The following is a 57,671-nucleotide window of genomic DNA, read 5'->3' as shown; positions in this document are numbered from 1 at the left end:
CAAAGAAGCCCGCTAGAATGCCATAATTGGAAGTGGTACGGGCCACCTCAACGGGAATTTCAACTTCTGTCATTTCGCCATTTACGGTGAAATGAACATTGAAGATCCAAGCCCCAGATTTATCGAGGGATATTTCGCCTGTATATTCACCCGATTCATGTGCAGGATCCAAACTGACCAGGATCGGCTCTTCGCTATGCTCATCAACCGCGGGCTGATCCATACCAGGCATACTGCTCATACCATCTACGGTTGGAGCTTCGGTTGGCATGTCCATTCCGCTCATGCTGTCTGAGGTATGCGACTCAGCACTGACACCTTCTTCATGGTCAGACATCTCTTCAACAGGCAGGCAGGATATTTCCACTTCCGCGTTTGGAACGGGCACGTCCATTGAATCGGTGATTTGAACGTGGAATTCGTTATCGCCAGTTTTAGCTGGCGCTCCGAAGACCAATTCAACCTGATAACCGTTTGCCGTTGCAATATACCCATCATCCCCGCCATCAGCTAATGCAATATTGGTCGTTAGCAACAAAATGGCGGTGACCAATAACACCGCCGTACTTCTGAGCATCGTTCTGTTCATGAAAGACTTGCCTCCTGTTAATCAAAGTTGGCAAATCTTATCGTATCAGGCCCAAACCTTAGAGCGTGATATGGCGTGACTTCTCATAGGCTAAATGACTGATGCCAAACATCATAGGGCGTTTGTTACAAATAACGCAAGTTGCTACCTTCACTTTTTGATCTGCTTTTAATCGAGATTCTTAACGCAAAGTCGCCAAGGCGCAAAGATTCTATTGTTTTTTCCCTTGCGACTCTGCGTCTTTGCGTTAAAACTTACAAAAATTCAGCAAGGTAGCAACTTGGATTACAAATAATAAAAAAAGACCGTAGCGCAAGATGACATCTTGCGCTACGTCAGTTATTGTGCCTGTTTGAATGCTTGAGCATATTCCATGTTCCAATGATAAGCACGGATACTGCCACACCGCTTAGCCCAGCCAGGAAAACAAGTATTGATGTGAGGTCAAGCCAGTATTTTCCAAAAGACCAGAACAATATGACCCCGATGATGAAGGCAGAGAGATAAGCAAGTATGGAGAAATTCGTTCTGCCGTTTTTCATTTTTGCATCCTTTCTTTACTCCACGATCAACTTGCCACGCAGCATTCCCATCTGGCATTGAAAGCCGTACTCACCTTCTTTATCGGGCGTGAACTCAATCGTGGTTGGCTCGCCTTCAGGTAAAGGTGAACTCTTATTGAAATCTGGGAATAACACCTGTTCCGAACAGGCGGCGCTTTCCTGGCGCGTGAATGTCAATCGCACAGGTCGTCCTTTTTGCACCACGATCACATCGGGTGTGTATCCGCCTTTCACGGTGATCGCCACTTCCTGCGCGCCAGATTCTGAAACGGCAGCACGTGTCTGTGCCTTGGGCGCGAACCAGAAATACCATGCAATGAGAATTGATAGAACGAGCCCTGAAAAAATCACAAAGATTTGGATGGATGACATATCATGCTCCTTTGACAGCCTGCCATAAAGATAGCGGACCGAATATGGTGACGAAATGCTGCGCTTCTTTGACTCCGCTGAAACCTGCCTCTGTTACGAAGAGCGGAATCTGCCCGTCGAAATTGTCAGCGGCTTCTTCGAGGCGGCGCATGTAGCTCGTCATGAAGCGTGTGAGGGATGAATGTGGCGCGCCGAAGTCGAGAATGTGCAATTCGCCGTTCGGTTTTAGCACGCGGTAAATCTCTTTGAACGCGCGGCGCTTATCGTCGGTGGCGAGGTGGTGAATGACAAGGCTGGTGACCACTCTATCGAAAACAGAATCAGGATACGGGAGGGAAGAAGCGAGTCCCTCATCCCATTGAATACTTGTGCCGTGAGATTTATCGCGCGCGATGTCCAGCACTTGTGAGTCGCCATCCAGCCCTGTGACTTCGGTTTCGGGATATGCGCGCTTGAGCATAAGGGTCAACGTGCCTGTGCCACAACCGAGATCGAGGACTTTCATCTTTGGCTGGATGTTTGCCTGCTGAACTAATTTGCGTTTGAAAGTTTCCTCACGCATGACCCATTTGAGAAGTGGATCGTAAAGCGGTGTGAGCCATTTGAAGCTAAGAGCGGGAATATAGCGAGTCATATTACACCTGCTTTAACTGCTTGAGTTGTTCTCTCAACATGGCAACAGTTGGAAAACCTTTGACGCCTTCAGGCGTGGCATAGACACGGCAACTCAATGAATAATTTTCACGTTCCTCATGCCAAAGATCATGACCGTTCACGACGAAGGATGGAGAACCGAGAAATTTCAAGCGTGCCGCGTCTGTATCATCCTCCACCTTCACCATTTTCACAGAGGCGGTTAGACCTTCCTCCTGCAAGGCGGCTTCAAGATTTTTCAAGCCATCTCCCCAGGAGGGGCAACCGTCGAAGTAGAGTATTTCAATCTTCATCACAACCTCATTTCGTTCTACGGAGTCCAACGTCTCCTGACGTTGGAAATTGTTTCTTGCGCACATGTCCAAAGGCTGAAGACTTTGGACTCCGTGAATTACCTGGCGCTGAATTTGGGCTTGAATCCGCGCAGGCGATTGGCATTGCCAACAACTGTCACAGACGAGAACGCCATGGCTGCGCCTGCAATCAATGGACTGAGCAACAAGCCAAAGAATGGGTAGAGCAATCCCATGGCGATAGGAATTCCAAGCGTGTTATAGATGAACGCTCCAAACAAATTTTGATAGATGTTTGTCATCGTGGCGCGGCTGACTTCGATGGCCGTCACCACTCCCTTGAGGCTGCCCTTGATGAGCGTAATATCTGAGGCTTCGATGGCAACGTCTGTGCCTGTGCCGATGGCGAGGCCGACATCCGCCTGGGCGAGTGCGGGAGCGTCATTGATGCCGTCGCCGACCATCGCCACCACAGTTTCACGTTGGAACGTTTGCAGGTTTGAACGTTCAAACTTTCCAACCTGCAAACGTTTCACTTCACCCGCTTTATCTTCAGGTAAAACCTCCGCCAGTACGCGTGACACACCGACTTTTCGTGCAATCGCTTCGGCGGTGCGGCGGTTATCGCCTGTGATCATCACAACTTCGATGCCCAAACTTTGCAGGGCTTTGATTGCTTCAGCGGAATCTTCTTTCACCGTGTCTGCCACCGCGATGATGCCTGCGGCTTTGTTATCAATTGCGATATACATCGGAGTCTTGCCATCATCAGCAAGTGCCTTCGATTTTTCTTCGAGCGAACCAAGTGCAATATTCTCGCGGTTCATCAATTTGAGATTGCCAATCAATATACTTTTACCTTCAACTTTTGCCGATACACCATGACCAGGAATGGCCTCAAAATCTTTTACATCTGCGAATTCCAATTTACGCGCCTGCGCACCTTCCACAATTGCCTGCGCCAAAGGATGCTCGCTCACTTTTTCCACCGAAGCCGCCAACCTCAATAACTGATCACTGTCTACTGACGACTGCTCACTCATAACTGTATCCGTCAACTCAGGCTTCCCCTTCGTAATCGTGCCTGTCTTATCCAGCACCACGATTTGAATCGAGCGCGCGGTTTGCAAGGCTTCGCCAGAGCGGATCAGAATCCCATGTTCAGCACCCTTGCCGATGCCGACCATCAGGCTCATCGGTGTGGCAAGCCCCAGCGCACATGGACAGGCGATGATGAGCACAGTCACGCTTGTGACCAGGGCATAAACGAGTTGTGGCTGCGGCCCAACCACGAACCAGATGACGAAGGTCCACACGGCCAGGATCATCACGATGGGAACAAAATAACCAGAGATGATGTCGGCCAGTCTAGCAATCGGCGCTTTGGAATTTTGTGCATCCTGCACCATTTTCACGATCTGTGCCAGTGCAGTATCCTTACCAACTTTCGTAGCGCGGAATTTGAACGCGCCAGTTTTATTTATGGTCGCGCCGATAACTTCATCACCCATCTTCTTGGAAGCGGGCAGCGACTCACCCGTCAGCATGGACTCATCCACAGCGGAACTGCCTTCAACAATGACTCCATCCACGGGAACTTTTTCGCCAGGGCGAACCTGGATCACATCACCAACCAAAACTTCTTCAACAGGTAAATCCATTTCTTTTCCATCGCGGATGACGCGCGCGGTCTTGGCTTGTAAGCCCAGCAATTTTTTGATTGCCGCACTGGATTGTCCCTTGGCGCGAAGCTCAAGCGCCTGCCCCAACACAACCAACGCAATTACCACCGCAACCACATCATAGAATGGTTCGGATGTGCCTTCTGGAAAAAACGATGGAAACAGAATCGCAAAGGTCGAATACAACCACGCCGCGCCCGTACCTAATGCAATCAGTGTATTCATATTCGCCGAACGATGTTTGAATGCCGCCCACCCACCCGTGAAGAAGTCACTGCCAGACCAGAACATGACAGGCAAGGTTAACAATGCAGTAATGCCCCATAACAATCGCAACGAGTCCATGCTCAGGTCGCGCAGGAATGGTACAACCTGATAATATGCCGTTGCCATCACAGGCAAAGCCACCGCAGCCGCAAACCAAAATTTATTCATCAACTTGCGATATTCGCGTGCGTGGGCTTCTGCCTGCTTGTCCACAGGCTCGTTACTGGATGCAGCTCGCGGCTTATAGCCCCAGGCTTCAATCGCAGCATTCAATTGCGAGAGTGTTGTATTCTGCGGAAGATAATCCACCGTTGCTTCCTGCGTGGCGATGTTGACGTTTGCCTTCAATACGCCCTGTGTGGCTTTCAATTCGTCTTCGATAAAGTTGACACATGATGCGCAACGTAAGTTCTCGATGCCGATCTTGACTCTTGTCCCGCCGACTTGAAAGCCAATGGATTTGACTGCATTCATGAGTTGTGACACATCGACTTTTTTTGCATCATACTGGACCTCAAGCCTGCCCGTCTTCAAATTGACATTTACCCCGCTTACGCCTTCGAGCGCGAGCAGAGTCGACTCAAGGTGAGTCGAATGCTCCGTCAATGGCAAACCGCTGACGGGAAGTTCGATCCGAGTCAATATCCGCTCAGGGTTGAAGCCTGTCGTTGCTGAAGTCATCATGTAACGCTGTGGATTCTTGTCGAATTGATCCACACAAGATTGAGAGCAAAAATAAAACGCCTGCCCCATGTGCTCGCGTTTTGCGAAAGCGCTTTGGGGTTCGATTTCCATTCCACAAACTGGGTCACGTACAGTCATGAGACACCTACCTTGTAAGAGATAACAATAGTGTATGCCCATTAGACGAGGTGTGCGAGCGAATTTCTGCCTGATTCGATATAAGCAAAATGGCTTATGTGACATAACCCATGGCGTGAGACAAAATGTCCCAGCCATATGAGGACGCTGGCCTCATGACATTGGGACACTTTACAGCATATATTAGCAATATCAGTACGACTGGGAGAAGCCCGAATGATCTCGGGGATCCCTTCAACTTTCGTGAAGTACCAAACATCCAATCATGGATAGGAGGCAGAATGTTACGCAAAATTTTCAAATGGATCGGCATCGTTCTGGGCAGCCTGATCGGGCTGATCGCCGTGCTCGTCACCGCCCTCTATTTCATGGGGAATGCGCGGGCGGCCAGGATATACAGCGTCCAGCCTGAAGCCATCACCATTCCCACCGACGCGGCAGCCATCGAGGCGGGCCAGCGCTGGGCTTCATCCCTGGGTTGCACGAGTTGCCATGGCGATGACTTATCCGGTGAAGTCCTCGTAGATGATTCAACGCTGGGATATATCCCAACTCCCAACCTGACGCCAGGCGAGGGCGGCGCGGGCAGTGAATTCACCGACGGCGATTGGGTGCTTGCGATCCGTCACGGGATTGATCCACACGAAGGCAGGGCGCTTTTAGGAATGCCATCAGGCAACTATTACTACTTGAACGATGAGGATCTCGGGGAGTTGATCGCTTATCTGAAAAGCCTTCCGCCCGTGGACAACGAATTGGGAGAGATCCGCCTCACATTCATGACCAAGGTTCTGGTCGCGGGCGGGGCATTTGGCGAGGCGGCTCTGCCCGCTGAATTCATTGACCACACTGGCTCACGTCCGTCCGTAGTAGAACCGGGCGCCACAGTGGAATATGGCGATTATTTGGTACAAGTTGCAGGTTGCCGCGACTGTCACGGTGCAGAACTGGCAGGCGGAAAGAACCCGGAACCTGGCGCACCTCCCGGACCGAATATCACCCCTGGCGGCGGGTTCGGGAGCTGGTCGCAGGAGACTTTTGTCGCCGCGGCGCGGACAAACACGGGCAACGGTATGCCCTGGGATGACCTTTCCCAATTATCTGATCATGAACTCGAAGCGATCTACTTGTATCTGCAATCCCTGCCTGAGTTGGAAGACGCGCTCAAGTGATTCCGTAAAGCAGACGGGTCTCCGCGAACTCCTCAAGGAAGTGGGCCCTGTCTGCGTTGAATCAAACAGAAAGGACAACCAAAATGGCTACGTTTCAAACCTCCATTGTGATCAATCGCCCCATTGACGATGTCTTTGCCTATGTCACGGATCTCCAGAACAACGTCAAATGGATGACCGGTGTGATCGCTGCCGGGATGACCTCCGCCGGGCCAGTGAAGGTTGGCTCCACCTACAAGTTCGACATCAAAGCCCTGGGCATGACATTGGAGACGAAGGGCGAGGTCACTGCTTACGAACCACCGAAAAAATACGCTTGGAAATCAATCTCAGGCCCGTTCCCGATGTCGGGCAGCACCACTCTCGAGTCGGTGGAGGGAGGCACGCACGTCACCGACGTGGTCGAGGCCGAGCCGGGCGGATTCTTCAAACTGGCCGAGCCAATGCTAATGAAGCAACAGCAAAGCCAGATGGAAGCCGACATGAAAAAGTTGAAGGAAATTCTGGAGGCATGATATGACAACACAGATTGCTTTCGAGTTCAAATGGCTCAGTCCGCTCGGGATTTCGGTTGTATTGTTCCTCTTGAGCAGCGCCATCAATATCCTCACCCCCATTGCTGGTTTGTTCTTGCTCCATCGCTACGGCACGCGCGGACGACAGTCCTCTCCGACGCGATCTCTGCCTGGTCTTCTTCCTGGGATACGTCGCGGCTGTAGCCGTCTACGTTCTGCCTCTCTTGACGGGAGGCCCACACTCGGATCGGCATGGATATTTAGCCTAATTCTGGCATTAGCGTTTGGCTACTTTCGATTCATTAAGCCAAATGCATAGAGTAGCACTGTCGTACGTATGAGACTGGCCTGCATCGTTTTGCTGCCAGCGGGATTGCGTTATGGCAAGAAAACGAGTGCCAGATAACGGCGCGACACGATGGGACCCAACCGTGTTGGGCGGCGTCCCGCAGACAAAAGGAGTACAGTAAATGTCAACCACTAATCTCATTCGCTGGAGTGGGTCGGTTGCAATGTTGGGCGGCCTGCTGATCATTATAGGATTTGTTCTGGTGATGGCCGCCTCGGCGGTATTAGCCTCCTACTTCGGGGCTGGGGACGAACAGATGGTGCAGGAACTTGATTTCGACCGGGCGGTGGAGGCGATTTCCGCCGACCCGGGCGCATGGCGCGCAGCCAACTGGTTGTTCGTCGTGGCCGGTGTCCTGACCGCGGCCGGTCTGGCGCTCCTCGCGCTGACCAGCCGCCAAACCCTGCCGGTGGCCGGGGCAACGTTGTTTGCCATCGGGAGTGCATTCTGGGTGATCTACTGCTATCTCCGCATCCCTGATAGCAACCTGTCGCGCACCCTGCTGTGGATGGAAGCCGTGTTTGCCTGGCTGTCCGCGGGCGGGCTGCTACTGCTGGGCGCGGCGTTTTTGCGGGGAGAATTTCCGCGCTGGGTCGGCTATCTCCACGTGGGTTACGGCGCCCTGTTCATGTTGGCGTTCATCTTCTTTGGCGCGCAGCTCTACGACTTCTACCCGCCGCAGCTACCTTATCTCATCGCGCTGTTCGCGGGCATCGCCGCAATTCGCGGCGCGCGGCGAGCGGATGCACAAGCACTAAACGCCCCTTAGCGCGGCGCGGGATCACAGGCTGCACGCGCAAGGCGGAACACGCCCGAACGCGCGACTACCCGGCTCGTCATGATTAACGAAAGCCGCCTCCTCGAAAAGTTGTGACGCGTCGTTGAAAGAGATTCTGCCGCACAGGATCAATTTGCCAGCAAAATGGAAGGTTTGGAGGAGTGCAACCCAACTTATAATCAGGCTGATGAGATCCATTTCCAGCCGCTCGCTCATCGCCTTGTGGATTGCGTTCTTCCTGCTCTTGCTCGCGGTAGCGTTCATGTGGCTTCATCTTGTCACCCCGTCAGACGGTGCGCGCTTGCAACCGGGCGAGCACGTATGGCAGGCAGAGGGTGTGGTCGTCATGCCTCTCGTGGAGCAACCGGGGGGTTTGCAGCAAGGCGATGTGGTGTTGGTATTTGATGGACAAAGTTTGGAAACATGGGCGCAGGCGTTGTTTCAACCCGGTGTCCAGCGTCCGCAATGGCAATATGGAGAAACAATAACTTACACCGTGCTTCGCGCCGGGCGACAAATAGAAGTTCCGGTCACTCTTGGCCGCTACCCTCTTGAAATTATCCTGTCGCGTGAATGGAGCACGATCCTCTTTGCCTTGATCGCCCAATTGATCGGCACTTACGTTTTCCTGCGGCGCACCAACGATCCGGCCGCGCGTGCCCTGTTCCTCTGGGCCTCGGGCATTCTCAGCGCCACAACATGGTCGTTTGGATTGCAAGTGAGCGACATAGTGAGTGGCCTCGGGTTCTGGCTTTTCAAAGCCACGACGTTCGGCGCGTACATGTTGTTCTGGGTGGCAGGTCTGCATTTCGCCCTCGTCTTCCCACAGCCCCTGCCCCTCGTATCGAAATACCCAAAAATGATTCCTCTCTTGTACGCCTCGCCTTACGCATTCTATCTGTTCTATCTCCTGGCAGTTCTGCCCGGCTCCGCCGGCGCGCTCGACTGGATCAGACGCTGGGTTCCCGGCGAAAGTTTTCTCGCCCTGGTATATCTCGCGCTAATGGTGTGGGTAATGGTTGTCTCCTATCGAAAGAATCGTGACCCCGACTCGCGGCGCAAGTTACGCTGGGTGACATTTGCCGCGCTAGTATCGGGCGGCGGCGGCATATTTCTGTATCTATTGCCCGGACTGCTCCTGGGTCACCCGCTCATCAGCACGAATGCGCTCGGTTTGCTGGTATTGCCCTTCCCGATTGCAATTGGAATTGCCATCGTGCGACATCACCTCTTCGATATTGACGTCATCATCAACCGCACGCTGGTCTATGGCACGCTAACCGTTAGCACGATGGCGCTTTACATCTTCACAGTCGCTTATCTTGGAAGTCTCGTCCAGGTGCGCGACCGTACGATCATCGCCTTCCTGACCACTGGCCTAGTCGCGGTGATCTTTCAACCTATGCGCGAGCGCTTGCAAACATTCGTCAATCGCATGATGTACGGCGAACGCGACGATCCTTATGCCGTGTTGACGCGGCTGGGACAAAAACTCGAAGCCGCGGGTTCGGTGGAGACCACGCTCCCAACCATCGTGGAGACCATCGCGCAGACGCTCAAACTTCCCTACGTCGCGATTGAATTCAAAGATGGGGATGGAACGCGCCTCGCTGCGGCGCACGGGACTCCCCAGCCGGGTGAGGCTACGAGATTTCCCCTCATCTACCAGAACGAATCTTTCGGGGACCTGGTGCTGGCTCAGCGTTCTGAGGGCGAATCCTTCACCCCAAACGAAGGACGCCTGCTGGCCGACCTGGCGCGTGAAGTTGAAGTCGCCGCGCACAACGTCCGCCTGACCGCCGATCTGCAGCGCTCGCGGCAGGAACTGGTCACCTCACGGGAAGAGGAACGCCGCCGCATTCGCCGCGACTTGCACGATGAAATCGGTCCGTTGCTGGCAAGCCAGTCCCTCACGCTGGATGCCATCGAAAAACTGATCACGCAGGATCCCGCTGCGGCCGCCTCACTTGTGCGCGACCTGAAAGGACAAACGCAAGGCGCAGTGCAGGAAATTCGCCGCATCATCTACGATCTGCGCCCGCCTGCCCTGGACGATCTGGGATTGGTGGAAGCGTTGCGGGAAAGATTCACTCAATTGGGGCAGAGCAGGCTGAGGGTCGTGCTGGACGCGCAGGAAGATATCCCCTCGTTGAGCGCGGCGGTTGAGACGGCAGTCTATCGCATCGCGGTCGAAGCCGTCACTAATGTCATCCGCCATGCTGAAGCAAATGAATGTCACGTCAACTTGCGTGTGGATGGCGATCTGCGTTTGGAAATCCGCGACGACGGCGCAGGGTTGCCCCAAAAATATCGCGCCGGAGTAGGTTTGCGCGCCATGCGAGAGCGCGCCGAAGAGTTGGGCGGCACATTTCGCATTGTGCGCACTTCGGGCAAAGGAACACGTCTGATTATTGTTTTACCCTTGGAGAGAACATGACCATACGCGTATTGATCGCCGATGACCATCCTGTTTTTCGATTTGGGATGAAAGCGCTACTTTCAACAGAGGCCGATATGAAAATCGTCGGCGAAGCATCGGATGGACGTGAGACGATGAAACTCGCTCATGAATTAAATCCCGACGTGATTCTAATGGACATCAACATGCCCGAAGTGAACGGGATCGAAGCCACGCGGCAGATCGTACGCGCCCATCCCGAAATTGCCGTGCTGATCGTCACCATGCTCGACGACGATTCGTTGTTTGCCGCTATGCGCGCCGGCGCGCGCGGTTATCTACTCAAAGGAGCAGAGGGCGATGAGACTCTGCGCGCCATCCACGCCGCCGCAGCTGGTGAGGCCATCTTCAGCCCACGCGTTGCAGAACGGTTGATCCATTATTTTGATAATCCATCCATTCAATCGAAAGAGCCTTTTCCCGATTTGACGCCGCGCGAACGCGAGATTCTCGACCTCATCGCACAAGGGTTGACCAACCAGGCAATTGCGGAAAGGTTGGTATTGAGCCCTAAAACTGTGAGAAATCAGGTGTCAACGATATTCAGCAAACTACAAGTTGCCAGCCGAGGCGAGGCTATTGTGAAGGTGCGAAAAACATCCCAAATCCGTGATGGGGATCTGAGAAAATAAGCTCCCGACCTTATCTTCACCATAGCTACAGTATGGTGGGAATTCCCGCTATACTGTAGTTTGTTATTGGAGAGTGACTATTTTGTGGGCACTATTGAGCGGAGGCGTAAACTTGCTGCCCTAGCTTTACCGGGCCGATCAAAGTTTCCCTGGTGAAGGTCTTCCCCAGGATTGTCAGCCGCGACAGTATTGTTATACCTAGGTTTACTCGCCTCGTTAAAAACGATTGTCTTTCCATCTACGACATGTGTCGCGCTTGGCAAAAGCGCCTTGGGGTTCGATTTCCATTCCACAAACTGGGTCACGGACAGTCATGAGATACCTACCTTGTAAGAGATAACAATAGTGTATGCCCATTAGACGAGGTGTGCGAGCGAATTTCTGCCTGATTCGATATAAGCAAAATGGCCTATTGAACAATAGGCCATTTTCATTGATAGAGATGTTTTTAGAAAACGAGAACCTGGTCAGCTTCCACCGTCCATTGTCCCGCCAAATCTATACCCCCATCCACAATGTCGTCAATCTTGAGTTCAGGCTCGAGCCCGCGAGCCTCGCTGCAAGACCCTCAGGTTGCAACCTTGCCGCGCTGGGCAAGCGACTTGATCATGCGTTCGATGTTGTAATAACCATTGGGCGTGTTCTGTCCCTTACGGGCGCACATAACGCCATCACCCATCAGGAAGACTCGTACCTGTGCCTCTGGTTTCTTGACGAGATTGAGCGCCAGGCGCAAGGCATTATAAGGACGCTCATTGCCATAAGGGGCATCGTTGATAATGAAGAGATATGTCTTTATATTGTCAGTCATGAGATTTATTCTTCCGTTGAATATTATGCGCGATTGCCTTCAACCAATACCGCGCCGTTTTCCAGGTTTTCCAGCAGGACTTGACGCATCAAGTCACAGGCTTTGATGATCTTTGGGTTGCTCAGGCGGTAATGGATATTGAGCCCATCCCGCCGCGCAAGAACGATCCCCTTTTGGCGCATGGTTCCCAAATGCTGAGATAAGTTGGATTGACTCACCTGCATGACTTCCATCAATTCGGTAACAGTTTTTTCATCGTCTCGCAAATGATTAATGATCTCCAGCCGCTTGGGGTTGGCAAGTGTCTGGCAGATACTTGCGTGTAATTCATATAATTGTTGGTCTGTCATGCCTGCCTCATATATTAGATTTACTGAATATTCTAATATTAGAATTTGATGCGGTCAAGCCTGTATGCCTGACTGCTTATACGTTCCCCCTTTTTTTAAATCATTCAGCCAACAGAAGTCTGTTGGCTGAAAATACTCTCGAAATTCTATTGCTTTGAAAGGTTATTTCATCACTTCAATGCCGTGCCACAGTGAGGACAATTCTGCCAGTCGGCCTGAGTGCCCTTCCCACAATTGGGGCATGAAGTCTGCGTAGATGGTGTTGTGTTGTTTCCAACATTCCGAACGAGCCAGACAACGCCGAACACTGCCAGCACAATGATGCCCACAGGAATCATCCACATGAAGAGCATACCAATCCAACCGAACGGAGAGTAACCCCAACCCATCATGCCTGGTCCCATCATGCCCCAGCCACCGCGGTAGCCCCACCCACCAAACATTCCCGCACCAAACAGGAGGAAGAGGGCAATCAGCCCAACAACTATAACAACCAACCAGTTAATCTTTTTCATTTTAATAATCCTTTTTATTCAACAGTATAGTATTGCTTATTGATGTGTCGCGTGCATCTGCCTCTCGCCGAGGGGTGATCCACAATAGGCACAAGTTTTCCACGAAGAATCAATCTTTTGACCGCAGGCTGAACATTCTGTTTCCCGCAAATTCATGCCACAATTGGGGCAGAACGCATATCCCTGTTGTAACTGAAAACCGCAATGAACGCACTGTCGGTCAGAAGTGGAATGGACAGCAGCAAGGGGTGCGGTTCCAGTTTGTGAAGCGGTCTGATGCTCATCATGATTCATCGCCGCGTGCATCAACATACATCCACACATAGCAACCTCCTCAAAATGCCTGTCCGCAATACGGACAGTTCTTCCAGTCACTTTGCACAGCATGATTGCAATGCGGGCAAGCGCGGCTGGAGACAGGTTTCAGAACACTCACAAGTTTATCGCCAGAAACAGCGTAGGCCACCAATCCGATCAGCAGTAAGGGGGCGATCCACATCAGAAACATGGTTTACTCCTTTTTGATGATCCAAGAATATCAACTGATTATAAAGATTTCGTAAAGATAAAACAAAGAGCAAATAAAGATTCATAGCGTGATCTTGCCTGGTGCATTCGAGCTGGCGCAGAGTCGACTCAAGGTGAGTCGAATGCTCTTTTAGTGGTAAGCCGCTTACGGGTAGTTGGATGCGAGTCAATATCCGCTCAAGGTTAAAGCCTATAACAATGGTGTATGCCCATTAGACGAGGCGCGCGAGCGAATTTCTGCCCGATTCGATTAAGCAAAATGGCCTATGAAACATAGGCCATTTTTTATCCCTATGAATAGAGACAGCTTACTTCGTCGGCAGTGTTTGGAGGTAAGCAATCACATCGGCAATATCCTGCATAGTCCAACCCATATTGGAACCCGCAGGCATCTGTTCACCTGGCTGCCCAAAACTACCCTTGTGGATGGCTTCCCATGGGTTATCGGATCCAACAGTGCCAAGATATTCAGGTTCAGCATCGTTACCAAAATTGATTGTCTTTCCATCTGCTCCATGACAGCGGGCACATGTGGAATTGAAGAAGGTTTCACCATGTGCAGCATCGCCATTCACGGTCTTATCAGCGTTGATGTAAGGCGATCTATCCGCTACACCCTCCTGGATGAAGGCTACCAACATGTTGATCTGAGCCTCTTCCATATAAGCTGAGAAATCGTGATCAGAATTCTTCGAGCCGTTAAGCCATGCCGTCAATTCCTCAGCAGACATTTCGCTGGCATCCATTACGCCAGGAAAACCGGTTAAGTGCGAACCAGAACCATAAACTCCATCCTTGCCTTTGTAATCCCAGCCGTGACATTCCTTGCAACGCCAAGTGTCACCCCCGGAACGAGTATTGGTAGTCTGGGTGGCCCACAACGGATGGTCTCCAGCGGGGGCTTCCTCCATTCCCAACGCGACCCACCATTTATCATAGAGGCGGCCACCCTCAGTTACAGGAGATGTGGTTGGCAGGCTCTGAACATAGGATAGTAGGTCAATATACTCCTGAGTTTCCCTGTTCATAGTTACACCGGCTGGCATAATTCCGATCCCGGGCTGACCAAAGCGGGCCTTGTGCACGAATTCCCACGGATTATCTGTTGCAATTGTGCCAAGGTATTCCGGTTCGCTTTCATTACCAAAGTTGATGGCTGTCCCTCGGATACCATGGCATGTTGCACAAAGTGCAAAGATTGTTTTTCCCGTTTCCGCACTACCGCTAGCCTGTGGACTCTTATCGTCATTGACAATGGTGGCATCATCAATCAAGCCCTGGCTAAGGAATAATGAGAGGTCGATCAATGACTGTTCATCCATCACCGATGAAAAATCGTGATCGGGGTTGGTGGAGCCCTTCAGAATGTCGAGAACTTCATCTGGCTTCTTTCCATCCATCCCCATTACGCCAACGAAGCCTGTGAAGTGTGAGCCAGAGCCATAAGCACCATCTTTGCCTTTGTAATCCCAGCCGTGGCATTCTTTGCAGCGCCAAGTGTCACCGCCGGAACGGGTGTTGGTAGTCTGGGTGGCCCATAAGGGCTGATTCTCAGTAGGGGCATCTGTCTCAAGGATGACCCACCACTCATCGTATAACTGTCCGCCCCGGGCAGGATTCCCAGTTAGCTGTGTCTGGCTCCCACAGGCAGCCAGGATCAACATTACAACGCCAATGATCGTGAAAAGCAGAGGGGTGACCTTTTTATTTTCCATTTTCATTCTCCTATTAAACAAAAGGGACTGGGACAAAAAACAGAATTATCCTAAAAGCCATGATCTTACATTTACGCCCTGGCTGGGCAAGCAGGGGCAATAAAATCGACGGTATTTCGAAGTTTGTATTGATTCTCCTCCCCGGAAGTGAGTTGCGGAATGGGCAAAGGTTGGGAAATTTCAGGGACAATTGTCAAGCAAAAATTCAGACCTTAGTCCATCGTCATCTCAGACGATAGGCGATACAATGAAATCATTAAGAGGTGTTTATGTTCGCTTTCACTCGCTTAAGTCTTGCCCGTCAATTCCTGCTGATCAGCTTTTTCATTCTGTTCAGCGGAATGTTGATCATCGGTACATGGGTGGGCAAGCAAATCGAAATCGGCGTCATACATCGCACCGCCGCGGTAACAGCATTGTATGTGGATAGTTTGATCTCCCATCATTTGCAATATCTAGTGGATACAGATCCCTCAAATGACTCGCATAACACTGAGGTTGATCTCTTGCTGACAACAACGCCGCTCGGTCAGCGCATTGTGGCTTTCAGAGTGTGGGGCCCCGATGGCCGCATCCTCTACAGCACCAATCCGGCTCTCGTTGGGCGTCAATTTCCAATAGATGGTGGATTGAAAAAAGCCTTTGATGGCGATGTATATACGGAAATCAGCGACCTGAGCAGAGACGAAAATTTCTACGAACAACAAAGGTGGTCGCGATTAATTGAGACTTACACACCAGTGATGATCGAGGGTGATAACAAAGTAATTGCAGTGATCGAGTTCTATCAAACGATGGATGAGTTGAAGGGTGAAATCCAGACCGCGCAACTGAGAAGCTGGGTGGTAGTGGCAGTATCCACCATTGTTATTTATCTCTTGCAAGCCGGGCTGGTCAACAAAGCCAGCAACACCATCCTTACGCAACAGAAAGACCTCCAGGAAAAAGTAGCTCAACTTACGAACCTGCTGACTCAGAATGAACAGTTGCATGCGCGGGTGAGTCGCGCCGCCGCCCGCACCACAGCACTTAACGAACGCTTCCTGCGCCGAATCGCGGCAGATCTGCATGATGGCCCCGGACAGGACCTTGCCTTGGCCCTTCTGCGAATCGATGAGCTCGCTGATGCATGTACAGCCTGTATAGCATCTCTGGTTAAAAGAAAAGCGGCCAATGATGACTTTGGCACGATCCAGTCCGCCCTTCGATCCGCATTGACCGATATGCGTGCCATCCTGGCTGGTTTACGCCTGCCGGAGATCGGGCAATTATCGATCACAGAAACTGTCGAGCGGGCTGTCCGCGATTATGAACGCAAAACCAATACGATGGTGGCGCTGACGGTAAAGGATGTTCCCGTTGATGCACCACTTTCGGTCAAGATCACCCTTTATCGCATCTTGCAGGAATCCCTTGCAAACGGATTTCAACATGCCGATGGAGCAAAGCAACAGGTAACCATTAGAGGCACAGAGGATCAATTGATCGCTGAAATCTCTGATAATGGGCCGGGGTTCAATAAACAGGATGTTCTTGCGGAGGAACATTTGGGCTTGATCGGAATGCGCGAACGCGTAGAGATACTTGCCGGAACCTTTGAAGTGAAGAGTGCACAACATAATGGAACTCTGATCCGTGCACGTTTGCCATTGACTTTATTGGAGGTAGAAAATGAGTGACCCTATCCGTGTTTTGATCGCTGATGATCACCCGCTTTTTCGCGAGGGTATCATACACTCCTTCATGGGAAAAACGGATATCACAGTCATCGGACAGGCTGACACAAGCGAGGAGGCTCTGGAGCTTGCTCGTGAATTGCTGCCAGATGTAATTCTGCTGGATATTGCCATGCCAGAACGGGGAGGCCTGGCAATTGCAAGCGAGATCGCAGTAGCCTGTCCCGCCGCAAAAATTGTCATGCTCACTGTCTCAGAGCACGAGGATGATCTCCTTTCGGCGTTCAAAGCAGGAGCAAGAGGCTATGTGTTAAAAGGAGTTTCAGCGCGTGAGCTGGTGGATATCATCCGCACCGTGGCAGATGGTGAGGTGTACGTTACCCCCGCCCTGGCTGCTGGAATGCTGGTGGAAATGACGCGTGGCCGCCCCTATGACCCGTTAACTGAACTTACCGAACGTGAGCGCGAGATCCTACAACTTGTTGCCAAAGGGTTGACCAATCGTCAAGTTGGCGAACGCCTGCATCTGGCTGAGAAGACGATCAAACATTATATGACAAACATACTAGGCAAACTGCACGTCCGCAGCAGACTGGATGCCGCCGTACTTATGGCCCGGCGCCATGAAGTTGAATAAATCATCTAATGAGGCACACGGGAATCAACCAGACACTTCACCGCCCGCCCAGCGTGGGTGAACCACCTAGTGGTGCGGGTTGCTGTATTCCAAGCTTTCCTGGTGAACCGCTGTCTTGTCTGCACATCATCCGGGAATGGCAATTCCTTTTTAGTCATGTTACTTCTCCTCCAGCTCATCCAATTTAGCCTTCATCTGATCAATTTGCTCCTGCTGGCTCGAGAGAATCACCTGGCACAATTCTTTTATCTCCCGGTCCTCGAGCTTGGCTTTTTCGCACATTAGAATGGCTGATGCATGATGAGTGATCATGGACCTTAGGAATTGCTTATCTGAAATAGCGCTCTGCTGCCTGATGAATACAAAGAACCCAATCAGCACCAGAGCGCTTACCGCGACAATAATGGAGTTAAGTTTTTTGTTCATATACATGGATCCCATTAACATTATTTCAATGATCACCATGGGGGCGGCCATGAGCCCCGCCATATAGAATTGATTGATGCTATTAAAAACGTTTGCAAATGTATCGACCATCGCATACATGAGTACATACATGGATAGAAAAGACAGTGCAGCCATGATATATAGCTTGTTGTAGTGGCCGCCGTTCATGACCATTTTGTGCTCGTCTTTCATGGGCTTTTTCATTCTTTCTCCTTTTTAGATAAAACTTCCTGTGCTTATTTTATAGCAAACAATTTTTTACTATATCCATCGAATGGGCAGTTTTTGTTTCCGTCACTTGGGGGAGGCTTCAATAAGCAATTCTGCCTATTGAAATAAACAAACCTCTTTCATAAGTATTTGTAGGGCGAGTTTGTAACTCGCCAAAACTCATATTTCAAAGAAGCGTCAGGCTGCAAGCCTGACCTACTTACGACTTTGACAAGAGGCCTCATAAACAAAATGGCCTGTCGTTTCGACAGGCCATTCGTATTCACTTCCCAATCCGCTTGGAGAGGGGTTAGTGAGGGTGTGCAACTTTCTCGGTTTTGCCTGCATACTTCTCAGGTTGGGAGAGAAGGACGCTCCTGGCGGGTTTATTGTGTAGTGAGAAAAGTGTACAAGAAAAAATGACAGGTGTACAAGTTAAGTTGTGAGTTTTTTCACAATTATTACTTACATCCTCCCTATCCAGTGACAGCGCACACTGCTAGCCAACTCAACGCATCGTTATTATTGTTCATGACAATAAATGTACATCCACATATAAGTCTGAAAGTGTAGCTCCATGAACAAAACCCTAGAAGCCGAAGTCACCCAACTCCATGCCGAAATTTGCGCTGGTCTTGCCGACCCGAACCGCATCATGATTTTATACACGCTTTCGCAAAGCGCGCGCAACGTGACCGAATTATGCAATGAGTTGGATATGCCCCAGCCCTTTGTCTCCCGTCATCTAAAAGTTTTGCGCGAGCGCGGCATGGTGACGACCGAACGACGGGGTACGGTGATCGTTTACAGCCTCGGCGATAAACGCTTGGTACAGGCACTTGATCTTTTACGCGCCGCCATGCGTGATATGCTGGCGAAACGCGCTGAGTTAGTTGAAGCATTAACATAACGCGCCCACGCGCGATCATTTTTATGGAGACCTAAAATGTCAGAAAGAAATAACAAACTCACATTGGTTGTTCTCAGCGGGGATTTGGATAAGGTGATGGCTTCGTACATTATCGCTACAGGTGCGGCCGCGGCGGGCATGGAAGTCGTCATGTTCTTCACGTTCTGGGGATTGAAAGCCATTCAAAGAGATGGTGTGTTCACGGGCAAAGGCCCGTTTGGGCGAATGCTCGGTGTAATGAATCGCGGCGGTTTGAATGCCATTGGCCCATCTCGACTCAATATGGGCGGCATGGGACGCTGGATGTTCAAACTGATGATGAAGCAAAAAGGTGTTACACAATTGCCGGAGTTGCGCCAGGCCGCAATTGACCTCGGTGTTCAACTCCTGCCCTGCCAAATGAGCATGGATGTGATGGAAATTACGTGCGACCATTTTATTCCTGAAGTTGCTGAACCTGTCGGTGTCGCCACCATGCTTGAGCACGCGTCCGAATCAAGTATTCAATTTTTTATCTAACCCAAAGGAGATTCAAATGTCCGAAAATATTGCACTCGCTCTGGACTTCAAAGGTTTACTTTGCCCGATGCCTGTCGTAAAACTCGCCCAGGCCATCAAAAAGGTGCAGGTCGGCGAAGTTCTAGAAGCTGTTGCCACTGATCCAGGTGTGATGGCCGACATCCCCGCATGGACGCGTTCTACGGGTCACGAACTTGTCACACTCGAAAAGCGGGAGAAGGACTTTCGCTTTGTAGTCAAGAGATTGAAATAAAACAACGGGCTCATCCGCTTGATATGGATGAGCCTATCTCATTTGACCAAATATATAAGTGTGTAAACATGAACATCCTCATACTTTCCCAACTGTTCGCTCTTGCGGGACTTTTGGCCGGCCTCTACGGAATCTACATTCGCTACATTGAGACAAAGCGCCGCACCCTGCCCGCTGACAAATCGCCCCTCAAAGGCAATCCGCAACACGGCATAACGTATGCGTTCACAATCGGTATGATGCCCTGGGCAAAAGAATCGACCCGCATTCACATGGTCGCATACTTGCGAGGCATCGGTTTCCATGTGGGAATCTTCACTGCGATTGGCGCGTTGCTCATCAGCCCATTCTGGGGATCCCTGCCCACGATGCTCAGCACGCTGTTGGTAATCGTTCTCGCCGTTGGGTCGTTGCTCGGTGGGGCAGGTGGTGTGATGCGAATCGCCGAACATAACCTGCGTGGGCTGTCCATTCCCGACGATCATTTTGCCGTCTGGTTGATGACTGTTTGGATGGCAGTATCAGCCCTCTCGGTCGCAAATGAGGAGTTCCTCGTCGCTTTTTATATTTTGTCCGCGTTCACGCTGGCGTATGTCCCGCTTGGGAAAATTCGCCACTGCTTGTATTTCTTCTTCTCGCGCACATTCTTTGGAAAATTTTTCGGACGACGCGCCGTATTTCCCCATCCCGAAGTTGCGAAATAGAGGTGTGCCATGACTGAGACCATTCAAATCGCTCTGAAGACTCTGGAAGCGCAACTTAACCAGCCGCTGGAGGCCGCGCTTGAAGCCTGCGCCCGCTGCGGACTTTGCGCCGAGGCCTGTCACTACTATCGTGCCGAGCCGAAAGTGGAACATATCCCCGCCTATCGCGCGGAGCAACTGCGAAGTGTTTATCGTTATGAACACGATATGTTGAGCCGCTTGTTCCCCGCGTGGACGGGCGCGAAAAAACTCGATGAACCGATGCTCGCCAACTTAACTGAAATCGCCTTCAGCCAGTGCACGCTTTGCCGTCGCTGCACGGTGAACTGTCCGCTTGGGGTGGATACACCCTTGATGATGCGCGCCATCCGCGCCATGGCGACTGCTTCGGGAACCGCGCCAGAAATTCTGGTGATGCTCGCGGACGCCGCGATTGAAAAAGGCAAAGACCCGTCGTTCTATAAAGAGATGTTCCTCGAGCAGATCAAGGAAATGGAAGAACAACTTCGCGATATCACAGGCGACCCGACCGCAACTATTCCCGTTGAAAAGCAAGGCGCAAAAATTTTATACGTGCCTCTCGCGGGCGCACACACAATCCTGCCGCCTGCGGTTGTCTTCAATGCCGCCAAGGAGGATTGGACGCTCTCGATTTTTGAAGCCGCGAATTATGGAGTATTTTTGGCGGACGTGGGCCGCGCAAAAGCTGTCGCGAAAAGAATCGTGGACGAGGCTAATCGTTTGGGCGTGAAGGAAATCGTCATCGCCGAGTGCGGGCATGCGTATGCGTCCTATCGCTGGGATGTTCCCAATTGGTTCGCGGGCGAATTCGATTTCAAAGTCCGTTCGCTGATTGAGGTGCTGGCTGAGTATATTCAGGATGGAAAAATCAAAGTTGGTCCGACTGCCATCCCTGAAGCCATCACGTATCACGATTCGTGCAACCTTGCTCGCAACGGCGGGCTGATTGAAGAGCCGCGTTACGTCTTGAACAAGATCACAACCGATTTTCGCGAGATGACCCCCAACAGAGCCGAAGCCATTTGTTGTGGCGGCGGAGGCGGGTTGGTTGCACTTGCTGAATATGCCGAGCGCCGCATTGCGGCGGGCAAGCCAAAAGCCGATCAGATCAAGAAAACGGGAGCGCGTGTGGTTGTCGCGGCATGCGAGAATTGCCGCCTGCAACTTGGAGATTTGAACGAGCATTACGATCTAAATGTCCGAATCACCGCGTTGACAGATCTTGTGGTGCGTGCCATGCGTTTGCCTAAACCGTTGCCTGGAACAGAAGCCGAACATCTGTTTGAAGGTGAAGAGGTTTCTGTCGGAAAAAATCAATAGAGATCAACCAGGGCTACTAATTAGCGCAATTGCCACCCTGGCTCGGTGTCTCTTTTAATAGTCCTCTGGATTGATTGAAATAAAATGGCCTGTCTTTTAGACAGGCCATTCGTATTCACTTCCCAATCCGCTGGGAGAGGAGTTAGTGAGGGTGTGCGACTTTCTCGGTTTTGCCTGCATACTTCTCAGGTTCTTTATCGAAGGCTTTCTTGCAGCCCATCGAACAGAAGTAGTAGGTTGTGCCTTTATACTCGGAAGTACCAGCAGCAGTTGAAGGTTCAATATTCATGCCGCAAACGGGGTCTTGTACGGTTGTTACCATGGTTATCTCCTTTTGTTTGACATGACACAATTGTCACATAAATAGACTTCTCTTCTTAGCGCCATATTACCTGAAATCCTATAGGCAGTTTAGCTTATTATCAGGTTTAAAAATGTTGTTTATAGTGACGACAAATTCTCAGCGATGTTCTGCCGTGCCCTGAGGATCAATTAGCGCAACTGCCACCTTGGCTTGGAGTCTGTTTTAGTAAGCCGCTGGCTTGAAGGGATTGATGCACTATGTTGGCGCCATAGGCCGAAGAATAATCCTGACTCACAACCAGGCGCGCGTCGGCGTCGACGAAATCAATATCCTGGTTTGCTTTGAGATAGACCGCGGTTTCCATCGTCTGTTGTGGGAACCAATATGCATTCACATATTTTGCAGCTTTGAACATCTCGTCTACACTGGCATTCTGCGAAGCCATCAACTCCAGCAAACCGAGCATGGCCATGCCATGATTACAGTCAGGGAAAAGCGTGTGGTTGTTGCAGCATGGACGATACACTGCTGAAGCCACTTCTTCCACTCGTGCTTGTTGTTCAGGAGTGAGCGGGACCAAGTCCATGCTTGCATAAAGTTCGGTGATCGGTTTCGCGGCGAGAGTCCATCCGCCAGTGGATGCGAAACGCTCGATCTGGCCGCCGCTGTTTTGAACCATAGGGCCTTCGGTGAGGATTGAATTTCTATTGGCCAGCCCAACTGCCCAGAAAAAGTTAAGCAGGAAGTGAGCGTTCTCTGCCGTGATGACAACTTGCTCATTGCTACCCTTGTTTAGGATTTCAATCTGATCCTTGCTGAAGGTATCGCCGCTGGCACTCATTACATTCGCGAAGGCATCATAGTCAATAACACCCGCTTCGATCAATTGCGGACCCAGCTTCCCATAAGAAACAGATAGAGCGTAGCCTTCTTTAGGATTTACCTGCTCATAAAGCTCAGCTAGTTCTTTCTGCTGTTTCGATTCGGCGGTTTCATCCTGACCCCACTTTAGATATCCGCTCCCGATGCCCAATAGATACGTAATAACAACGGCGATCACGATCCACGCAATTTGTATGATGCGTTTGTTGGCCGAACTGATTTCATCAACAGGTTTTGAAGTTGTTTCTTCTCTTGGTTCTGTCATGGCTTCTCCTCTGGCTCACAGGATTTCTGGAATGGCTTATTCAGAGATTGTTTCTTCATCCTTCAGATACTTCTCAGGATCGCGCTCGAACATTGTTTTGCATAACTGCGAACAGAAATAATATGTCTGCCCTTTGTATTGAACGCTGGCCGCAGCGTGTTGCGGATTAACCGTCATGCCGCATATGGGATCTTTGATCATCTTTAATGCTCCTTATTCTTGTTGTAATTCGTATCCAGCCTGCTCCCATTCCGCCATGCCGCCTTTGAGATTCCAAATATTTGTGTATCCGAGTGAAATAAGTTTCTCTGCGGCGATGGCGCTCATACGCCCACTGCGGCAATAAAGCACGATCATCGCATCTTTATCGGGAGGCAACTGAGAAAGATTCTGCTCGATCTGGTCATAGGGAATGGATAAGTCTGTATCTGCAATGTTCCCTGCAAAAGGGATATGTACATTGATGAACACGAAGTCCTTGTTTTTCAGCATCGCATTCAATTCGTTGGGAGAAACGTCTTTATATGAGCCGCCAGCCACCGTGATCGTTTCACCCGTCACAGGCTTGGGCTGACAACTCGCAAGAATTACAGCAGTTAGTAATATGAAAATCACTCTTTTCATTATTTATGTCCTTTGCAGAGTGTGTCCGCTTAAATAACCGAGATAGGCAGGCACAAGTGGAAGCACACAGGGTGAAAGGAAGGAGAGCAAGCCTGCAAGCATGGCAGTTAGATAAGTGGGTGCGGCAGCGTAGGTGGCAAAAGACTCAATGAAGTAACCATTCTTGAAAGCCCAGATTGCGATCAAACTCATGGTGTTCGTCAACAGCAAAATCCCTATCGCAATGATGAACAGGCCGCTGGCAATCTTGAAATATTTTTGATATGGTCTCATGCGCTTGAGCCAGCCCGATGCACGTTCCAAGCCCAGCGCCAGCCCAAGAAATGGAATTCCCAAACCGAGTGAGTAACCCGAAGATAGCCACATTGCCTGTCCAACAGTTTGCTGACTCAACCCCATGGTTAATATCGCGCCGAGGGTCGCGCCAATACACGGACTCCAGCCCGCAGCAAAGAAAATGCCCATAAGGGCCGACCCGCCATACGTCCCGCGTTGACCCGCGTATTGGGCGCGTGTATCCGCATAGAACCAGGGAATTCGAATCACTTCAAGAGTCGCTAATCCAAACAGGATGACGATCACGCCGCCGATTTGCGCGATGACCGTTTTATACGCTCCGAACAACTGCCCAATGACCGTCACTGAGCCACCCCAGCCGACGATAAATATCAATGAGAAACCCGCCACAAACAGAAGGGCGTGCAAAAATATTTTCAATCTTTCAGTTTGAGATGAGACGAGCGAACCTGCGGTTTCAGATGCCATAAACCTGCCTGCCAAAAATGGGATGCTTCCATCATAAGCAAAACCCCGCCCCTGATTGAGCGCAGGATGGCGGGATTTTGTATAAGCAGAATGGCTTATGACTTTTATCGCTTTAGAGACTCACTTCTCCCCTTCAATTACCATGATGAATTTCGACCAATTTGGAGAAAAATCTTTGACCTCGATTTTTTGAAAACCCACATCAGCAAAAAACTTTTGGATTTCACCCTGCTCATATAGGTTTGTTCTCCACCACATTCCAGCCAGCCATTGCGTAATCATATTGCGCCTGGTCATAATGACGAGAAGCCTGCCCCCATTTTTAAGTAGTGTTTTCAGGTTCAGTAAAGCGGCTTGAATTTTAGCCTTCGGCAAATATTCAAGCATGGTCGAGGTAATGATCAAATCGTACTCTTTCCAGTTTGAAGGAAGAGCATCGATCTCCAAAACATCAGCCTGTTGTATTTCAACGTTATTCGCTCCCTGCTCCACAACCCATTGCTGAAATATCTCCAACATATTCTGTGTGAGATCAAAGGCATGAAATTTTATTCCTTCGTAACTCGCCTCATTCGCAATTCGATACAGCACCCTGGTGATGATGCCCGTGCCACAGCCTGCATCCAGGATCTTGAAGTTGTCGCATATGGTTTTTGTCCCTCGAAAAAAGGATTCGAGTTCCCTGCCCCATCCCAGAAAACCCACAAAGAGTCGTTCGTAAAGCGGTGCTCTTTCCGTATAAAGTTTTTGTGTTTTGTTGTTGGGCTTCATACTTGATCAGGCGACAATGGCAAATGGATGGATAACCGTGTCCCCTTTCCCGCCTTACTATGGACCTCGAGCCTGGCTCCGATTAAATCGGCTCTTTCGCGCATCCCAAGCAGGCCGAAGTGCCCGTTCGGCGCAAAGTCGGTGGGACTCTTTGGCATGTCGAAGCCAATGCCGTTATCGCTGACTTCCAGTTTAATTTCTTCATTCGCAAAACTGATGTTCAAATCTGCGTGCGTGGCTTGTGAGTGACGCACAACATTATTGAACGCCTCTTGCGAAATGCGATACAACGCCAGTTCGACTTCTCGTGAGAGACGCTGCTCTTCACCAGATTTATGAAAATCAATAGCGAGTGCATTATTCTGGCTTGTCTCACGAGCCAGCATTTCCAGCGCGGTGACGAGGCCAAGGTCTTCGAGATAAATCGGGCGCAGGGCGCGAGTCATACGGCGCAGGTTTTCGATGGTTTGTTCGGCCAGCGTTTCAAGCTCGCCCAAAGTACGCCGCGAAGGTTGGTCTTTTATGGTTTTATGTGCCAGTTGTACGCGCTGCTTCAAAGCAATCACAGATTGAATTGTGTCATCGTGCAGCTCACGCGCCAGACGCAATCGTTCTTCTTCCTGGGCAGAGGTAATCGCGCCGATGTAATCATGCAACCCCTCCTGCGCAGATTGAACTTTACGCGCCATCACGGTCAATTCCATTTGCAGATGCCGTACTTCAGAAATTCCGCCAACAGATTCCTTGATGGCCTCAAAGTCACCCCAGGCCAATGCAGCGGCTTTGGATTCGAGTTGCTGCAAAGGTTGGACGATCTGTTTTGCGCCGAACCAGAGCGCGATCAATGCCAGGATGAAGGCGGGGACAATCACCAGTGGAGCCATCTGAGTCAATCGCAAGGATGGGCTGACCACCATTTCCCATTCTTCTTCCGTGATCAATGCCCAACCCGTTGGTTCGATTGGGCTATATGCAACCACGTGTTCGGTATTGTCTTTCTCTATATAATGAACGCCACTTTTCCCTTGCAGTGCTTCTGCCACACCGGGGTGGTCAGCTTCCAAACTTTCCTGTGCGAATGTGCCGCTCACGAAAAGCAATTGGCGCGATTGATCCAACAGGTAAATGGTCACATGGCTGCCTGTTGGGTATGTTGTGGAGAGGGTTTCAGCGGCGAATGTTTCGGGTGAAAAGGCGCCCGCTACGATCACATTGCGGGAGGTGGAATAGACCGAAATGATGACGAAGAAACGCTTCGAGTTAGGGTCAAGGACTTGGGCGGAGAAAACAGGTTCACGGTCAGATGGAGAAGCGAGGGAAAGAATTTGCGCGTTTTGGGACAACCATTTCCAAAAACTTTCATCGTCGGTATTGGCGAGCAGTCCTCCATCAGAATCAAGAAAGGCCACCCCACCATTGAAGTCATTGGCAAGATCATTTGTGGTGGCGAAGATTTCGTCAAAACTCAGGTCTTCAGAAGATAAGACAGCCATGCTGGAAATGGTTGCCATGCGATGATGCAGTTCGGATTGGAGTGCAGCTGCGGAGGATTGAACTGCGCGCTCATCACGCTCGCCGACGAGGGCACGCATATCCTGTTGGTGGAGGCTCACGCTGCCGAATGCGATCAACAGCAGTAAAAGCGTAAGCGGCAATACAGTGATCGCGAAAAGTTGTGTGAGGCCGCGCCAGCCAGGCAGGAGACGCCAGACTTCGGAAGTCTTTTTAGAGTCGGTTAGGTCAGAGAGTCTTTGAGCAGACTTCCGAGATCTTTTCATTCAGAAATCTGCCCGGCAGTTTGCGAGATCAGCCCTAGTGACACGGCACGCATAACGGCTTCAGTGCGGCTGTTGGCTTGCAGCTTCGCAAAGACGTGGGCGAGATGCCCCTGCACGGTGCGGTCACTAATAGCAAGCTGGACGCCGATGGCTTTATTTGTATATCCCTTGGCGGCAAGGCGCAGCACATCCAGTTCACGATCTGTCAGCGGCTCGACGATTTTCTTTTCAGGGTCTTTGAATATATTGGACATCAATTTACGCGTGATGACCGGGTCAAGCGCGGATTTGCCTTCATGCACATCGCGGACAGCCTGGATCAATTCGTCAGCCTGGCCCGTTTTGAGCACATATCCATTTGCACCGGCCTGCAAGACCGCCATCACGTAGGGGTCATCGTCGTAGGCAGTCAGGATCAACACGCCCACTTCAGGCAAATGCGCGCGTACCCAGCGAGTCACTTCAATGCCGCTGGCTTTAGGCATTTGGATGTCGAGCACAGCTACATCGGGTTTGTGTTTCTGGATGAGGGACTGGGCTTCTTCGCCATCCCCCGCTTCCGCAATGACCTGTAAATCTTTTGCGCTTTCAAGCAGTTGCCTCACCCCCGCGCGGACGATGTGATGATCGTCAGCCAGAAGAATGCGGATCTTTGTTTTTGATTTGCTCGATGATTTTGGCATAGCTTAATTTATCCAATTCCTGGTTGAGGGCTTGTGCCTGAAAAATATTCGGGAGGGCCAGCCATACGATGCCGAGACCAGCGAACAGTCCAGTAATGAAGCGCATGATGGAGTTGAACGAACCGAGCGCATCACCTGCGTAGAATGTCGCGGGAAATGAGTCATTCGTCAAAATGGCAAGCCATTGATTCGTATCTCGAAATCCCAACCCAATACCTACAAGATCACTAATAGCATGGGTAGTTCCGTCAATTATAAGGGGAAGCAGGAGCAAAGCGAAGCCCCACCACGATAGTGCTTTGACCCTGCGCCGCAACGGCCACCACAAGACCGCGAAGAGCCAAACGCTTGTGTAAAAAGAGATCATGCGATCTGACCAGGCGATCTTCCAACCCATGCTTTCGTTGCCAATAAATTGACGAAGAATCATAGGGTTAGCAGTGTTCTGCCATGTGTTTTGAATTTCAATCAGTGAATACATGGCCTTATCGCCAAACAGAAAAAATGAACGTTCTGGAAGCTGGTGGCAGAAGAATGAATAAATAAAGTAGATCGATTTTCCCAAACCCGTCCAGCCGAGATACATGAATATTGGCGCAAGAAAGGGCGTGAATACCCACACGCCGTATGCCACAAGAAATACTTCAAACCAGTAGCGTCCAAGCCAGGCACCGAAGGATAGTATCTTATTACTCGATTGGGTTTTCGCAATACTTGCAGTCATTCATGACTCACTTTCGTAAATGAGATGGGCACAAAGGAAATCTTTGTGCCCACAAGGTACTCTTTGTTTATTAGACTAAATCAATTCTCAAATTATTACCATCGAAAGCTTCCATACAAGCTTTCCATCTATTTGACGATAATTGGCAATTTCATGCCCGCTTCGTAGTGACCTGGTGTATGGCAGGCAAACTCAAGAGTGCCGTCAGGTGCAGCTTCAGTAAAAGTATAGTCAAAGGAGGCAGTAGCGCCAGCGGGCAAGTCAGCTGCTTCGATCATAGCCAGTGCCATCTCGTCTAACGTTCCCATATCCATGGCCATACCCATTTCGTCTTCTGTCAGTGGCGGCATGATCATGATCTCATGCTCAACTGTACCTGCGTTAGTCACGACGAAATGATAGGGAACACCTGTTTCGAACTCGGTCAACGATGGTTCGATCCCAAATTCTGTCAGAGTGATGGTCACTTCTACTGGGGCACTGGCCGCTTGTCCAGCGCAGGCCGTTAGCAACAATCCAGCGACACTTAAAACAACAAACAATTTTCTAAACATAAACATCTTCTCTCCTTATAGGGTTAAATTTATATTGTTCCAAGTGTAGGCAATTTATCTCGGATATTCCAGAGCCATATGCCGCATGGGAATATAGGCAATTTGGCTTATGACTGATTTGAAAATTGTGGATGCAGTTTTACATCCAGGGCGTTCTTAATGGCAGAGGTCGTCTTTGCAGATGTTTTATGGCTGGAATTTTCTGCAATTGAGAACCACGTCTGCCCATCATTACCGTGCAGGATCAGCGTAGCTGGCTCGGCTGATTCGCCATAAATAAGCAGAACCAGCATTTGACAATCACATTCGCTGGTTCCGTGGTTCGGGCAGGGACAGTCACGCAGCGCCAGCCGCGCTGTATGCAAATCAAAAGTTTGTATGGGTCGCAGGCCCGCCTGTAACAACTGTTTCTTTGTCCATTGTAATGCTTCGTCACAGGGATGGTTGACCGATAAGAAGGGAGAAATATTCATAAACGCCTCGTTTGGTAACGTTATTTTAGGGATTCCTTCAATAAATGGTCAGGGCTACTTCACTTATTTATATATAAGCAAAATTGCCTATTGCAGGAGGCGAGGCCAAAGGGTCTCCCTCATCCCCAGCCCTTCCCCCGAAAGGGGAAGGGAGTCCCTCAGCAACCTCCCCTATTTACAGGGTAGGGATTCCCCCCATTTGCAATACTTTGAAGAGAAACGAAAATATTTCATCAGGGGCATTGTGCCTGCCATGGAATGTCCGCAAAATGTGGAGCCTGTTATGAACACTCGTCTGTTATCAACTGCACCTGTAAACCAAAATTGGGGGGCGCTCAAGATTGCAGGGATTTATTTATTTGTCGGGAGTATGTGGATCTTGTTCTCAGACAAACTCGCGGCAGAGATAGCACAAGATCAAGACACGTTAAGCAGGCTCAGTACATATAAAGGCTGGGGATTTGTGTTGGTTACAGCGCTGTTGTTGTATTGGCTGATCCAGCGTTATACGGCTGAACTGCAAAACAGTGAACAGAAGTTTTCCATCTTATTTGAAAAGGCCACTTTTTCCTCCGCCCTTTCGAAACTGCCTAATGGTACTTTTATAGACGTCAACCAGGAATTCGAGAGATCATTTGGATACACAAAGCAGGAAGTGATCGGTAAGACCTCCCTCGACCTGGGGATAAACCCTGATCCTGATAGTCGGGCACGGATCGTCTCGGCTCTTCAATCAGAGGGATCGGTGCGCGATATTGTATTGACCCTGCAAACGAAGTCGGGTGCGGCCCGCGACTTTCTGGTCAACATAGATATGGTGGATATTGGAGGGTCTAAATATATTCTCCAGACCGCGCGGGATATTACCGAACGCAGGCAGGCTGAAGAGGAATTGAAAAAGGTACACGATGAATTAGAGCTAAAGGTTCAAGAACGAACCTCCGCTCTCTCGCAAGCCAATTCCCTGCTGCAGGGGTTGATGGATCATATGCCCGACCATATCTACTTTAAAGATACCCAGAGCCGCTTTATCAGAAATAGCAGGTCTCAGGCTCTTATGCTGGGGCTAAGCGACCCGGCCGAGGTGATCGGCAAAACCGATTTTGATTTTTTCCCGCACGCGGCACAGGCTTATGCCGAGGAACAGGAAATTATGAGATCAGGTCAGCCCATGGAGGATTTTGAAGAGCGGGTCGTTTGGCCGAGCGGACAGGAAACCTGGGTGTCGACCACAAAAGTTCCCATGCGTGATTCAGAGGGACAAACCATCGGCATCTTTGGCATCTCCCGCAATATCACCGAACGTAAGAGAACGGAAGGAGCCATTCAACAACTCAACGCCGACCTGGAGAAACAAACATCACAACTGGCAGCTGCGAATAAGGAACTCGAAGCCTTTTCCTACTCTGTGTCACATGACTTGCGTGCGCCGCTGCGTGCGATCAATGGATTCACACAAATTCTCATTGAAGATTATGAAGCCAACCTCGATGATGAAGGGAAACGTGTGTGCGCTGTCATTACCAACGAAGCGCAACGAATGGGACAGTTGATCGATGACCTGCTGGCTTTTTCACGCTTGAGCCGCAAGGAAATTCATTTATCCAATGTGGATATGAGGGCGCTCGCAGATTCGGTATTGAACGATTTAGCCGACGAAGACATTCGAGCGCGCATTGATTTCCAAATTGGGGAACTTACACCAGCCGTCGGGGACCCTGCGATGTTCCGTCAGGTGTGGGTAAACCTGCTTGCTAATGCAATCAAATTCACGTCCAAAAAGAAGCGGGCCTTTATCGAAGTCGGCAGTACGCTCCAAGATGATGAAATCGTCTACCATGTACAGGACAACGGCGCGGGCTTCAACATGGATTATGCAAACAAGTTGTTCGGCGTCTTCCAACGCCTGCACAGTGAAGCGGATTTCGATGGGACCGGAGTGGGGCTTGCAATCGTACAAAGAGTGATCCACCGTCATGGCGGGCGCGTTTGGGCGAAAGGCGAAGTAGATAAGGGTGCTGTATTTTATTTTGCGCTGCCGCAGAAAAGAGAATGCTCATGAACGATTTTAAAATGAATGCCGTGGATGTGTTGTTGGTGGAGGACAACCCCAGAGATGCTGAGTTGACGGTACGGGCATTGAAAAAACGTCATCTTGCCAACCAGCTTTATCACGTGGAGGATGGAGCGGAGGCATTGGATTTCCTTTTAGCGCGCGGGAAATATGAAGGCCTGGAGACGAAGCATCTGCCCAAAGTGGTGCTGCTGGATCTAAAACTCCCAAAGGTAGACGGCCTGGAAGTTTTGCGCATCATCAAAGCGGACGAACGGACGCGTGCCGTGCCGGTAGTGGTTGTGACATCCTCGGCCGAGGACCCCGACATCAAGACCGCTTACGATCTTGGAGCGAATAGTTACATCATCAAGCCTGTCGATTTCGATACATTCCTGATCGCGATGAGCACACTTGGGTATTATTGGTTGATGGTAAATCATACGGCGAAATAGTATGAAGGATAAGCATTACGCAACGTCCAGAAAGAATCCGCTAATCTCCGCGAATTTGCGCTAATCTTTTTTGAAGTCGCGAGTGCGTAGGTCAGGCTTGCAGCCTGACACTCCTTTGAGATGTGAGCTTTGGCAGGTTGCAAACCTGCCCTACAGAGTGCTAATCTTTTAAATTGGTGAAAATTAGCGAGGACATTGTGCCCGTAGGGTATTAGCGAACGCACATGGGCTTGATGGATCGAGAGGAAGTAAATTATGAACGAACCTATCCGTATTCTGGTTCTGGAAGACCTGCATACAGATTTCGAGATTGCACAACGCGAAATCCGTAAGGCAGTAAAGGGGTGCGAATTTCAACGGGTGGAAACGCGCAAGGATTTTCTAAAGGCTTTGGAAGTATTCCAACCCGACCTGATCCTCTCGGACTATAGCCTGCCGCGCTTTGATGGTATGAAGGCCCTGAAGTTAACGCTGGAGCACGCCCCTTTGACGCCGCTCATCATCTGGACCGGCTCCATGACCGAGGATATCGCAGCGGAATGTATCAAAGCAGGTGCAAACAATTATGTTCTGAAGGAAAACAAAAAGCGGCTGGGAATTGCGGTAACACATGCCCTGGACGAACGGCGTTTGAAGTTGAAGCACAAACAAGCGGAGGAAAAATATCGTGCCATCTTTGAAAGTTCGGTGGAAGGCATTTTTCAATCCACACCACAGGGACGTTTTATCAGTGTCAACCCGGCTATGGCGCGTATCTATGGCTATGCTTCACCTGAGGAGATGATCGAATCGGTTCGGAATATCGCAGACCAAATCTATGCTGAGCCCGATGATCGCAACGAGTTTATTGAGTTATTACAAGCCAAAGGCGTTGTTGAAAACTTTGAAATGAAGAACCTTCGCAAAGATGGCAGCATTTTCTGGAGCTCCACATCTGCCAGGGTTGTGCGTGATGCCGAGCAAAACGTTCTTTACTACGAAGGCTTTCTACAGGATATTACCCAGCGCAAGCAGGCCGAGAAAAAACAGCGCGAGAACAAAGCGCGTTACCGCGCCCTCTTTGAACAATCTCATGATGCCATTTTTATCCTTGACTTTCAAGGCCGCCATTTGGATGTAAATCAGCGCGCGGCGGACATGCTTGGATACACAACCGCGGAAATGATGGGGCTGTCGATCAGGGAGCTTTCTGCCGATCCGCAACAAAGCGAAGATGTGCTGCAGAGGTTGATAAACGGAGAAAATCTACCGGTCTACGAGCGCCGCCTGCGTAAAAAGGATGGGGGCATCATTACGGTGGAACTCAACGTGGAGCTGGTGCGAGACGTTGATGGAAATCCCGTGCACATTCAAAGCCTCGTGCGCGACATCAGCGAGCGCAAAAAGGCGGAGGAAGCGCTGACAACCAGTGAAAGGCGTTTTCGCGCGATGATCGAGAATGGACTGGACGATATTTCGCTTCTTGGAGTTGACGGTACGCTGTTGTGGGAAAGCCCTGCCGTCCATCGCAACCTAGGTTATGCGCCGAGTACCTATAGTGGACGCAGCCTTTTCGAATTAATGCACCCGGATGACCTGGAATGGACAAACAGTCTGTTCTCCAAACTTACCCAGGAGCCGGGTAGCCACCAGATGGGCGTCTTCCGCCTGCGCCATGCCGATGGAACCTGGCGCTGGATCGAGGCCATTGTCACCAATATGCTCAATGAGCCGAGTGTAAATGCCATCGTCGTGAACTATCGTGACGTCACCGAGCGCAAACAGGCGGAAGAAGCCTTACAAAGTTCAGAGGCCAAATTCCGTTCGCTGGTCGAGAATTCTCTGCAGGGCATCTCAATCTACCAGAGCGGCAAAATGGTGTACGCAAACCCTGCATTATGCAAAATGAATGGATACACGGCAGAGGAGCTTCGCGGCATGTCGGCGGATGAGCTTATTGCCCTCACCCATCCAGATGATCGAGACATTGCGCGGGAACGGGCAGAGAAACGACAGAATGGTGAAGAACTATCTTCAAATTTCGAGTTTCGAATCATAAGAAAAGACGGTTCAATTGCCTGGTGGCAGGCTTTCAATACAGCGATTAATTTCGATGGAAAGCCGGCAGTTTTATCGACGGTACTTGATATCACCGAGCGCAAACAAGCAGAAGAAAAATTACGTGAGAGCGAGAAACGGTTGATCCAGGCACTGACTGCGGCGCAGATGAGCGTTTGGGAATGGGATCTGGATACCAACAACATACTTTGGTCGCCGGAGTTTTTCGAAATTACGGGAATGAAAAAAGATGATTTGGATAGAACCTTCGAATCATTTACAAACCTGATCCACCCTGAGGATGCGGAGCGCGTGCGGGCCTCCGCGCAAAAAGCGCTGGCAGATGAAACACTGTTTGCGGAGGAGTTTCGCATCACCCGCTCAGACGGTGAAGTGCGCTGGCTCTCGAACCTGGGGCGGGCTGAGCATGACCCCTCCAGCAAATATCTGCGCTTGATCGGAACGGTGCAGGATATCACCCAACGCAAACAAGCCGAGCTGGAGCGCCAGGCGCTTTTAGAGATCGTGCAGGGGCTTGGCAATACCAAGGATTTGCAGGAATTCCTGAACCTGATCCATCGTTCGATTGCCAACGTGATTTACGCGGAAAATTTCTTCGTCGCTTTTTATCACAAGAACACCGGTCAGTTCGAAGAGATCTATTCGGTGGATGAATACGATCCGCCGCTTCCGCCCTCCAAAATGGAAAAAAGCATTACTGCTTATGTGTACCGTACCGGCGAACCTCTTTTGCTGAACAAAGAAAGGTTCCACGAATTAGAGGCACAAGGCCTGGTGGAAATGCTAGGCACAGACTCAGCCTCGTGGCTGGGAGTGCCGCTCAAAACACAGCATGGCATCATTGGCGTGATCGTAGTGCAGGATTACGAACGCCCCAACCGCTATACCGAGCATGATAAAGAATTCCTGGCATCCATTGCTTCGCAAGTGGCCTTAGCCATTGAGCGCAAACTGGCAGAGGATGAACTTCGCAAGGGCGCAGACATCCTCTCACAGGCGGGGCAGATCGCGCACTTGGGCGCATGGGAAATCGAAATCAGCAATCCCGATGATCTGAATTCCAACCCTCTCCACTGGTCGGATGAAACCTACCGCATCTTTGGCTACGAGCCGGGCGAAGTGCCATCCAGCAATGAGCTTTTCTTCGGGCATGTGCATCCCGAAGACCAGCCCAAGATTGTGGAGGCTGTCAGCCAGGCCATCGCGGAAAAAAAGAATTACCAGACCGAACACCGCATCCTCCGCACGGACGGCAGCCAGCGCATCGTCTTTGAACATGCCCAGATCACTTACAACATCGATGGAAAACCCGTCCATATGCTTGGGGCTGTACAGGACATTACAGAGCGCAAACAGGCAGAGCAGATCGAACGCGAACAACGTGTCCTGGCTGAAGCCCTGCTGGATACAGCCGCAACACTCAACAGCACCCTCGATTATGGCGAGGTATTGGATCATATCCTCAACGCGGTTGAGCGCGTGGTGCCGCACGAGGCCGCTACGATCATGTTGATCGATGAAGGAATTGCTCGTGTAGTCCGCCTGCGGGGTTATGCGGAACGCGGACTCAGTGAGGAAGCGATGAAAGTTGAATTCGCACTGGCTGATACAGAAAACCTGCGGCAGATGTTTGAGACAGGGCGGCCCGTAGTTGTACCCGACACGTACTCTTATCCGGGGTGGAAGAGGGTGAAGGTTACCGATTGGCTGCGCTCAAATTTAGGCGCGCCGATTATCATTTATGGTGAAGTGATCGGCTTTATCCTCCTTGATAGCGCCATGACCGGTTTTTTCACTCCTGTTCACGCCGAACACCTGAACGCATTTGCAAACCAGGCGGCTATCGCCATCTATAACGCCCGTCTTTTACACCAGGCACAGGAGGAGATCACAGAGCGCAAACACGCACAGGAGATCGAGCGTGAGCAGCGTACTCTGGTTGAAGCCCTGCTGGACACTGCCGCAACGTTGAACAGTACTCTTAATTACGGCGAGGTATTGGATCACATCCTCACCGCCGTTGAACACGTTGTGCCGCACGATGCCGCCACGATCATGCTGATCGACAATGGAACGGCCCATGCAGTGCGCTTGCGAGGTCACGAGCGGCGCGGGTTTGATACTGATGTAATGGAAATCAAATTCCAGGTGGCCGAGACTCCCAACTTACGAGAGATGCTGGAGACTGGGCAGCCTCTGGTTATATCCAAGACACAAACTTACCCGGGTTGGAAAGACTTACCCTCCACTAATTGGATACATTCAAATGTTGGCGCGCCGATCATTATTCAAGGTCAGGTAATTGGTTTTATCCTTCTGGATAGTGAGACAAGCGGGTTCTTCACGGATGTTCATGCCGAACGTTTGAACGCCTTTGCAAACCAGGCAGCACTCGCCATCCATAACGCCCGTCTCTTGCAGCAGGCGCAGGAGGAAATCACCGAGCGCAAACACGCAGAAGAGGCATTGCGTGAGAGCGAGGAAAAATATCGTCTCCTATTTGACAGCAACCCCTTGCCCATGTGGATCTATGATCTTGAGACCTTAAGCTTCTTGAAAGTCAACGATGCAGCAGTGAGCCATTATGGATATTCTGTTGATGAATTCATGTCCATGACAATCAAAGATATCCGCCCGTCTGAAGATGTATCCAAGCTGCTTGAGAATGTCGCACATGTCACCAGTGGAATTGATAGAGCAGGCATCTGGCGGCATTGCAAAAAAGATGGCACGTTGATTCATGTTGAGGTCGTATCGCATACTGTCGAATTTGAGGGCAGGCACGCCGAATTGATACTTGTAAATGATGTTACCGAACGAGAAAAGGCGGAAATTGAACTGCGCAAATCCGAAGAGCGATTCCGTCAATTGGCGGATAATATCGAGGAAGTATTTTGGATGACCGACATAGGGGAGGACGAAGAGGAAACAACTTACATCAGCCCTGCCGCAGAAAGGGTATGGGGGCGCTCCACCGTAGATGAACTGGTTCCCCTGGATGATTTCATGGAATCCATTTGGCCCGAAGACCGGGATCGGATGCAGGACGCAATCGTAAGACAAAGAAACGGGGAGAGAACAGACCTGGAATATCGCATCATACGACCCGATGGGTCTGTGCGTTGGATCTGGGATCGCGCCTTCCCGATTGTGGATGACTCAGGCAGGGTGGCGCGTCTGGCCGGTATCGCAGCGGATATCACCGAAAAGAAACAAACCGATATCGAGCTAAAGGAACGCCAAAGTTTTCTGCAATCCATCATGGATAGCGCGCCGGGTTACATCGTCACAAACGACCTGGAAGGCAACTTCCTGTATGCAAATCGAACCTGGCCAGGCCAGAGTGAGGAAGAATTCCGCAAGACCAATCTATTGGATATTATTCATCCCGAACATCGCGCATCCGCCTGGGATGTCTTTCAAAGAGCGATCAAGACCAAGACCATTCAGCGCACCGAGCAGCCCAGCCTGGATGCCGATGGAAAGTATCATTGGTTCGAAGTGATACACAGCCCCATTATTGTTGATAACAAGGTGGATCGGGTTACTTCTTTTGTTCAGGATATCACCGAACGCAAACAGGCGGATACCGACCTGCGTGAAAGCCAACTGCGATTTGCCGGCATCGTCAACTCGGCCATGGATGCGATCATCAGCGCCGACTCTGAACAGCGCATTGTGCTGTTCAACCCTTCCGCCGAGCAGATGTTCGGATGCAAGGCTGCAGATGCGATTGGCCAACCGCTCGAACGCTTCATACCGGAACGCTACCGGGCTGCACACCACGGGCATGTTGCCACTCTGGAAACGGCTGAGGCCATCAGCCGCAGCATGGAAAACGAGAACATGCGCTACGGCCTTCGCGCAGACGGTGAAGAGTTCCCCATTGAAGCCTCCATTTCACACATTCAGGTGGCGGGGCAGCATTTGTACACCGCCGTTCTGCATGATATTTCCGAACGCAAGGAAGCCGAAGATGCCCTGCGCGAAAGTGAAGCGCGTTTCATGAGTGCCTTTGAATTTGCGCCGATCGGCATCGCATTGGTATCCACCTTAGGCGGCTGGCTTAAAGTCAATAACGCGTTGTGCAACCTGGTTGGCTACACCGAGCAGGAACTCATGGCAATGACCTTCCAGGATATTACACATCCCGATAACCTGAACACCGACCTCAACTTTGTAAACCAGATGCTGGCCGGGGAGATCAATACCTACCAGATGGAAAAGCGATACATCCACAAATTGGGGCATTTCGTATGGGCGCTATTAAGCGTCTCTGCGGTAAAGGATAACCAGGGAAATCTCCAGTATTTTGTTTCGCAGATCCAGGATATTACCGAGCGCAAACAAGCCGAAAAAGAGATCGCGCGGCAGATCACTGAACTGGAAGCCGTGTACGAAAACGGGCTGGCCATTGGTCAACTGTTGGAACCGCGCGAGATCGGCGAAAGGATCATGGAAACCTTTGCACGCTATCTCTCCTGGCATCACGTCACCATTCGCCTGCGAAAGGAAGATAGCGACGAATTGGAGTTGGTGGCCTTTAACCTGCCAGGTCTAAAAGAGGAAGACCGGGCCGAAGCCGAAAGAAACTTCACCTCCCGCATCAACCGCGTAGGACAGGGCATGAGCGGCTGGGTGGCTCAGACCGGCCTGCCAATCCGTAGCGGAGATGTGAGGTCACTGCCGCAATACGTGGATACACATGAAGACATTCAATCCGGCTTATATATGCCGATCCGAATTGGCGAGCGCGTCATCGGCGTCATCAGCGTGGAAAGCGAAAAGGCCAACGCACTCACCGCGCAGGATCAGCGTTTGCTGGCTACGCTGGCAAACCAGGCTGCCATCGCCTTTGAAAATGCGCGACTTTATCAATCCACCCAGCAGGAATTAATAGAACGCAAGCGCATGGAGCAGGAACTCCGAAAGAGTCAGGAAAGCTATTTAGACTTGTTCGAGAACTCTCCCATTGCCACCTGGCTGGAGGATTTTTCTGAAGTAGACACGTGGATGAAAGGATTAAGAACGCGAGGCGTAACAAACCTGGAAGAATTCCTGAAGAAAAACCCCGAAGAATTGAAATATGGGGTCGGGCTGATCCGCGTTCTAAATGTGAACCAGGCTGCCCTGGGGCTGAATGGCGCATCCAGCAAAGAAGAGTTGATTGGCCAAGTGCATAATTTATTGAGGGAACCCACTGTACAGCGGGAAATGATCAATGAGCTGAACACGATCTGGAATGGCTTTACTTCATTCGGCTTTGAAATGTCCAGCCGAAGATTGGATGGCGGCCAGATTACCGGCATTCAACGCATTTTCATTCCAAGCAAGGATGGGAGTCCCGATTTTGGGCGTGTGATCTTAACCAGTACCGATATTTCCGAACGCATAGATATCGAAAGGGCATTGCGCGCCAGCGAGATACATTATCGTGAATTGGCAGATAGCATTACCGATATCTTCTTTGAATTGGATCACAACCTGTGCTTCTCTCACTGGAACATTGCCTCTGAAGCATTAACGGGTGTCCCGGCGAAATTTGCCATCGGTAAATCACTGCGCGATATATTCGGCGAGTCAGCGGAAACAGATAAGATCGAAAAGATCTACGAGAGCGTGCTGATAGAGAATCAACCCAAAACATTCGAGACCTTTCTCACCTTGAGCCACGAGCGGCGTTTTATTGAGATCAACGCCTATCCTTCCGTGCGCGGCGTTTCAGTTGTCGCCAAAGACGTCACCGACCGCAAAAGATCAGAGACGATCCTGGAGAAGCGTTTTGAATTAATGGAATACTCCGCGCACCATTCGCTGGAAGAGGTAATGCAAAGGGCGGTTGATGAGGTCAGCAAATTGACCAACAGTGAGATCGGCTTCTTCCATTTTATGGAAGCGGATCAAACCACCCCTAGCTTGCAGACCTGGTCCACGGAGACGCTCAAGCTCTTCGACATCGCCCCCAGCGAGGGTATGCATCTTGCCGTGGATCAGGCCGGGGTGTGGGCCGAAGCGCTCCGTCAGCGTGGCTCGGTGATCCAAAATGATTACGAGTCCCTGCCGAATAAAAAAGGAGTGCCGAAGGGTCACGTGATAATCACGCGCGAAATGGTGATCCCCATTATCCGTAACGAAAAAATTGTGGCCGCCATGGGTATTGGCAATAAGCCGATGCCATATACGCATCGAGACCTTGAGATCGCCGAACGGTTCGCAGATTATGCCTGGGACATCACCGAGCGCAAAGAAATGGAGATAACACTGGCCGATGAACGCAACCAATTGGCGCAGCGTGTGGAAGAACGCACAGCCGACCTAAGCCGCGCCAACTCGAACCTGGCACGCGCCCTGCGTGTAAAGGATGAGTTCCTGGCTAATATGAGCCACGAACTGCGCACACCACTGAATGCCATCCTGGGTTTATCTGAAAGCCTGGCCGAACAGACGGCTGGCCCGCTCAATGAAAAGCAAATCAGATATATTTCCACCATCGGTGAGAGCGGCCATCATCTCCTCTCGTTGATTAACGATATTCTCGATCTGGCCAAGATTGAAGCCGGTCAGATCACCCTGGATATCACCAAGGTGGACGTAAACTCGGTCTGTCAGGCTAGCCTGCGTATGATCAAACAACTGGCGCAGAAAAAGAACCAGAATGTCATGCTTAAGATCGATGAGGGTCTGGGGTTGATCTGGGCCGATGAGCGCCGCCTCAAACAAATGATGGTCAACCTGTTAAGCAATGCCGTAAAGTTCACGCCCGAAGGCGGAAGACTTGGCTTGGATGTTCGTGGAAACCAGGAAGAAAACAAAGTATCCATCACCGCCTGGGACAACGGCATCGGCATCAGCGAAAGGGATATGACACAGTTGTTCCTGCCCTTCGTACAATTGGATTCAGGTCTAGCACGCGAGGTAACAGGCACTGGTTTAGGGCTGACACTGGTAGCACAGATGGCGCGCTTGCATGGTGGCAGTGTCACCGTTACCAGCGAGCCGGGCAAGGGCAGCCGCTTCACCATTATGCTGCCGTGGGAACCAGCACTGGCGGTTGGCATTGCCGAAAGAAAGAAGGTTACCGGGAAGCTGAATTCGCTGAAGTTAAATGATGATGCCAAACCAATCATCCTGCTGGTCGAAGATACGCAAGAGGTAACCATGATGATCTCGGATTATTTGGAAAGTAACGGGTATAAAGTAGTCACCGCGCAAGACGGGGTGGAAGGGGTTGTTCAGGCCAAGGCTGCTCACCCTAACCTGATCCTGATGGATATTATGATGCCGCGCATGGATGGTTTTGATACCACACGAGCACTCAGAAACGAACCGAATTTCAAATTCACCCCGATCATTGGCCTCACCGCCCTTGCCATGCCCAACGACCGTGATCGTTGTATCGAGGCAGGCATGAACGATTACATCAGCAAGCCGGTCAACTTAAGAGCGCTCGTCAAAACCATTCGAAAATATCTTCCCAGCGAAGAGGAGGCTAAACTCCCATGAGCACCATACTAATCGTAGATGACGACCCTTCCGCCAGGGAAACTGCGGTTGCCATGCTCGAAGGCGAAGATTATCAGCTTGAACTGGCAAAGGATGGTTTTCAGGCGCTGAAAATACTGGAGGAGGTTCAACCTGATTTGATCCTGCTCGACCTCATGATGCCCGGCATGAACGGCTACGAAGTCTGCCGCCGCATCCGCTCCACGCCGAAATTTGCTGAGGTGCCGATCATCATTCTCACCGCTTTGGATGACCGCGGTTCACTGCTGCGTGGGATCGAATCCGGTGCAGATGATTTCCTCACCAAACCGGTAGACCGCCATGAACTCGTGGCGCGCGCGCGTACCATTACTCGCTTGAACCGCTACCATACTTTGGTGGAACAGCGCGAAAACTTGCGCGCCATGGCGGAACGCATTTTCGAAGCCCAGGAGCAGGAACGTCAGCGTATCTCGCGCGAACTGCACGATGACATGGGACAGGCCTTAACCACGCATATGCTTGCCCTGCGCAACTTGCAGGATGATCTATCCATACCGGTTGCCGCGTTGTTTGAACGCCTGCAAGCCCTCTACGAACAAACATTTGAAATATCTGTAAAAATCCGCAGGCTCGCACAAGACCTGCGTCCACCCGTGCTGGATGCCCTGGGTTTGAAGATGGCTATGCAAACCTATTGCACTGAATTCACCCGTCGCACGCAGTTGCCGATCACCTTCGAAACGGACCCCTCCCTGCCCGCTCTTTCGGATACATATAACCTCACACTCTATCGTGTTTTACAGGAAGCCCTCACCAATATCATCAAGCACTCACAGGCCAGCCAGGCCTGGGTCAGCTTGAGCGTGGAAGATAATATGATCAACCTGATCATTCAGGATAACGGGCATGGGATCACGGAAGGAACAATGCAATCCAACGGCATCGGCCTGGCGGGCTTGCGTGAAAGGCTGACCATTGCAGGAGGTAAACTCAACATCAGGTCCAGCGCGCAGCGAGGCACTGTCCTCACGGCGCAATTTCCGTTGACGAACAATAACAATAATCATAAAGCAGAGGCTTCCACATGATACGTGTACTGATCGCCGAAGACCATCTCATGGTGCGGGCAGGCATTCGTGCCCTGCTGGAAAAAGCGGGAGATATCCACGTAATGGGCGAAGCCTCCAACGGGCAGGAAGCCATCGAAATGACACAGTCACTCAAGCCGGATGTGCTGATCATGGATATTATGATGCCGCGTATGAACGGCATTCAGGCTTCCGAAAACATACGCAATCTGAAGCTCCCCACCAACATCCTGCTGCTCTCGATGTATGCCGATGAGGGCTTTGTGCACCAGGCACTTCAATATGGCGTGAAGGGCTACGTTCTAAAATCCTCCGTCAGCGATGAATTGCTCTGGGCAGTCCGCGCGGTGGCGAACGGAGAAACCTATTTGAGCAATCCCATTTCAGAGATCGTCATCGAAAGCGCTATCAACCCGCGCTCCGTTTCACAGGATAACGACCCGCTGTCCAGCCTCTCCCCGCGCGAGAAGGAAATTCTGCAATTGATCGCCGAGGAACATACCAGCGGCGAAATCGCAAAGATGCTGTTCATCAGCGAGAAAACAGTCGAAAAACACCGCGCCAACTTGATGGAAAAATTGAACGTCCGTAATCTTGCAGGGCTGGTGCGTTTGGCGGTCAAATATCACCTGGTAGACCAGGATCCATAACACGGGAGTGTGTCCCGCAGGCTGAATGGGTGTTTCTACGTATATGCAAGAATTGCTGCGTGGATAAGAATGGATAGTTAAGCAGGACTTACGAAAACCTTTCATGTATCCGCTAATCTACACAAATCTGCACTAATCTTTTTAAATTCGCGCGGATTGGCGTAGATTAGCGGACAAAAATCATTCCACGTAAGCCCCATAAGAAGAATGGCTTTCCCCCAAGGAGTAATCTGATGAGCAGTACAGTTTTAATCGTTGATGATGAATATGCAGGCCGCGAAACACTTCTATCCGTGTTGGAAGGGGAAGGCTACAATCTCGAAATGGCAGAGAGTGGTTTGCAGGCTATTGAAAAAGCAAAAATTCTTATGCCGGATGTGATCCTGCTGGATATCATGATGCCAGGCATGACCGGTTTTGAAGTCTGCGAGCGGATACGTAACGACCCCCAGGTAGCGGAAATTTCCATCATTGTGCTTACAGCATTGGATGACCGCGAATCGATGTTGACCGCCTTGAAAGCCGGTGCAGATGATTTCATCTCGAAACCATTTGACCGTTTTGAATTACGTGCCCGTCTGCTTGGCATCACACGCCTGAACCGCTATCACAAACTGGTCGAGGAACGTGCGAAACTTCAGGAGGCGCACGCTCAACTTTTAGCTGCTTATGAAGCCACCATCGAGGGTTGGTCTCACGCCATGGACTTGCGCGATAAAGAGACCGAAGGCCACAGCCGCCGTGTGACTGATCTAACAGTTCAATTGGCAAAGGAATTTGGCATCAAAGACGAGGAATTGCTTCATATCCGTCGTGGTTCTCTATTGCACGACATGGGCAAACTCGGCATTCCAGATTCCATTTTACAAAAGCCGCAAAGCCTCACCAATGAAGAGTGGGATATCATGCGTATGCATCCGCAATATGCCTACGATATGCTTTATCCCGTTGATTATCTGCACAGTGCCATCGAAATCCCCTATTGCCATCACGAAAAATGGGATGGCTCAGGCTATCCGCGTGGTTTAAAAGAAAATGAAATCCCTCTCGCCGCCCGCATCTTCGCCATTGTGGATGTTTGGGATGCGCTAACATCGGACCGTCCCTACCGCCCTGCATGGTCGAATGATAAAGCGCTGGCTTACATCCGCGAGCAATCTGGCAGGCATTTTGATCCGCGAGTGGTGGATATGTTCTTTAAAGTTATCAAATAAACCCAACTGAATTCAAAAGCACCTCCTGTGAGTAAATACAGGAGGTGCTTTTGATTCGTAAAATCTCCAACGGGATTCGTAGTGGCGACTAAAGTCGCTATTGGGTGAACGACTAACCCACAGGGCTTAGTCGTTACTACATGTTCGTGAAGTACTACTGATACGATTAATCGTCCGCCGCAGCCAGTGCTGTATCAAGCACTTCTGTCTCGGCCATGGGTGGTCTAAAGATCAGAAAAACCGCGTTGAGCAGAATACCCAACACCGCAGCCGTCGCGATAGCAGGCAAGCCGCTGGGGAAAATTCCCTGCAGGAATGGGATTGGCAGGAGGCCATTGGCGTATCCGATGTTACCGCCGATGCCAACCACCATAATGGTAGCGCCCACAGCCAGGTTACGCGGGTCGAACATGCTGACCTTATGCTCCTGCATCAGCGCGATGCCCTGCATCCCGATTGCGCCAAAGAGGTAAATTGCCAAACCACCACTGACAGCCAATGGAACGGTTTGCATCAGCCCAGCCAGTTTACCCACGAAGCCAAGCAGCACCGCAATTACACCGGCTGCAATCAGAGCAGGCCCGGAATAATTTCTGGTGATAGCCATCAGCGAGTTGTTCTCACCATAATTTGTGCCCGCCGTAGCACCGAACAAACCCTTCATGGTGTCATCCACGCCATCCAGAACCAGGTTGAAACCGATGTTTTCATCCAGGTCATATTTTTCGCGGCCCATGTCCTCTGCAAAACGATCAACGTATAAGCTGATCTGATAAAGGTGCGCGGTGGATTCAGGGATAGTCGCAATCGCCATGATCGCCACACTGAAGATGGCAGTGCCTACCAAAGCTCCGCTGAAGGTGGGGAGGGTAAAGTGTGGAACCGCAAACAATGGCGCGGCGGCAACGGCGGCAAAACTCACCGATCCGGGTTGAACGATGGCTGAGAATATATAACCTACAATTGCACCCAGAATCACCGGGATCATGCCAAGGAAGCCCTTGCTTTGGAGGTATACCGAGAACAGAATGGTCGCGACCAGGGTAACGATTCCAACTCCCCAGTTTGCCGCCACCAAACCCAAAGCTGCAAAGGCCAGGCCGAAGCCGATGATCGCAGCTACCGAGCCAGTGATGATCGGGGGCAGAACCATATCAATTCTTTGCTTGCCAACGGCGCGAATGATAAGGCCGATCACGATGTTCAAGAGGCCCGTCACCACAATGCCAGCTTGAATGGTGCTGATAACCTCGTCTGGCAGAGGCGTTCCGAATGCGGGCGGGCTTCCAGTCATGGTTGTGGCAATGGTTTGATAGGCCGCAATATAACTAAAACTGGAACCGTAGAACAATGGAATGAACTTGCCGATCCTCCACTTGGAAAGCAGCAATGCAACAACTGTGCCCACACCGGAGAGAGTCAGCACCGTGCCCACGTGAAACCCGCATAATGCAGCTACGAATGCTGTGGCTGGAAACATGGTCAAAACGTGCTGGAATCCCAGCAAGATCATTTGGCCCATCGGAGGCGTATCGTTGGGCAGATACCCCATCACGCTCCTGCTGGGCGTCATGGAACTACTTGTCATCGTTTTCGGGGGCATCGCAGTTTTTGGAGTCTTTGAACCCTTGGAGGGCTTTGAAGCCTTGCGAGTGGTTGCTTTAGGTTTAGCCATTTCGTATCTTCCTCCTGACAATTAAAATTATGAAAGTTGAAACGCCCGGGAACAGTAAAATTTCCTAAAACTCCATATGCACCTCCAAATAAAAACACTCAAGGCGTTGAATGGGCTGGCAATCAATAAGGTATTTTTTGAAGACATGATATTAATGAATAACCCTGCACCGAGAACAAGGGTGTGGCTTTCCCGCGACTTTCTTCAATTGGATAAATCCCCGCCTCCTTTCCGCGCCTTGAGTTGGCTCCGTACCATGGGCCATTGACCACCCGTTGACGCCCATGACCGTACTGTGCTACACTCCAAACTTGCAAATTTTTGATCATCACCTCATACAATCTCCGCTGGAAAAGGAAATTCAATGTTATTAAAAGGTGACGTCACAATTCATGCACCACGAAAAAAGGTATGGGACTTTCTAACCGACCCCAACCAGATCGGGCAGTGTGTGCCCGGGGTCGAGAAGATCGAAACCATCGAAGAACTGAAGCGCTATCGCGGAGTGGTATCGGTGGGGCTGGGTTCGGTAAAAGCGCGTTTCAGTGGGGATGTCGAAATCCTTGAATTGGATGAACCCAATCGGGCAAAACTAAAAGCGCACGGCACAGCCACCGGCAGTGCGGCAGATGCAATTAGCGAAATGACCTTGAGCGACGGATCAGACGATTCGACTCTGGTGCATTGGACAGCAGACGTCAACGTCTCCGGGCAACTCGCCAGCCTCGTCTCCCGTTTGATGGTGCCGGTCTCACAGAAACTTGCGGGGGTATTCTACGAAGAAGTCCGCAAGCGGATCGAAAAAGAGGGCGCCTCAGCCTGACCGAGAGGCTGGCACAACAACTATGCGCGATATCCTGGCTGACGTGGATCACTGGCAAAGGGACGGTGAATCCATTGCGCTTGCAACCGTCATTCAAACATGGGGCTCGTCACCGCGTAAGGTGGGTTCAAAAATGGCGCTTACACTGAACGGAAAAATAACTGGTTCAGTGAGCGGCGGCTGTGTAGAGAATGCAGTCTTCGAGGCTGGGGTCGAATCGTTGAAAACGAAACAGCCTCAGCTTTTGCATTTTGGCGTAGCCGATGAAACAGCCTGGGAGGTTGGCCTGGCCTGCGGGGGAAGCATTGATATTTTTGTCAATCGGCTTAATAAGAATTTCTTTGAAGAATTACGAACGATAATGGAAAATGAACAAGGAGCAGTGATCGCTACCGTCATACGTGGACCCGACGAGATCATTGGCCGCGAACTTTTGATTCGCGAGGATGGCCGAGTCACAGGAACATATGGCAACGAATGGGACGAGACAGTGTTAAATTTGGCAAATGAGACATTGCAACAAGGAACATCACGCCGCATTATGTTGAATGAATCGATTGAGGTTTTCTTTGAAGCAATCCTGCCCTCACCCACGCTGATCGTTGTTGGTGGAGTCCATATTGCTGTGGCATTGGTCTCTCTCGCAAAGGCGCTCAATTATCGGACGGTTGTGATTGACCCACGCAAGGCATGGGGCAGCAGGGAACGGTTCCCAGATGTGGATCAACTCATTCAAGCCTGGCCCGAGGAAGCGTTTAGACAAATCAAAGCGACTCGCTCAACTGCCATTGCAACGCTTACACATGATCCCAAACTGGATGACCCCGCGTTGAAGATCGCCTTATCTAGCCCCGCATTTTATGTGGGCGCGTTGGGAAGTAAAACCACAAATGCAAAACGACGTGAGAGGCTATTGAAGGATGGCATGAGCGAATCGCAATTGTCACGCTTATATGCACCAATTGGCCTCGACATCGGAGCGCAAACGCCTGAGGAAATCGCGCTGGCGATCATGTCTGAGATAGTGAAAAGTCACAGGAAACAGAATCAATTCGAAAGTAAAGAAGAAGCGCAAGTAGTTTCCAATCTCTAATTCTCTACTCCTCCAATTCTCAAGGATTTTTATTTCATGAAACCCGCTCCCTTTGAATATCACGCACCTGATTCAATCGACCAAGCATTGAGTCTATTACACGAGCACGGCGATGATGCCAAATTGCTGGCGGGCGGGCAAAGCCTCGTGCCTGCGATGAATTTTCGCATCGTGCAGCCGAATGTATTGATTGATCTGAATCGAATTGCGGAGATGAGTTTTATTCGCGAAGAGGGGTCGACGATTCGCATTGGAGCAATGACACGCGAAAGACACTTGGAGATCGATCCATTGATCGAAAAACAGACACCCCTTTTGGAGGAGGCTGTTCCATTCATCGCTCATCCACAAATTCGAAATCGTGGCACGATTGGCGGAAGCATTGTCAACGCCGACCCAGCCGCCGAGTTACCTGTGCTCATGCTGGCATTAAGTGCGCGGTTGAAAGCAAAAAATGTTTCAGGTGAACGCTGGATCGCTGCGCATGATTTTTTTGCGGGCATGTTCACCACTGCACTTGCGTCTGACGAAATTCTGGTTGAGATCGAACTGCCATTTATATCAGCACGTACAGGCTGGTCGTTCATGGAAGTTGCTCCGCGCGCGGGAGATTATGCTTTGATGGGTGTTGCCGCATTGGTAACTCTGGATGAAAACGGAAAATGCAAGCAAGCAAAGTTGGTTTACTTGAATGCGGGCGATGGGCCAGTGGATGCAAAAGAATCCGCTAAAATTTTGGTGGGCGAAAAGTTGAATGACAAATTGGTTGAAACTTCCGCAGAAATGGCGAGTGAAACGGAGATCAATCCTTTTGGAAATGTGCACACCTCACCAGAATTCCAACGTCATTTGGCAAATGTGTTGACGAAGAAAGCATTGAAGCAAGCCATGCAGCGCGCGGAGGAAACCCTGCAATGACCCAATCATTCCCTGTGACGACCACGGTCAACGAAAAAGTCTACAAACGCGAAGTGGAGCCGCGCTTATTGCTTAGCGATTTTCTGCGGCACGAACTTGGACTCACAGGCACTCACGTCGGCTGTGAACACGGTGTCTGTGGAGCTTGCACGATTCTGTTTGATGGCGAGTCGATGCGTTCATGTTTGATATTTGCTGTTCAAGCGGATGGTCATGCAATTTCAACTGTCGAAGGTTTATCTTCCCCCCATATTGGGGAGACCGAGAGGGGTGATGGTCTTCATCCAATTCAGCAAGCCTTTTGGGAAGCACATGGCTTGCAATGTGGCTACTGCACTCCAGGCATTTTGATGACGCTTGTTCCATTTTTAAAACAAAATCCCAACCCAACCGAATATGAAATTCGCCATGCACTCTCAGGGAACTTATGTCGCTGCACGGGTTACCAGCATATAGTGGATGCGGTCTTACTGGCGGCAGAGAAAATGCGGTAATTGGTAATTGGAAAATTAGAGATTGAATATTATGGTGGTTGAGTAGCCCCGAACGCATTTGGAGGGGCGTATCGAAACCACCTGGTAATTGGAGATTAGAGAATCGAGATTATGACTGATTATCGGTTAATAGAGTCTTTGCGTTCTGGTGATTTGACGTTTCCTGAATACCTCGCTCAGGCGGAGTCGCGGTTTATTGAACGCGAGGCCTCCATCCTTGCATTCATCCCTGAGGATGATCGCTTTGCGCGTTTACACAAAGAGGCAGAGGCGCTTGTCTCGCAATATCCCGATATGATCAGTCATCCACCTTTGTTTGGAATGTTAACAGGCGTGAAGGATATTTTTCACGCGGATGGATTCGTCACTCAAGCGGGTTCTCGTTTGCCTTCCGATGAACTCCAAGGAACAGAAGCGGAAAGTGTAACCAGACTCAAAAATGCTGGCACGCTGATTTTAGGCAAGACCGTCACAACTGAATTTGCCTATTTCTCACCTGGCCCTACGCGGAATCCTCATAACCTCGAACATACACCAGGCGGCTCAAGCAGCGGATCGGCGGCGGCGGTTGCAGCGGGATTATGTTCCTTAGCGCTGGGGACTCAAACCATCGGCTCGATCATCCGCCCCGCGTCTTTTTGCGGAGTCGTCGGAGTCAAGCCAACATATGATCGTATTTCACGCGAAGGGGTCATTCCACTTTCGCCATCACTCGATCATGTTGGGTTTTTTACTCCTGATGTGGAAACCGCAATTCACGCCGCCCGCGCCTTGTATCAGGATTGGGATGAACCAATTGAGCCGTTGAAAAAACCAGTACTCGCAATTCCCGATGGCCCATATTTACAAAGTGTTTTAGAAGAAGGACGAGTCCATTTTGAAAACGTCTGCAAATTGCTAAACGAAAATTATCAATTGCTGCATATCCCCGTCATGGCTGATTTCCAAGAGATACGCAATCGTCACGATCTCATCATGTCGGCTGAGGCCACGCGCGTTCACAAGGCATGGTTTGAAAAATATGAAGACCTCTATTCATCCAAATTTACTGAATTGATCCGACGTGGTCAACCGATCACCGGTGACCAATTGGAAAACGCCCTTACTGCCTGTGATGATTTTCTCTCTGAACTCAGACAAGCCATGATCGACAACAACATCGATCTATGGATTTCCCCTTCCACAGTCGGCCCCGCGCCCAAGGGTCTGGAAAGCACGGGAGATCCAATCATGAACCTCCCATGGACTCAAGCAGGTTTGCCAGCCATCAATCTGCCAACGGGAAAAAATCAAGATGGATTGCCGATGGGTTTACAAGTCATCGGCAATTGGCACAAAGATGAATCCTTGCTATTCTGGGCGGCGGAGCTTGAGAAAGTTGTGAGCCATCAATGACAGTCACAAAGTGGAACGTCCGCGCTGGCACATATTATGACTCAGTCATCCTCATGCAATTGCAGCGCGGTTTGTTAGGTTTACCTGGCGTGGTCGATGCAGGCGTCGTAATGGCGACCCAGGCCAACCGTGACTTGCTCGCAGCAAACAGCCTATTGCCAGATTCTATTACTGCCAATCCAGATGATTTGTTGATCGTTGTAAAAGCTAATGATGATTCTTCTGCAGAAGGCGCCATTGGAAAAGTAGATGAGCTGCTAACCCGCCGAAAATCCTCCGATTCTCAAAGCGACTTCCGCCCGCGCAGTTTGAGCGCCGCAGTCAAACAATTACCTGAGGCAAATTGGGTGCTGATCTCAGTTCCAGGTCGTTACGCAGCAGGCGTTGCACGCGAGGCGCTCGAACTTGATAAGCATGTTTTTCTTTATAGTGACAACATCTCTTTGGAGGATGAAATCACATTGAAGAAGACCGCGCGCGAAAAAGGATTGCTTGTGATGGGGCCTGATTGTGGAACAGCGATCATCAACGGTATCGGGCTGGGATTTGCCAACCGCATCAGGCGCGGACCGATTGGCCTGGTCGGTGCTTCGGGTACCGGACTCCAGGCTGTGACGACTCACATCCACAATCTCGGCGGAGGTGTGTCCCACGCTATCGGCACAGGTGGACGCGACCTGAAGTCCGATGTTGGTGCTATCACTGCAAAGCAATCATTGAATTTATTGGCGCGCGATCCTGACACAAGAGTTATTGCTCTTATTTCCAAACCACCATCACCAGATATTGCGACTCAACTCATCTCCGCCGCGCAGGGGACGGGCAAACCCGTTGTCATCTATTTCATCGGCTATCCCCCACCTGCAAGGAAGATCGGCAGTCTACATTTTGCAATTAGTTTGAGTGAAGCCGCAGAAATTGCGGTTAGAAAATTAGAGGATTGGACGCTTCGCGTGGAGACTAGCGACTCCAAATCTCCAGTCTCCAATCTCTATGTTCGTGGTCTGTTCTCTGGCGGGACGCTGGCCTATGAAACTCTGCTAGGTTTGCAAGCATCACTATCCCCAATTTATTCCAATTCTCCAATCACTAATTCTCAGAATTTAGATGACCCTCTCAAGAGTAAAGCCCATACCATCATTGATCTTGGTGATGAGTTCTTCATGGTTGGTCGTCTGCATCCGATGATCGATAATGATTTACGAATCCGCCGCATGAAACAGGAAGCTGCCGACTCAGAAGTTGGGATGATTCTGTTTGACCTTGTTCTCGGCGAAGGTTCGCATCCTGACCCTGTGAGCGAGTTAGTTCCTGCCATTCGAGAGATTCAGAAAAATAGAAAAGATATTGAGCTCGTTGCAATGGTTATTGGCACAGATGATGACCCGCAAAATATTCAATCTCAAATTGACCAATTGAAAGAAGCAGGCGTTGTAGTATTTCGGACGGCAACTGAAGCTGTGGAATATATTAGTCTGAAGTTTAGCCATCATGAGTCCAATCAATTTCCACTTGTTAATATTGAACAATTGAAACAGCCTCTCGCCGCCATCAATGTTGGGCTGGAATCTTTTTACGACAGCCTCATCTCACAGGGAGCGCAAGCCGTTCATGTGGAGTGGCGTCCGCCTGCAGGTGGGAATGAAAGGCTGGCAAGCTTGCTGGCGAAGATGAAAAGCAAAAAAGAGAATTAGAGGATCAGAGAATTCTCCAATCCTCTAATTCCCATAAACCACGGAGACAAATATGGACATTGATACCGCCAACCAGACCGCTGTCAATCGCATGATGGAAGCAAGGCCCATCTTGAAAGCTGTCGCCACTGCACGAGATGTTATCCCTGGCATGAAAGATAATCTGCTGCTTCACGCGGGTCCACCCATTGAATGGGCGCGGATGTCGGGTCCGTTGCGGGGAGCGATCATCGGCGCGATGTTATTCGAAGGGATCGCCAAATCGGAAACAGAAGCAACTTCTATGGTGGAAAGAGGCGAGGTCGAATTCGACTCGTGTCATCATCACGGCACGGTTGGACCGATGGCGGGAGTCATATCCGCTTCGATGAAAGTTTATGCCGTTGAAAACGCCGAGCATGGGAATAAATCATTTTCTAATTTGAATGAAGGGTATGGAAAAGTTTTGCGTTACGGCGCGTACAGCGATGATGTGCTAAAGAAACTCCATTGGATGAATGACGTACTTGGGACAGCGTTGGCTGATGCACTCGCACAATCAAATGGGTTGGACTTGCGTGCTTTAATTGCCGAAGCGTTACACATGGGCGATGAAGGACATAATCGCAATAAGGCGGGGTCGTTGCTGTATTTGAAATTGATTTCGCCATTAATTGCAAAAGTTGTAAAAGATAATGTAATGGAATCAGAAGTGCTCCAGTTCATCGGTGATAACGCCTTGAGTGTTTTGAACCCCGTCATGGCGGCTTGCAAAGCCATGACTGATGCCGCGCATGGAGTGGAAGGCAGCACGATTGTCACAACGATGGCACGAAATGGCACAGACTTTGGAATCCGTGTGAGCGGACTGGGTGAAAAGCAATGGTTCACCGCATCTGCAGAAATCCCGGTTGGATTGTTTTTTTCAGGTTTCTCTCAAGATGATGCAAATCCTGATATCGGCGACAGTGCGATTACAGAGACCGCGGGCATTGGGGGCTTCGCCATGGCGACCGCCCCCGCAATCGTGACATTCGTTGGCGGCACCCCAAAAGATGCAGTAAATGCGACGCTCGAAATGTATGAAATCACTTTTGCTGAGAGCAAGTTTTTTACCATGCCCGTCCTTGATTTTCGAGGCACACCAACAGGCATTGACCTTCGCAAAGTTGTTGAGTTGGGAATTACACCGCGAATCAATACCGGCATAGCACATAAGAACGCAGGTGTAGGTCAAGTGGGTGCAGGCCTGGTAAGACCGCCATTAAAAATATTCGAAGATGCGTTGGTTGCATTTGCAGAAAAATATGATATCTAAAGAGGAGAAACCATGACCAAAATTTATGATCTGTCTCAAGACCTGAACGCGGATGCTTCCTTCTGGCCGTTTTACCCGCCTTTTGAAGTGAAATACATCAAAAGGAAATCGGAACAAGGTGTGAATGCCCAGTATATTATGACCTCCAATCACATGGGCACGCATTTGGATGCACCCAAGCATTTTGTCACCAGTGGCAAGACAATTGAGCAAATTCCGATTGAGTGGTGTTACGGGCCAGGCGTAATTGTGGACTTGAGCGACATGTTAGACGACCTCGGCATGTTTACGCCGGAAGATATTGAAAAGCGTGTTGAAGTAAAAGATGGGGATATTCTCTTCATTCACACAGGTTGGCATAAGTATTCATTCTTCAGCCCAACAGGTGATGAAGAACGATATATCCAACGTCACCCAGGTCCGCACTTTAGTATTTGCGACTGGCTGCTCAAAAAGAAGATTCACATCTGGGGCGTGGACATGATCTCCACCGACCACCCAATGAACCTGCCCATCGGTCGCTTCCTCGGCAAGGGCGGACTGGAACACTGGCAGAAAGTCCGCGCGAAGACAGTGGAAAAATTTGGTGAAGATCAAATGGATGTGTTGTTCCCTGATTCTGCTTATCAGTTGACGCACAACGCCTTATTTCCGCATGATTGCATTCACGTGGAGAACCTCGGCGGCGACATTGGCTTGAAAGAACTACACAACAAACGCATCACGCTCGGCGTCTTCCCGTGGAAGTTCAAAGGCGGCGAAGCGGCGTTTTGTCGCGCGGTAGCCTGGGCGTAGTTGGCAGTATGTCGTTGCGAGCGTTCTTTGCGAAGCAACCCCCTACTATGCGAGGAGATTGCTTCGTCGGGCTATCGCTCTCCTCGCAACGACATGAAATGAGGTGTGAATGACCACTCGATATTTCGGCGAACGGATTAAACGCAACGAGGACCCGCGCCTCCTCACTGGACAGGGATTGTATGTGGACGATGTGGATTTGCCCAACATGCTCCACGTTGCTTTCGTGCGGAGTCCATACGCGCACGCGCGGATTAATAATATCGACGTTTCGCAAGCCTTGGGACGCGAAGGCGTGGTTGCCGTTTACACGGCAAACGATTTGGGCGATTACTGGAAGCCTGGTCCGTTACTGGTTTCGCCGCCGCCTGTGGATAATATTGTCTTCAATGAGAAGACGCAGGTTCCACTCGCAAAGGACAAGGTCAAGTTTGCGGGGGAGCCGATTGTTATGGTGCTCGCAGAGAGTCGTTACATCGCTGAAGATGCGTTGGCTGATATTCAAATTGACTACGAACCGCTCGAAGCCGTCGTTGATCTTGAAAAAGCCTTGCAACCTGACAGCACTCTTATTCACGAAGAGATTGGCTCAAATATCGCCGCAAATGTTGTTCAAAGAAAAGGCGATTATGAAGCCGTAAAGGATAATGCTGCCTTAATTGTCAAACGTCGTTTTCTTTACGAGCATGGATGCGCTGCAGCCATCGAGAATCGTGGCATCGTCGCGGAGTGGGATAAGCGTGCAGGGAGATTAACCGTCTGGGACACCACGCAGGCTCCGGTTGTGATCCGAAACGGATTGGCAGGTATGCTTGGGTTGTCGGAGCGGCAAGTCCGCGTTATCGCGCCGTTCATCGGCGGCGGATTCGGTCCGAAGATCATGATGTTCTATCAGGAAGAAGTGCTCGTCCCGTGGGCGGCGATGAAGTTAAACCGCCCCGTCAAGTGGATCGAAGACCGCGCCGAAAACTTTGTCGCGACCACACACGAGCGCGGACAAATCCATGATGCGGAGATCGTGCTTGACAAGGACGGTCATATTCTCGGCGTGCATGATATCTTTTTGCATGATACGGGTGCGTATGCACCTTATGGCTTGACAGTGGCGCTCAATTCGCAAGCCAACGTGCTCGGGCTGTACGATATCAAAAATTACTATAGCGAGTTTACAGCGGTCTTCACCAACAAGACCATCGTCACGCCGTATCGCGGCGCTGGCAGACAACATGGAGTCTTTGTTATCGAGCGACTGCTTGATTTAGCCGCGAAAGAATTGAAGATCGACCGCGCTGAAATCCGCCGACGCAACTTTATCCAGCCAGACCAATTCCCATACAACAACGAGATCATCTATCAGGATTTTGCTCCGCTGGTATATGACAGCGGCAACTATGAACCGTTGTTGGATCAAGCGCTGGAAAAGATCGGCTATCACAAATTCGTCAACGAGATCCAGCCGAAGCTACGCGCCGAAGGCAAACACGCTGGCATTGGAATCGTCGCGTACGTGGAAGGCACAGGCATCGGACCGTACGAAGGTGCGAAGGTGCAGGTGATGAGCAGTGGACGCGTCTCGGTCGTCACGGGTGTTGGCACACAGGGACAAGGTCACTTCACGAGTTTTGCGCAAATCGTCGCGGAGCAAATCGGCGTGGATGTCAATAAAATTGATGTTGTCACAGGCGACACTGACCAATTCTATTGGGGTGCAGGGACGTTTGCCAGCCGCGGCGCGGTCGTCGCAGGCAATGCCATCAACGAAGCCGCGAAAGTTGTGCGCAAGAAAATTCTCAAACTCGCCTCCGAACATTTCAACGCGCCCGAAGATGAACTCGAACTCGCCGATGGCATGGTCAAAGTGCAGGACCTGCCGCGCATGTCCATTTCGCTGGGTGAACTCGCGGGCAAGGCGAATCCGATGCGCGGCGCTGTCAAGCCTGGCACCGAGCCTGGTTTGGAAGCGACCAGCTATTTCGGTCCAGAAAGAGGCGCCACTGCCAGCGGCATCCACGCCATGATTGTGGAGGTCAATCCCGAGACTCTGCAGATCCACATCCAAAAATATCTCGTCGTGCACGATTGCGGCAAGGTCATCAATCCGCTGATCCTCGATGGGCAGATCCATGGCGGCGTGGCGCAGGGCATTGGCAACGCGTTTTACGAGCGGCTCGCCTACGACGAAAACGGGCAACTGCTCAATGGCACGTTCATGGATTATCACCTGCCCACGAGCCTGGACGTGCCGCGCATCGAAACGGGACATGGCGAAACGCTTTCGCCGCTTAACCCGATGGGTGTGAAAGGCGCGGGCGAAGCGGGCGCGATCCCCGTCGGTCCGTTGTTCGCGCAGGCGTTGGAGGATGCGTTGCACGATGTGGATTTTGAGATTCTGGAAATCCCGCTGAATTCGAATCGGTTGTGGGAGTTGGTGAATAGTAAATAGTTTTGGATGAAGTGCTACGCTTCATTCTCAGCCGATGGTTGATTCTAACCATGAAGTTTTTTCTTCGCCTCAGCAGTCTTCACTAAAAACGGTGCTATACTGCTTCAAAAGCAATTAAAATCGAATGTGCGTTCAGGAGCTGGTTGTCTATTGCCATCAGTAGCTGGGTTTGAGTTTCTTTTGGAAAGGAATAACAAAATGTCTGACGCTGCTATTTCGGTATTAGCAAAATTGCAAAAAGAATACCTTGCCGAACTTCAGAAGCAGGGAATTGCAGAACCACCATATCCTTCTTTAGAATCATGGGAAGCAGCGAGAAAACATTGTGTGCATGATTTAAGTAGCCTAATTGGATCTCAATCTGCACAAAGAGAGGTTGATAAAATAAATCAAATCTCTTCGGTATTATTTCAGCAAGCCCCCACACCATACCGTACTCCTTATACATACTGGGTT

General features: G+C 50.6%; 53 protein-coding genes and 2 pseudogenes (1 of these 55 running past the window's edge). 29 read left to right on the top strand and 26 right to left on the bottom strand.

Going from position 1 to position 57,671, the window contains the following annotated elements:
* The 6 genes from AC14M5_RS04585 to AC14M5_RS04560 form a co-directional block, all read right to left on the bottom strand.
* On the bottom strand, nucleotides 1-589 hold the 5' portion of the coding sequence (locus tag AC14M5_RS04585; RefSeq protein ID WP_484028455.1) for a FixH family protein. It extends 62 nt beyond the left edge of the window; the window shows 589 of its 651 coding nt (coding positions 1-589); the start codon lies at nucleotides 587-589; the stop codon falls past the left edge of the window.
* Nucleotides 590-924: 335 nt separating this feature from the next.
* Nucleotides 925-1,131, bottom strand: coding sequence for a hypothetical protein (locus tag AC14M5_RS04580; protein WP_484028454.1), 207 nt, complete (start codon nucleotides 1,129-1,131; stop codon nucleotides 925-927).
* 15 nt (nucleotides 1,132-1,146) lie between these two features.
* Nucleotides 1,147-1,524, bottom strand: coding sequence for a cupredoxin domain-containing protein (locus AC14M5_RS04575; protein WP_484028453.1), 378 nt, complete (start codon nucleotides 1,522-1,524; stop codon nucleotides 1,147-1,149).
* Between the two features lies 1 nt (nucleotide 1,525).
* Nucleotides 1,526-2,158 carry a class I SAM-dependent methyltransferase gene (locus tag AC14M5_RS04570; RefSeq protein ID WP_484028452.1) on the bottom strand — a complete coding sequence of 211 codons (633 nt, stop codon included), beginning with the start codon at nucleotides 2,156-2,158 and terminating at the stop codon, nucleotides 1,526-1,528.
* 1 nt (nucleotide 2,159) lies between these two features.
* Nucleotides 2,160-2,471 (bottom strand): DF family (seleno)protein, encoded by a 312-nt coding sequence (locus AC14M5_RS04565; protein WP_484028451.1) that lies wholly within the window; start codon nucleotides 2,469-2,471, stop codon nucleotides 2,160-2,162.
* Between the two features lie 98 nt (nucleotides 2,472-2,569).
* A complete protein-coding gene (locus AC14M5_RS04560) occupies nucleotides 2,570-5,242 on the bottom strand; it encodes a heavy metal translocating P-type ATPase (RefSeq protein ID WP_484028450.1) in 2,673 nt (890 codons plus the stop codon).
* A gap of 281 nt (nucleotides 5,243-5,523) precedes the next feature.
* On the opposite strand from AC14M5_RS04560, the gene AC14M5_RS04555 reads away from it, so the two are divergent.
* The 6 genes from AC14M5_RS04555 (at nucleotide 5,524) to AC14M5_RS04530 (ending at nucleotide 11,146) form a co-directional block, all read left to right on the top strand.
* The gene (locus AC14M5_RS04555) at nucleotides 5,524-6,414 is read left to right on the top strand and encodes a c-type cytochrome (protein ID WP_484028449.1); all 891 of its coding nucleotides are present in this window, start codon (nucleotides 5,524-5,526) and stop codon (nucleotides 6,412-6,414) included.
* Between the two features lie 83 nt (nucleotides 6,415-6,497).
* Nucleotides 6,498-6,929, top strand: a complete 432-nt coding sequence (locus AC14M5_RS04550; protein WP_484028448.1) for an SRPBCC family protein — start codon at nucleotides 6,498-6,500, stop codon at nucleotides 6,927-6,929.
* A gap of 1 nt (nucleotide 6,930) precedes the next feature.
* The gene (locus AC14M5_RS04545; RefSeq protein ID WP_484028447.1) at nucleotides 6,931-7,248 is read left to right on the top strand and encodes a hypothetical protein; all 318 of its coding nucleotides are present in this window, start codon (nucleotides 6,931-6,933) and stop codon (nucleotides 7,246-7,248) included.
* A 151-nt stretch (nucleotides 7,249-7,399) separates the two neighbouring features.
* Nucleotides 7,400-8,047, top strand: a complete 648-nt coding sequence (locus AC14M5_RS04540) for a hypothetical protein (RefSeq protein WP_484028446.1) — start codon at nucleotides 7,400-7,402, stop codon at nucleotides 8,045-8,047.
* A 196-nt stretch (nucleotides 8,048-8,243) separates the two neighbouring features.
* Entirely contained in the window at nucleotides 8,244-10,493 is a 2,250-nt protein-coding gene (locus tag AC14M5_RS04535) for a sensor histidine kinase (protein ID WP_484028445.1), read from the top strand.
* Nucleotides 10,490-11,146, top strand: coding sequence for a response regulator (locus AC14M5_RS04530; RefSeq protein ID WP_484028444.1), 657 nt, complete (start codon nucleotides 10,490-10,492; stop codon nucleotides 11,144-11,146). The genes AC14M5_RS04535 and AC14M5_RS04530 overlap by 4 nt, the downstream gene beginning before the upstream one ends.
* A gap of 568 nt (nucleotides 11,147-11,714) precedes the next feature.
* Here AC14M5_RS04530 and AC14M5_RS04525 read toward each other — a convergent pair.
* The 6 genes from AC14M5_RS04525 to AC14M5_RS04500 form a co-directional block, all read right to left on the bottom strand.
* On the bottom strand, nucleotides 11,715-11,957 hold the full coding sequence (locus AC14M5_RS04525; protein ID WP_484028443.1) for a DsrE/DsrF/TusD sulfur relay family protein: 243 nt from the start codon (nucleotides 11,955-11,957) through the stop codon (nucleotides 11,715-11,717).
* 23 nt (nucleotides 11,958-11,980) lie between these two features.
* Complete coding sequence (locus AC14M5_RS04520; RefSeq protein WP_484028442.1) at nucleotides 11,981-12,307, bottom strand: ArsR/SmtB family transcription factor; 327 nt, start codon at nucleotides 12,305-12,307, stop codon at nucleotides 11,981-11,983.
* A gap of 170 nt (nucleotides 12,308-12,477) precedes the next feature.
* Nucleotides 12,478-12,822, bottom strand: a complete 345-nt coding sequence (locus tag AC14M5_RS04515) for a zinc ribbon domain-containing protein (RefSeq protein WP_484028441.1) — start codon at nucleotides 12,820-12,822, stop codon at nucleotides 12,478-12,480.
* 36 nt (nucleotides 12,823-12,858) lie between these two features.
* Nucleotides 12,859-13,116, bottom strand: coding sequence for a zinc ribbon domain-containing protein (locus AC14M5_RS04510; protein ID WP_484028463.1), 258 nt, complete (start codon nucleotides 13,114-13,116; stop codon nucleotides 12,859-12,861).
* Between the two features lie 40 nt (nucleotides 13,117-13,156).
* Entirely contained in the window at nucleotides 13,157-13,330 is a 174-nt protein-coding gene (locus AC14M5_RS04505; protein WP_484028440.1) for a zinc ribbon domain-containing protein, read from the bottom strand.
* Between the two features lie 328 nt (nucleotides 13,331-13,658).
* Complete coding sequence (locus AC14M5_RS04500) at nucleotides 13,659-15,065, bottom strand: c-type cytochrome (protein WP_484028439.1); 1,407 nt, start codon at nucleotides 15,063-15,065, stop codon at nucleotides 13,659-13,661.
* Between the two features lie 269 nt (nucleotides 15,066-15,334).
* Here AC14M5_RS04500 and AC14M5_RS04495 point away from each other — a divergent pair, with 269 nt between their 5' ends.
* Nucleotides 15,335-16,744: an ATP-binding protein gene (locus AC14M5_RS04495; RefSeq protein ID WP_484028438.1), complete on the top strand. Its 1,410-nt coding sequence runs from the start codon at nucleotides 15,335-15,337 to the stop codon at nucleotides 16,742-16,744.
* Complete coding sequence (locus AC14M5_RS04490; RefSeq protein WP_484028437.1) at nucleotides 16,737-17,378, top strand: response regulator; 642 nt, start codon at nucleotides 16,737-16,739, stop codon at nucleotides 17,376-17,378. Before AC14M5_RS04495 ends, AC14M5_RS04490 begins: the two co-directional genes overlap by 8 nt.
* Before the next feature lie 159 nt (nucleotides 17,379-17,537).
* Here the strand turns inward: AC14M5_RS04490 and AC14M5_RS04485 are convergent, their stop codons facing one another.
* Nucleotides 17,538-18,029, bottom strand: coding sequence for a DUF305 domain-containing protein (locus tag AC14M5_RS04485; protein WP_484028436.1), 492 nt, complete (start codon nucleotides 18,027-18,029; stop codon nucleotides 17,538-17,540).
* 583 nt (nucleotides 18,030-18,612) lie between these two features.
* Here AC14M5_RS04485 and AC14M5_RS04480 point away from each other — a divergent pair.
* From AC14M5_RS04480 to AC14M5_RS04460, 5 genes are all read left to right on the top strand, one after another.
* Nucleotides 18,613-18,945 (top strand): ArsR/SmtB family transcription factor, encoded by a 333-nt coding sequence (locus AC14M5_RS04480; protein WP_484028435.1) that lies wholly within the window; start codon nucleotides 18,613-18,615, stop codon nucleotides 18,943-18,945.
* Nucleotides 18,946-18,981: 36 nt separating this feature from the next.
* Entirely contained in the window at nucleotides 18,982-19,464 is a 483-nt protein-coding gene (locus tag AC14M5_RS04475; protein ID WP_484028434.1) for a DsrE/DsrF/DrsH-like family protein, read from the top strand.
* Between the two features lie 16 nt (nucleotides 19,465-19,480).
* Complete coding sequence (locus tag AC14M5_RS04470) at nucleotides 19,481-19,717, top strand: sulfurtransferase TusA family protein (RefSeq protein WP_484028433.1); 237 nt, start codon at nucleotides 19,481-19,483, stop codon at nucleotides 19,715-19,717.
* Nucleotides 19,718-19,785: 68 nt separating this feature from the next.
* Nucleotides 19,786-20,421 (top strand): hypothetical protein, encoded by a 636-nt coding sequence (locus AC14M5_RS04465; RefSeq protein ID WP_484028432.1) that lies wholly within the window; start codon nucleotides 19,786-19,788, stop codon nucleotides 20,419-20,421.
* A gap of 9 nt (nucleotides 20,422-20,430) precedes the next feature.
* Nucleotides 20,431-21,762 (top strand): (Fe-S)-binding protein, encoded by a 1,332-nt coding sequence (locus AC14M5_RS04460; protein WP_484028431.1) that lies wholly within the window; start codon nucleotides 20,431-20,433, stop codon nucleotides 21,760-21,762.
* Between the two features lie 142 nt (nucleotides 21,763-21,904).
* Here the strand turns inward: AC14M5_RS04460 and AC14M5_RS04455 are convergent, their stop codons facing one another.
* The 12 genes and pseudogenes from AC14M5_RS04455 to AC14M5_RS04400 all read right to left on the bottom strand — a co-directional run bounded on the left by AC14M5_RS04455 (nucleotide 21,905) and on the right by AC14M5_RS04400 (nucleotide 29,585).
* Nucleotides 21,905-22,084 (bottom strand): YHS domain-containing protein, encoded by a 180-nt coding sequence (locus tag AC14M5_RS04455; protein ID WP_484028430.1) that lies wholly within the window; start codon nucleotides 22,082-22,084, stop codon nucleotides 21,905-21,907.
* A gap of 166 nt (nucleotides 22,085-22,250) precedes the next feature.
* A complete protein-coding gene (locus tag AC14M5_RS04450) occupies nucleotides 22,251-23,213 on the bottom strand; it encodes a hypothetical protein (protein WP_484028429.1) in 963 nt (320 codons plus the stop codon).
* Between the two features lie 36 nt (nucleotides 23,214-23,249).
* Entirely contained in the window at nucleotides 23,250-23,414 is a 165-nt protein-coding gene (locus tag AC14M5_RS04445; protein WP_484028428.1) for a YHS domain-containing protein, read from the bottom strand.
* Nucleotides 23,415-23,426: 12 nt separating this feature from the next.
* Entirely contained in the window at nucleotides 23,427-23,837 is a 411-nt protein-coding gene (locus AC14M5_RS04440; RefSeq protein ID WP_484028427.1) for a rhodanese-like domain-containing protein, read from the bottom strand.
* A gap of 24 nt (nucleotides 23,838-23,861) precedes the next feature.
* Nucleotides 23,862-23,939: pseudogene (locus AC14M5_RS04435) on the bottom strand (cytochrome c biogenesis protein CcdA); the annotation flags it as partial.
* Between the two features lie 108 nt (nucleotides 23,940-24,047).
* Nucleotides 24,048-24,602, bottom strand: a pseudogene (locus AC14M5_RS04430) (cytochrome c biogenesis CcdA family protein); the annotation flags it as partial.
* 120 nt (nucleotides 24,603-24,722) lie between these two features.
* On the bottom strand, nucleotides 24,723-25,373 hold the full coding sequence (locus tag AC14M5_RS04425) for a class I SAM-dependent methyltransferase (RefSeq protein ID WP_484028426.1): 651 nt from the start codon (nucleotides 25,371-25,373) through the stop codon (nucleotides 24,723-24,725).
* A complete protein-coding gene (locus AC14M5_RS04420) occupies nucleotides 25,370-27,151 on the bottom strand; it encodes a sensor histidine kinase (RefSeq protein ID WP_484028425.1) in 1,782 nt (593 codons plus the stop codon). The genes AC14M5_RS04425 and AC14M5_RS04420 overlap by 4 nt, the downstream gene beginning before the upstream one ends.
* A complete protein-coding gene (locus AC14M5_RS04415; protein ID WP_484028424.1) occupies nucleotides 27,148-27,834 on the bottom strand; it encodes a response regulator transcription factor in 687 nt (228 codons plus the stop codon). Before AC14M5_RS04415 ends, AC14M5_RS04420 begins: the two co-directional genes overlap by 4 nt.
* Nucleotides 27,782-28,558, bottom strand: a complete 777-nt coding sequence (locus AC14M5_RS04410) for a hypothetical protein (protein ID WP_484028423.1) — start codon at nucleotides 28,556-28,558, stop codon at nucleotides 27,782-27,784. Before AC14M5_RS04410 ends, AC14M5_RS04415 begins: the two co-directional genes overlap by 53 nt.
* A 128-nt stretch (nucleotides 28,559-28,686) precedes the next feature.
* A complete protein-coding gene (locus AC14M5_RS04405) occupies nucleotides 28,687-29,112 on the bottom strand; it encodes a cupredoxin domain-containing protein (RefSeq protein ID WP_484028422.1) in 426 nt (141 codons plus the stop codon).
* Nucleotides 29,113-29,219: 107 nt separating this feature from the next.
* Nucleotides 29,220-29,585 carry a hypothetical protein gene (locus AC14M5_RS04400; RefSeq protein ID WP_484028421.1) on the bottom strand — a complete coding sequence of 122 codons (366 nt, stop codon included), beginning with the start codon at nucleotides 29,583-29,585 and terminating at the stop codon, nucleotides 29,220-29,222.
* Between the two features lie 283 nt (nucleotides 29,586-29,868).
* Here AC14M5_RS04400 and AC14M5_RS04395 point away from each other — a divergent pair, with 283 nt between their 5' ends.
* From AC14M5_RS04395 to AC14M5_RS04370, 6 genes are all read left to right on the top strand, one after another.
* The gene (locus AC14M5_RS04395; protein ID WP_484028420.1) at nucleotides 29,869-31,647 is read left to right on the top strand and encodes a PAS domain-containing sensor histidine kinase; all 1,779 of its coding nucleotides are present in this window, start codon (nucleotides 29,869-29,871) and stop codon (nucleotides 31,645-31,647) included.
* On the top strand, nucleotides 31,644-32,093 hold the full coding sequence (locus AC14M5_RS04390; protein ID WP_484028419.1) for a response regulator: 450 nt from the start codon (nucleotides 31,644-31,646) through the stop codon (nucleotides 32,091-32,093). The genes AC14M5_RS04395 and AC14M5_RS04390 overlap by 4 nt, the downstream gene beginning before the upstream one ends.
* Nucleotides 32,094-32,348: 255 nt before the next feature.
* Nucleotides 32,349-41,654 carry a PAS domain S-box protein gene (locus tag AC14M5_RS04385; RefSeq protein WP_484028418.1) on the top strand — a complete coding sequence of 3,102 codons (9,306 nt, stop codon included), beginning with the start codon at nucleotides 32,349-32,351 and terminating at the stop codon, nucleotides 41,652-41,654.
* Nucleotides 41,651-42,724 (top strand): ATP-binding response regulator, encoded by a 1,074-nt coding sequence (locus tag AC14M5_RS04380; RefSeq protein ID WP_484028417.1) that lies wholly within the window; start codon nucleotides 41,651-41,653, stop codon nucleotides 42,722-42,724. Before AC14M5_RS04385 ends, AC14M5_RS04380 begins: the two co-directional genes overlap by 4 nt.
* A complete protein-coding gene (locus AC14M5_RS04375) occupies nucleotides 42,721-43,374 on the top strand; it encodes a response regulator transcription factor (RefSeq protein ID WP_484028416.1) in 654 nt (217 codons plus the stop codon). Before AC14M5_RS04380 ends, AC14M5_RS04375 begins: the two co-directional genes overlap by 4 nt.
* A gap of 233 nt (nucleotides 43,375-43,607) precedes the next feature.
* Complete coding sequence (locus tag AC14M5_RS04370; protein ID WP_484028415.1) at nucleotides 43,608-44,588, top strand: HD-GYP domain-containing protein; 981 nt, start codon at nucleotides 43,608-43,610, stop codon at nucleotides 44,586-44,588.
* 166 nt (nucleotides 44,589-44,754) lie between these two features.
* Here the strand turns inward: AC14M5_RS04370 and AC14M5_RS04365 are convergent, their stop codons facing one another.
* Nucleotides 44,755-46,263, bottom strand: coding sequence for a uracil-xanthine permease family protein (locus AC14M5_RS04365; RefSeq protein WP_484028414.1), 1,509 nt, complete (start codon nucleotides 46,261-46,263; stop codon nucleotides 44,755-44,757).
* A gap of 364 nt (nucleotides 46,264-46,627) precedes the next feature.
* Between AC14M5_RS04365 and AC14M5_RS04360 the strand changes: the two genes are divergently transcribed.
* From AC14M5_RS04360 to AC14M5_RS04315, 10 genes are all read left to right on the top strand, one after another.
* Nucleotides 46,628-47,086 (top strand): SRPBCC family protein, encoded by a 459-nt coding sequence (locus AC14M5_RS04360; RefSeq protein ID WP_484028413.1) that lies wholly within the window; start codon nucleotides 46,628-46,630, stop codon nucleotides 47,084-47,086.
* A 22-nt stretch (nucleotides 47,087-47,108) separates the two neighbouring features.
* Complete coding sequence (locus AC14M5_RS04355; protein ID WP_484028412.1) at nucleotides 47,109-48,179, top strand: XdhC family protein; 1,071 nt, start codon at nucleotides 47,109-47,111, stop codon at nucleotides 48,177-48,179.
* Nucleotides 48,180-48,215: 36 nt separating this feature from the next.
* A complete protein-coding gene (locus tag AC14M5_RS04350) occupies nucleotides 48,216-49,097 on the top strand; it encodes an FAD binding domain-containing protein (protein WP_484028411.1) in 882 nt (293 codons plus the stop codon).
* Nucleotides 49,094-49,591: a (2Fe-2S)-binding protein gene (locus AC14M5_RS04345; protein WP_484028410.1), complete on the top strand. Its 498-nt coding sequence runs from the start codon at nucleotides 49,094-49,096 to the stop codon at nucleotides 49,589-49,591. Before AC14M5_RS04350 ends, AC14M5_RS04345 begins: the two co-directional genes overlap by 4 nt.
* Nucleotides 49,592-49,702: 111 nt before the next feature.
* A complete protein-coding gene (locus AC14M5_RS04340; protein WP_484028409.1) occupies nucleotides 49,703-50,986 on the top strand; it encodes an amidase in 1,284 nt (427 codons plus the stop codon).
* Nucleotides 50,983-52,680 (top strand): acyl-CoA synthetase FdrA, encoded by a 1,698-nt coding sequence (gene fdrA / locus AC14M5_RS04335; RefSeq protein WP_484028408.1) that lies wholly within the window; start codon nucleotides 50,983-50,985, stop codon nucleotides 52,678-52,680. Before AC14M5_RS04340 ends, fdrA begins: the two co-directional genes overlap by 4 nt.
* 52 nt (nucleotides 52,681-52,732) lie before the next feature.
* Entirely contained in the window at nucleotides 52,733-53,977 is a 1,245-nt protein-coding gene (locus AC14M5_RS04330) for a YlbE family protein (protein WP_484028407.1), read from the top strand.
* Between the two features lie 12 nt (nucleotides 53,978-53,989).
* Nucleotides 53,990-54,772 (top strand): cyclase family protein, encoded by a 783-nt coding sequence (locus AC14M5_RS04325; RefSeq protein WP_484028406.1) that lies wholly within the window; start codon nucleotides 53,990-53,992, stop codon nucleotides 54,770-54,772.
* A gap of 109 nt (nucleotides 54,773-54,881) precedes the next feature.
* On the top strand, nucleotides 54,882-57,215 hold the full coding sequence (locus AC14M5_RS04320; protein ID WP_484028405.1) for a molybdopterin cofactor-binding domain-containing protein: 2,334 nt from the start codon (nucleotides 54,882-54,884) through the stop codon (nucleotides 57,213-57,215).
* Nucleotides 57,216-57,413: 198 nt separating this feature from the next.
* On the top strand, nucleotides 57,414-57,671 hold a 258-nt coding region (locus AC14M5_RS04315), incomplete at its 3' end, for a hypothetical protein (RefSeq protein WP_484028404.1).

It is taken from the genome of Candidatus Villigracilis sp. (assembly GCF_057083605.1).
This window is presented reverse-complemented; position numbering and strand designations above follow the sequence as displayed.

Bases quoted from the DNA above. Each gene is read 5' to 3' on its own strand.
- AC14M5_RS04580 (WP_484028454.1), bottom strand. From the start codon at position 1,131: ATGAAAAACGGCAGAACGAATTTCTCCATACTTGCTTATCTCTCTGCC.
- AC14M5_RS04575 (WP_484028453.1), bottom strand. From the start codon at position 1,524: ATGTCATCCATCCAAATCTTTGTGATTTTTTCAGGGCTCGTTCTATCA.
- AC14M5_RS04570 (WP_484028452.1), bottom strand. From the start codon at position 2,158: ATGACTCGCTATATTCCCGCTCTTAGCTTCAAATGGCTCACACCGCTT.
- AC14M5_RS04565 (WP_484028451.1), bottom strand. From the start codon at position 2,471: ATGAAGATTGAAATACTCTACTTCGACGGTTGCCCCTCCTGGGGAGAT.
- AC14M5_RS04560 (WP_484028450.1), bottom strand. From the start codon at position 5,242: ATGACTGTACGTGACCCAGTTTGTGGAATGGAAATCGAACCCCAAAGC.
- AC14M5_RS04555 (WP_484028449.1), top strand. From the start codon at position 5,524: ATGTTACGCAAAATTTTCAAATGGATCGGCATCGTTCTGGGCAGCCTG.
- AC14M5_RS04550 (WP_484028448.1), top strand. From the start codon at position 6,498: ATGGCTACGTTTCAAACCTCCATTGTGATCAATCGCCCCATTGACGAT.
- AC14M5_RS04545 (WP_484028447.1), top strand. From the start codon at position 6,931: ATGACAACACAGATTGCTTTCGAGTTCAAATGGCTCAGTCCGCTCGGG.
- AC14M5_RS04540 (WP_484028446.1), top strand. From the start codon at position 7,400: ATGTCAACCACTAATCTCATTCGCTGGAGTGGGTCGGTTGCAATGTTG.
- AC14M5_RS04535 (WP_484028445.1), top strand. From the start codon at position 8,244: ATGAGATCCATTTCCAGCCGCTCGCTCATCGCCTTGTGGATTGCGTTC.
- AC14M5_RS04530 (WP_484028444.1), top strand. From the start codon at position 10,490: ATGACCATACGCGTATTGATCGCCGATGACCATCCTGTTTTTCGATTT.
- AC14M5_RS04525 (WP_484028443.1), bottom strand. From the start codon at position 11,957: ATGACTGACAATATAAAGACATATCTCTTCATTATCAACGATGCCCCT.
- AC14M5_RS04520 (WP_484028442.1), bottom strand. From the start codon at position 12,307: ATGACAGACCAACAATTATATGAATTACACGCAAGTATCTGCCAGACA.
- AC14M5_RS04515 (WP_484028441.1), bottom strand. From the start codon at position 12,822: ATGAAAAAGATTAACTGGTTGGTTGTTATAGTTGTTGGGCTGATTGCC.
- AC14M5_RS04510 (WP_484028463.1), bottom strand. From the start codon at position 13,116: ATGAATCATGATGAGCATCAGACCGCTTCACAAACTGGAACCGCACCC.
- AC14M5_RS04505 (WP_484028440.1), bottom strand. From the start codon at position 13,330: ATGTTTCTGATGTGGATCGCCCCCTTACTGCTGATCGGATTGGTGGCC.
- AC14M5_RS04500 (WP_484028439.1), bottom strand. From the start codon at position 15,065: ATGGAAAATAAAAAGGTCACCCCTCTGCTTTTCACGATCATTGGCGTT.
- AC14M5_RS04495 (WP_484028438.1), top strand. From the start codon at position 15,335: ATGTTCGCTTTCACTCGCTTAAGTCTTGCCCGTCAATTCCTGCTGATC.
- AC14M5_RS04490 (WP_484028437.1), top strand. From the start codon at position 16,737: ATGAGTGACCCTATCCGTGTTTTGATCGCTGATGATCACCCGCTTTTT.
- AC14M5_RS04485 (WP_484028436.1), bottom strand. From the start codon at position 18,029: ATGAAAAAGCCCATGAAAGACGAGCACAAAATGGTCATGAACGGCGGC.
- AC14M5_RS04480 (WP_484028435.1), top strand. From the start codon at position 18,613: ATGAACAAAACCCTAGAAGCCGAAGTCACCCAACTCCATGCCGAAATT.
- AC14M5_RS04475 (WP_484028434.1), top strand. From the start codon at position 18,982: ATGTCAGAAAGAAATAACAAACTCACATTGGTTGTTCTCAGCGGGGAT.
- AC14M5_RS04470 (WP_484028433.1), top strand. From the start codon at position 19,481: ATGTCCGAAAATATTGCACTCGCTCTGGACTTCAAAGGTTTACTTTGC.
- AC14M5_RS04465 (WP_484028432.1), top strand. From the start codon at position 19,786: ATGAACATCCTCATACTTTCCCAACTGTTCGCTCTTGCGGGACTTTTG.
- AC14M5_RS04460 (WP_484028431.1), top strand. From the start codon at position 20,431: ATGACTGAGACCATTCAAATCGCTCTGAAGACTCTGGAAGCGCAACTT.
- AC14M5_RS04455 (WP_484028430.1), bottom strand. From the start codon at position 22,084: ATGGTAACAACCGTACAAGACCCCGTTTGCGGCATGAATATTGAACCT.
- AC14M5_RS04450 (WP_484028429.1), bottom strand. From the start codon at position 23,213: ATGACAGAACCAAGAGAAGAAACAACTTCAAAACCTGTTGATGAAATC.
- AC14M5_RS04445 (WP_484028428.1), bottom strand. From the start codon at position 23,414: ATGATCAAAGATCCCATATGCGGCATGACGGTTAATCCGCAACACGCT.
- AC14M5_RS04440 (WP_484028427.1), bottom strand. From the start codon at position 23,837: ATGAAAAGAGTGATTTTCATATTACTAACTGCTGTAATTCTTGCGAGT.
- AC14M5_RS04425 (WP_484028426.1), bottom strand. From the start codon at position 25,373: ATGAAGCCCAACAACAAAACACAAAAACTTTATACGGAAAGAGCACCG.
- AC14M5_RS04420 (WP_484028425.1), bottom strand. From the start codon at position 27,151: ATGAAAAGATCTCGGAAGTCTGCTCAAAGACTCTCTGACCTAACCGAC.
- AC14M5_RS04415 (WP_484028424.1), bottom strand. From the start codon at position 27,834: ATGCCAAAATCATCGAGCAAATCAAAAACAAAGATCCGCATTCTTCTG.
- AC14M5_RS04410 (WP_484028423.1), bottom strand. From the start codon at position 28,558: ATGACTGCAAGTATTGCGAAAACCCAATCGAGTAATAAGATACTATCC.
- AC14M5_RS04405 (WP_484028422.1), bottom strand. From the start codon at position 29,112: ATGTTTAGAAAATTGTTTGTTGTTTTAAGTGTCGCTGGATTGTTGCTA.
- AC14M5_RS04400 (WP_484028421.1), bottom strand. From the start codon at position 29,585: ATGAATATTTCTCCCTTCTTATCGGTCAACCATCCCTGTGACGAAGCA.
- AC14M5_RS04395 (WP_484028420.1), top strand. From the start codon at position 29,869: ATGAACACTCGTCTGTTATCAACTGCACCTGTAAACCAAAATTGGGGG.
- AC14M5_RS04390 (WP_484028419.1), top strand. From the start codon at position 31,644: ATGAACGATTTTAAAATGAATGCCGTGGATGTGTTGTTGGTGGAGGAC.
- AC14M5_RS04385 (WP_484028418.1), top strand. From the start codon at position 32,349: ATGAACGAACCTATCCGTATTCTGGTTCTGGAAGACCTGCATACAGAT.
- AC14M5_RS04380 (WP_484028417.1), top strand. From the start codon at position 41,651: ATGAGCACCATACTAATCGTAGATGACGACCCTTCCGCCAGGGAAACT.
- AC14M5_RS04375 (WP_484028416.1), top strand. From the start codon at position 42,721: ATGATACGTGTACTGATCGCCGAAGACCATCTCATGGTGCGGGCAGGC.
- AC14M5_RS04370 (WP_484028415.1), top strand. From the start codon at position 43,608: ATGAGCAGTACAGTTTTAATCGTTGATGATGAATATGCAGGCCGCGAA.
- AC14M5_RS04365 (WP_484028414.1), bottom strand. From the start codon at position 46,263: ATGGCTAAACCTAAAGCAACCACTCGCAAGGCTTCAAAGCCCTCCAAG.
- AC14M5_RS04360 (WP_484028413.1), top strand. From the start codon at position 46,628: ATGTTATTAAAAGGTGACGTCACAATTCATGCACCACGAAAAAAGGTA.
- AC14M5_RS04355 (WP_484028412.1), top strand. From the start codon at position 47,109: ATGCGCGATATCCTGGCTGACGTGGATCACTGGCAAAGGGACGGTGAA.
- AC14M5_RS04350 (WP_484028411.1), top strand. From the start codon at position 48,216: ATGAAACCCGCTCCCTTTGAATATCACGCACCTGATTCAATCGACCAA.
- AC14M5_RS04345 (WP_484028410.1), top strand. From the start codon at position 49,094: ATGACCCAATCATTCCCTGTGACGACCACGGTCAACGAAAAAGTCTAC.
- AC14M5_RS04340 (WP_484028409.1), top strand. From the start codon at position 49,703: ATGACTGATTATCGGTTAATAGAGTCTTTGCGTTCTGGTGATTTGACG.
- fdrA (WP_484028408.1), top strand. From the start codon at position 50,983: ATGACAGTCACAAAGTGGAACGTCCGCGCTGGCACATATTATGACTCA.
- AC14M5_RS04330 (WP_484028407.1), top strand. From the start codon at position 52,733: ATGGACATTGATACCGCCAACCAGACCGCTGTCAATCGCATGATGGAA.
- AC14M5_RS04325 (WP_484028406.1), top strand. From the start codon at position 53,990: ATGACCAAAATTTATGATCTGTCTCAAGACCTGAACGCGGATGCTTCC.
- AC14M5_RS04320 (WP_484028405.1), top strand. From the start codon at position 54,882: ATGACCACTCGATATTTCGGCGAACGGATTAAACGCAACGAGGACCCG.